Origin of the sequence: Agrobacterium sp. LAD9, from assembly GCF_003031125.1 — a bacterium.
Classification (GTDB): Bacteria; Pseudomonadota; Alphaproteobacteria; order Rhizobiales; family Rhizobiaceae; genus Agrobacterium; species Agrobacterium radiobacter.
Genome location: NZ_PHGS01000014.1, coordinates 57,672 through 115,342, shown reverse-complemented (window position 1 = coordinate 115,342; position 57,671 = coordinate 57,672). Strand labels below are relative to the sequence as shown.

At 55.2% G+C, this 57,671-nt stretch carries 52 protein-coding genes and 2 pseudogenes (1 of these 54 only partly in view); 32 read left to right on the top strand and 22 right to left on the bottom strand.

The window, feature by feature from the left end; translation table 11 throughout:
- Positions 1–413: 413 nt before the first annotated feature.
- Complete coding sequence (locus tag DA915_RS15785; protein WP_153064570.1) at positions 414–875, bottom strand: hypothetical protein; 462 nt, start codon at positions 873–875, stop codon at positions 414–416.
- Positions 876–1,302: 427 nt separating this feature from the next.
- On the opposite strand from DA915_RS15785, the gene DA915_RS15780 reads away from it, so the two are divergent.
- The gene (locus DA915_RS15780; RefSeq protein WP_107676541.1) at positions 1,303–1,764 is read left to right on the top strand and encodes a hypothetical protein; all 462 of its coding nucleotides are present in this window, start codon (positions 1,303–1,305) and stop codon (positions 1,762–1,764) included.
- Positions 1,765–1,844: 80 nt separating this feature from the next.
- Here DA915_RS15780 and DA915_RS15775 read toward each other — a convergent pair whose 3' ends face one another.
- Positions 1,845–2,399: an ankyrin repeat domain-containing protein gene (locus DA915_RS15775; protein ID WP_107676540.1), complete on the bottom strand. Its 555-nt coding sequence runs from the start codon at positions 2,397–2,399 to the stop codon at positions 1,845–1,847.
- Between the two features lie 288 nt (positions 2,400–2,687).
- On the opposite strand from DA915_RS15775, the gene DA915_RS28710 reads away from it, so the two are divergent.
- Together DA915_RS28710 and DA915_RS15760 are read left to right on the top strand one after the other, a co-directional pair.
- Positions 2,688–2,915: a hypothetical protein gene (locus DA915_RS28710; RefSeq protein WP_153064569.1), complete on the top strand. Its 228-nt coding sequence runs from the start codon at positions 2,688–2,690 to the stop codon at positions 2,913–2,915.
- A 653-nt stretch (positions 2,916–3,568) separates the two neighbouring features.
- On the top strand, positions 3,569–10,486 hold the full coding sequence (locus DA915_RS15760; protein ID WP_107676537.1) for a calcium-binding protein: 6,918 nt from the start codon (positions 3,569–3,571) through the stop codon (positions 10,484–10,486).
- A 318-nt stretch (positions 10,487–10,804) separates the two neighbouring features.
- Here DA915_RS15760 and DA915_RS15755 read toward each other — a convergent pair whose 3' ends face one another.
- A complete protein-coding gene (locus DA915_RS15755; RefSeq protein WP_107676536.1) occupies positions 10,805–12,127 on the bottom strand; it encodes a S41 family peptidase in 1,323 nt (440 codons plus the stop codon).
- Positions 12,128–12,385: 258 nt separating this feature from the next.
- Between DA915_RS15755 and DA915_RS15750 the strand changes: the two genes are divergently transcribed.
- Positions 12,386–13,219 (top strand): alpha/beta fold hydrolase, encoded by an 834-nt coding sequence (locus DA915_RS15750; RefSeq protein ID WP_107676535.1) that lies wholly within the window; start codon positions 12,386–12,388, stop codon positions 13,217–13,219.
- Here the strand turns inward: DA915_RS15750 and DA915_RS15745 are convergent.
- From DA915_RS15745 to DA915_RS28705, 4 genes are all read right to left on the bottom strand, one after another.
- Complete coding sequence (locus tag DA915_RS15745) at positions 13,161–15,023, bottom strand: ATP-binding protein (RefSeq protein WP_107676534.1); 1,863 nt, start codon at positions 15,021–15,023, stop codon at positions 13,161–13,163. The genes DA915_RS15750 and DA915_RS15745 overlap by 59 nt on opposite strands.
- Positions 15,016–16,206, bottom strand: a complete 1,191-nt coding sequence (locus tag DA915_RS15740; protein WP_107676533.1) for a hypothetical protein — start codon at positions 16,204–16,206, stop codon at positions 15,016–15,018. Before DA915_RS15740 ends, DA915_RS15745 begins: the two co-directional genes overlap by 8 nt.
- 39 nt (positions 16,207–16,245) lie before the next feature.
- A protein-coding gene (locus DA915_RS15735) for an IS630 family transposase (RefSeq protein WP_192886567.1) occupies positions 16,246–17,189 on the bottom strand; the annotation gives its coding sequence in 2 pieces (ribosomal slippage) (positions 16,246–16,853 and positions 16,853–17,189; 945 coding nt in all).
- A 452-nt stretch (positions 17,190–17,641) separates the two neighbouring features.
- Entirely contained in the window at positions 17,642–18,205 is a 564-nt protein-coding gene (locus tag DA915_RS28705; RefSeq protein ID WP_153064568.1) for a hypothetical protein, read from the bottom strand.
- 456 nt (positions 18,206–18,661) lie between these two features.
- Between DA915_RS28705 and DA915_RS15725 the strand changes: the two genes are divergently transcribed.
- Positions 18,662–18,931 (top strand): hypothetical protein, encoded by a 270-nt coding sequence (locus DA915_RS15725; protein ID WP_107676531.1) that lies wholly within the window; start codon positions 18,662–18,664, stop codon positions 18,929–18,931.
- Between the two features lie 51 nt (positions 18,932–18,982).
- Here the strand turns inward: DA915_RS15725 and DA915_RS15720 are convergent, their stop codons facing one another.
- From DA915_RS15720 to DA915_RS15700, 5 genes are all read right to left on the bottom strand, one after another.
- Complete coding sequence (locus DA915_RS15720) at positions 18,983–20,194, bottom strand: CaiB/BaiF CoA-transferase family protein (protein WP_107676530.1); 1,212 nt, start codon at positions 20,192–20,194, stop codon at positions 18,983–18,985.
- A 9-nt stretch (positions 20,195–20,203) separates the two neighbouring features.
- Positions 20,204–21,364 (bottom strand): OpgC family protein, encoded by a 1,161-nt coding sequence (locus DA915_RS15715; protein ID WP_256387717.1) that lies wholly within the window; start codon positions 21,362–21,364, stop codon positions 20,204–20,206.
- The gene (locus DA915_RS15710) at positions 21,333–22,964 is read right to left on the bottom strand and encodes a thiamine pyrophosphate-binding protein (RefSeq protein ID WP_107676528.1); all 1,632 of its coding nucleotides are present in this window, start codon (positions 22,962–22,964) and stop codon (positions 21,333–21,335) included. The genes DA915_RS15715 and DA915_RS15710 overlap by 32 nt, the downstream gene beginning before the upstream one ends.
- Positions 22,965–23,088: 124 nt before the next feature.
- Positions 23,089–23,571 (bottom strand): hypothetical protein, encoded by a 483-nt coding sequence (locus DA915_RS15705; RefSeq protein WP_107676527.1) that lies wholly within the window; start codon positions 23,569–23,571, stop codon positions 23,089–23,091.
- Between the two features lie 21 nt (positions 23,572–23,592).
- Entirely contained in the window at positions 23,593–24,921 is a 1,329-nt protein-coding gene (locus tag DA915_RS15700) for a tetratricopeptide repeat protein (RefSeq protein WP_107676526.1), read from the bottom strand.
- Positions 24,922–25,172: 251 nt separating this feature from the next.
- Here DA915_RS15700 and DA915_RS15695 point away from each other — a divergent pair, with 251 nt between their 5' ends.
- From DA915_RS15695 to DA915_RS15650, 11 genes are all read left to right on the top strand, one after another.
- The gene (locus tag DA915_RS15695) at positions 25,173–25,880 is read left to right on the top strand and encodes an SDR family NAD(P)-dependent oxidoreductase (protein WP_371412720.1); all 708 of its coding nucleotides are present in this window, start codon (positions 25,173–25,175) and stop codon (positions 25,878–25,880) included.
- Positions 25,881–25,887: 7 nt separating this feature from the next.
- Positions 25,888–26,103 carry a hypothetical protein gene (locus tag DA915_RS15690; RefSeq protein ID WP_107676524.1) on the top strand — a complete coding sequence of 72 codons (216 nt, stop codon included), beginning with the start codon at positions 25,888–25,890 and terminating at the stop codon, positions 26,101–26,103.
- Position 26,104: 1 nt separating this feature from the next.
- On the top strand, positions 26,105–26,269 hold the full coding sequence (locus DA915_RS28945; protein WP_192886565.1) for a hypothetical protein: 165 nt from the start codon (positions 26,105–26,107) through the stop codon (positions 26,267–26,269).
- Positions 26,266–27,363, top strand: a complete 1,098-nt coding sequence (locus tag DA915_RS15685) for a Rieske 2Fe-2S domain-containing protein (RefSeq protein ID WP_107676523.1) — start codon at positions 26,266–26,268, stop codon at positions 27,361–27,363. Before DA915_RS28945 ends, DA915_RS15685 begins: the two co-directional genes overlap by 4 nt.
- A complete protein-coding gene (locus tag DA915_RS15680; RefSeq protein WP_107676522.1) occupies positions 27,363–28,133 on the top strand; it encodes a hypothetical protein in 771 nt (256 codons plus the stop codon). The genes DA915_RS15685 and DA915_RS15680 overlap by 1 nt, the downstream gene beginning before the upstream one ends.
- Positions 28,130–28,339, top strand: a complete 210-nt coding sequence (locus DA915_RS15675) for a hypothetical protein (RefSeq protein WP_107676521.1) — start codon at positions 28,130–28,132, stop codon at positions 28,337–28,339. The genes DA915_RS15680 and DA915_RS15675 overlap by 4 nt, the downstream gene beginning before the upstream one ends.
- A gap of 311 nt (positions 28,340–28,650) precedes the next feature.
- Complete coding sequence (locus tag DA915_RS15670) at positions 28,651–29,265, top strand: TetR/AcrR family transcriptional regulator (protein WP_107676520.1); 615 nt, start codon at positions 28,651–28,653, stop codon at positions 29,263–29,265.
- A 108-nt stretch (positions 29,266–29,373) separates the two neighbouring features.
- On the top strand, positions 29,374–29,940 hold the full coding sequence (locus DA915_RS15665; protein ID WP_107676519.1) for a sigma-70 family RNA polymerase sigma factor: 567 nt from the start codon (positions 29,374–29,376) through the stop codon (positions 29,938–29,940).
- Entirely contained in the window at positions 29,927–30,562 is a 636-nt protein-coding gene (locus tag DA915_RS15660) for an NrsF family protein (RefSeq protein ID WP_107676518.1), read from the top strand. Before DA915_RS15665 ends, DA915_RS15660 begins: the two co-directional genes overlap by 14 nt.
- Before the next feature lie 9 nt (positions 30,563–30,571).
- The gene (locus DA915_RS15655) at positions 30,572–31,129 is read left to right on the top strand and encodes a chlorite dismutase family protein (RefSeq protein WP_107676517.1); all 558 of its coding nucleotides are present in this window, start codon (positions 30,572–30,574) and stop codon (positions 31,127–31,129) included.
- A gap of 49 nt (positions 31,130–31,178) precedes the next feature.
- On the top strand, positions 31,179–31,814 hold the full coding sequence (locus tag DA915_RS15650; RefSeq protein ID WP_107676516.1) for an NrsF family protein: 636 nt from the start codon (positions 31,179–31,181) through the stop codon (positions 31,812–31,814).
- 292 nt (positions 31,815–32,106) lie between these two features.
- Here the strand turns inward: DA915_RS15650 and DA915_RS29475 are convergent, their stop codons facing one another.
- Entirely contained in the window at positions 32,107–32,346 is a 240-nt protein-coding gene (locus tag DA915_RS29475) for a DUF3800 domain-containing protein (protein ID WP_371412717.1), read from the bottom strand.
- A gap of 715 nt (positions 32,347–33,061) precedes the next feature.
- Positions 33,062–33,529, bottom strand: coding sequence for a hypothetical protein (locus tag DA915_RS15635; protein WP_153064566.1), 468 nt, complete (start codon positions 33,527–33,529; stop codon positions 33,062–33,064).
- 169 nt (positions 33,530–33,698) lie between these two features.
- Between DA915_RS15635 and DA915_RS15630 the strand changes: the two genes are divergently transcribed.
- Both DA915_RS15630 and DA915_RS15625 read left to right on the top strand, forming a co-directional pair.
- A complete protein-coding gene (locus DA915_RS15630) occupies positions 33,699–34,292 on the top strand; it encodes a DUF6088 family protein (RefSeq protein ID WP_107676513.1) in 594 nt (197 codons plus the stop codon).
- The gene (locus tag DA915_RS15625) at positions 34,285–35,322 is read left to right on the top strand and encodes a nucleotidyl transferase AbiEii/AbiGii toxin family protein (protein WP_107676627.1); all 1,038 of its coding nucleotides are present in this window, start codon (positions 34,285–34,287) and stop codon (positions 35,320–35,322) included. Before DA915_RS15630 ends, DA915_RS15625 begins: the two co-directional genes overlap by 8 nt.
- A 262-nt stretch (positions 35,323–35,584) precedes the next feature.
- Here DA915_RS15625 and DA915_RS15620 read toward each other — a convergent pair whose 3' ends face one another.
- On the bottom strand, positions 35,585–36,253 hold the full coding sequence (locus DA915_RS15620) for a hypothetical protein (RefSeq protein ID WP_107676512.1): 669 nt from the start codon (positions 36,251–36,253) through the stop codon (positions 35,585–35,587).
- A gap of 17 nt (positions 36,254–36,270) precedes the next feature.
- Positions 36,271–36,996 carry a DUF4158 domain-containing protein gene (locus tag DA915_RS15615; RefSeq protein WP_192886561.1) on the bottom strand — a complete coding sequence of 242 codons (726 nt, stop codon included), beginning with the start codon at positions 36,994–36,996 and terminating at the stop codon, positions 36,271–36,273.
- Positions 36,997–37,178: 182 nt separating this feature from the next.
- Here DA915_RS15615 and DA915_RS15610 point away from each other — a divergent pair.
- The 4 genes and pseudogenes from DA915_RS15610 (at position 37,179) to DA915_RS15595 (ending at position 39,240) form a co-directional block, all read left to right on the top strand.
- Positions 37,179–37,731, top strand: a pseudogene (locus tag DA915_RS15610) (recombinase family protein).
- A gap of 70 nt (positions 37,732–37,801) precedes the next feature.
- Positions 37,802–38,272 carry a hypothetical protein gene (locus DA915_RS15605; RefSeq protein WP_107676510.1) on the top strand — a complete coding sequence of 157 codons (471 nt, stop codon included), beginning with the start codon at positions 37,802–37,804 and terminating at the stop codon, positions 38,270–38,272.
- A complete protein-coding gene (locus DA915_RS15600) occupies positions 38,221–38,892 on the top strand; it encodes a GatB/YqeY domain-containing protein (protein WP_192886560.1) in 672 nt (223 codons plus the stop codon). The genes DA915_RS15605 and DA915_RS15600 overlap by 52 nt, the downstream gene beginning before the upstream one ends.
- A gap of 9 nt (positions 38,893–38,901) precedes the next feature.
- The gene (locus DA915_RS15595; RefSeq protein ID WP_107676508.1) at positions 38,902–39,240 is read left to right on the top strand and encodes a hypothetical protein; all 339 of its coding nucleotides are present in this window, start codon (positions 38,902–38,904) and stop codon (positions 39,238–39,240) included.
- Between the two features lie 28 nt (positions 39,241–39,268).
- Here the strand turns inward: DA915_RS15595 and DA915_RS15590 are convergent, their stop codons facing one another.
- Positions 39,269–40,297: a hypothetical protein gene (locus tag DA915_RS15590; RefSeq protein ID WP_107676507.1), complete on the bottom strand. Its 1,029-nt coding sequence runs from the start codon at positions 40,295–40,297 to the stop codon at positions 39,269–39,271.
- A 603-nt stretch (positions 40,298–40,900) separates the two neighbouring features.
- Here DA915_RS15590 and DA915_RS15580 point away from each other — a divergent pair.
- A complete protein-coding gene (locus DA915_RS15580) occupies positions 40,901–41,290 on the top strand; it encodes an SMI1/KNR4 family protein (protein ID WP_192886559.1) in 390 nt (129 codons plus the stop codon).
- Between the two features lie 821 nt (positions 41,291–42,111).
- On the opposite strand, the pseudogene DA915_RS15570 reads toward DA915_RS15580, so the two are convergent.
- Positions 42,112–42,429 (bottom strand): annotated as a pseudogene (locus DA915_RS15570) (IS110 family transposase); the annotation flags it as partial.
- A 337-nt stretch (positions 42,430–42,766) separates the two neighbouring features.
- On the opposite strand from DA915_RS15570, the gene DA915_RS15565 reads away from it, so the two are divergent.
- The 3 genes from DA915_RS15565 to DA915_RS15555 all read left to right on the top strand — a co-directional run bounded on the left by DA915_RS15565 (position 42,767) and on the right by DA915_RS15555 (position 47,482).
- Positions 42,767–44,014 carry an ABC transporter substrate-binding protein gene (locus tag DA915_RS15565; RefSeq protein ID WP_107676505.1) on the top strand — a complete coding sequence of 416 codons (1,248 nt, stop codon included), beginning with the start codon at positions 42,767–42,769 and terminating at the stop codon, positions 44,012–44,014.
- A 77-nt stretch (positions 44,015–44,091) separates the two neighbouring features.
- Positions 44,092–44,970, top strand: a complete 879-nt coding sequence (locus DA915_RS15560; protein ID WP_107676504.1) for a branched-chain amino acid ABC transporter permease — start codon at positions 44,092–44,094, stop codon at positions 44,968–44,970.
- Positions 44,971–44,980: 10 nt separating this feature from the next.
- Positions 44,981–47,482 (top strand): branched-chain amino acid ABC transporter ATP-binding protein/permease, encoded by a 2,502-nt coding sequence (locus tag DA915_RS15555; protein ID WP_107676503.1) that lies wholly within the window; start codon positions 44,981–44,983, stop codon positions 47,480–47,482.
- A 176-nt stretch (positions 47,483–47,658) separates the two neighbouring features.
- Here the strand turns inward: DA915_RS15555 and DA915_RS15550 are convergent, their stop codons facing one another.
- The 4 genes from DA915_RS15550 to lhgO form a co-directional block, all read right to left on the bottom strand.
- Positions 47,659–48,855: a DUF3422 domain-containing protein gene (locus DA915_RS15550; protein ID WP_107676625.1), complete on the bottom strand. Its 1,197-nt coding sequence runs from the start codon at positions 48,853–48,855 to the stop codon at positions 47,659–47,661.
- 64 nt (positions 48,856–48,919) lie between these two features.
- Positions 48,920–50,356: an NAD-dependent succinate-semialdehyde dehydrogenase gene (locus DA915_RS15545; protein ID WP_107676502.1), complete on the bottom strand. Its 1,437-nt coding sequence runs from the start codon at positions 50,354–50,356 to the stop codon at positions 48,920–48,922.
- 38 nt (positions 50,357–50,394) lie between these two features.
- Positions 50,395–52,041 carry a GMC family oxidoreductase gene (locus tag DA915_RS15540; RefSeq protein WP_107676501.1) on the bottom strand — a complete coding sequence of 549 codons (1,647 nt, stop codon included), beginning with the start codon at positions 52,039–52,041 and terminating at the stop codon, positions 50,395–50,397.
- 58 nt (positions 52,042–52,099) lie between these two features.
- On the bottom strand, positions 52,100–53,290 hold the full coding sequence (lhgO, locus tag DA915_RS15535) for an L-2-hydroxyglutarate oxidase (RefSeq protein ID WP_202864248.1): 1,191 nt from the start codon (positions 53,288–53,290) through the stop codon (positions 52,100–52,102).
- A gap of 148 nt (positions 53,291–53,438) precedes the next feature.
- On the opposite strand from lhgO, the gene DA915_RS15530 reads away from it, so the two are divergent.
- The 6 genes from DA915_RS15530 to DA915_RS15505 all read left to right on the top strand — a co-directional run.
- Entirely contained in the window at positions 53,439–54,128 is a 690-nt protein-coding gene (locus tag DA915_RS15530; protein WP_107676500.1) for a GntR family transcriptional regulator, read from the top strand.
- The gene (locus tag DA915_RS15525; protein ID WP_202864247.1) at positions 54,109–54,588 is read left to right on the top strand and encodes a cupin domain-containing protein; all 480 of its coding nucleotides are present in this window, start codon (positions 54,109–54,111) and stop codon (positions 54,586–54,588) included. Before DA915_RS15530 ends, DA915_RS15525 begins: the two co-directional genes overlap by 20 nt.
- 54 nt (positions 54,589–54,642) lie before the next feature.
- Entirely contained in the window at positions 54,643–55,416 is a 774-nt protein-coding gene (locus DA915_RS15520) for a hydroxypyruvate isomerase family protein (protein WP_107676498.1), read from the top strand.
- A gap of 23 nt (positions 55,417–55,439) precedes the next feature.
- Positions 55,440–56,765, top strand: a complete 1,326-nt coding sequence (locus tag DA915_RS15515; protein WP_107676497.1) for an NAD(P)H-dependent oxidoreductase — start codon at positions 55,440–55,442, stop codon at positions 56,763–56,765.
- Positions 56,762–57,088 carry an NIPSNAP family protein gene (locus DA915_RS15510; protein WP_107676496.1) on the top strand — a complete coding sequence of 109 codons (327 nt, stop codon included), beginning with the start codon at positions 56,762–56,764 and terminating at the stop codon, positions 57,086–57,088. The genes DA915_RS15515 and DA915_RS15510 overlap by 4 nt, the downstream gene beginning before the upstream one ends.
- Before the next feature lie 271 nt (positions 57,089–57,359).
- Positions 57,360–57,671: the 5' portion of an ABC transporter permease gene (locus DA915_RS15505; RefSeq protein WP_244600739.1), read on the top strand. It continues 606 nt past the right edge of the window; 312 of the gene's 918 nt are visible here — the first part of the coding sequence; the start codon lies at positions 57,360–57,362; its stop codon lies beyond the right edge, outside the window.

The window sequence follows — 57,671 nt, the reverse complement described above, 5'->3', positions numbered from 1 at the left end:
ACTGAAAGCGGCACGGACGTCGTTGCAATATATCGTTGTTCCCGATGGTAGGTTCGAGGTGTCATTCAGGCAAACAGGGCGGAAGTCCCTAGACGATATCCTGGATAAGGAAGGCCCGCTGAAGCCGGAAGACATCGCGCCTCAAGCCTAGCCTTCTTAAAATGTGCAACTATCTCAAACTTTTCAGGCAGGGTTCGCAGGCCCAATTAGTGGCGATAGGGTATTGACATTTGATGTCGCCATATCCATATGTTGGGTGTCGTTGCAGATCGGCTTCGCCGAGCCTCGCTCGGAAATGGTAACGATACCCTTGGTCATCTGGCCAAGCACTTGCTTAGGGCTGTGGGGCTATGTGCCTTGGTTGCGCCGGGTTTTATCAAAACTGGAGTGGTTAAGCTACTCCAGTTTTTATTTTATCTGAGCCCGAGAATCTCTTCAATAGCAGTTCCGAACGGCGGTCGCCATTTTCCAGCGACAATATTGCCCTTGGGATAAGCGCTTTCAACGCTTAACCGTATCTGATGGAAGTTGGGCATTCCACGTCGCGATGTTTTCTCTAGCTTCAGAAAAACATAGTATTTCTCCCCTGGTTTGACTCCTTTCAAACCAAGTTGGAATACTTTGAAATTATGCTTCCCGGAGACTTTCTGTATTTGCTTGTTCGGCCTTTGGATGAGTGCCTCGACAATGGTCGGAACGTGTACCGATAATGAATGGCGCGGTATATCAAATACGCGCCATTCATTTCTTTCACGAACGCTCCACATTTCAGGAGGCGGTTCCGTCGGTGAAGCCTCAGTGTAGCAGTGGCAAGCATATTTTATTTCGATCTCTGCTTGAACCAGTTGCTTCTGCTCCCCGATCCATGCGCCCATCTGAAGCACCCGGCCAGTCATATGCGAAATGTCATATTCAACGTTACAATGCTTGATCTTCAAAAATATGGCCTCAGAATAACACGCCATCCACCAATACGGGGTGCTCAAGTCGTTGGTACGACTTCAAAATTAACGATATGTCAACTCGCTCGTTACGAGAACTTGCCATAATGACTCGACTCCCAGCTAAAAGCTGGACACGTGGTCCAGTATGTTCAAATCGATGCGAATAGAGCGCGGACCTTTCCTTCCGTCCCTCCGACCGAGCTATCCTCCTATGTCTGCATGACACCGGAAATCTGAACGTACTCAAGAAGCGGATTTTTATCCTGAATTACGATCGTCGCTAAAATCCGGGAATTGCGCGACGCCGCTACGGCGAAGTAGGATGGACAGTGGACATTCCCGTGTTGGGGGAGATTGTATGACGGGACGGATCGAGGCTCTGATGCCTTCACCGCTGCCAGACCAGATCGCAGAGCTGGAAAGCTTGGTTCGCCGCATCGTCGATGATGTTGAGGGCGGCCGGGACTGTGATGCGCTGATCGCGCGGATCGATGCGGAGGCTGGCTCTCCGGGATACACCCATGACACCTTCGCCGAGCTTCACGGCTGGACGAGTCCTCGGGAGTTCGCGGAGCTCGTTGCCCTGGGGCGATCCCCCTCGGTGTCCGACCTGACAGAGCAGGAAATCGCCGAGTGTCTGCGCCTCTTGACCGGCGGAGACGAGGCGCAAACCCACTTCTATCTCGGCGTTCTTGAGAACAGCTTCCCACACATCCCCGTCAGCGACATGATCTTCCACCCGAAAGAGGAGCTACCGACCGAAGAGTTGGCAGCGGAAATTTTCCGACGCGGGCGGGCATTCGGTCCCATCCTGCTCTGACTGGCCAATAGTCGAATGTCCGCTGAGAGCGCGGAAGCAGCTATGCAGCTTGCGTAGGAGCATCGAAGCTGAAACGGTCGTCACTTCACCGCGCCGTTAGCGATCAAGACCTCGATAAACGATCCATCGCCAGTTTCCCTTGCGAAGGAAAGAGCAGTCTCACCATTGTGTCCTTCAGCATTCGGATCAGCGCCGTTAGCAAGAAGCGCGGTCACGACATCCGGACCATTTTGCTGGTTGTTTGCCTGCATAATCAAAGGGGTCCATCCTCTTTTGTCGCGAGCCTCGATATTTGCGCCTCGTCCCACAAAGAGTGGGACAGCTTCCGGGTCAGTGACGATGTGGAGAATGGTGACGCCCTCATCGTTCACGGCATTGATGTCTGCTCCATTTGCAAGCAGAAGGTCGATCACTTCCTCATCGGGATACATGTCGAGCAAGTGTATCGGCTGGAAACCATATTCGTCCCTCGACGTCGCCAAGCCTGGTTCGGTCGCAAGCATCGTCCGAACTGTTTCCACTTCGCCCACATGGACGGCGTCGTGGAAAGTCCTCACTGCGTCTCCGTCCGCCGCAATGGCTGAACTGATAGAAATTCCCAAAACCGCCAGAAATCGATGAAACCAGTGAAACACCGTTACCTCCTAGATATACACGACGACATTCTCCACCAATGCGGCTAGTCGGTGAAGGCCGCTTGTGAGGTGGCACTTAACGCTGGAAGTCCTTGTAGATGTAGAATTCGTCGTGCGGTAACCCACCATATTTCCTGCCCTGGTCTAAGGGATCAGTTTGTCCGAGCCTCTGAATTCTCAACGATAATAAAACTTGAGAATAAAATACAACTTTTTATTGAAACCTGTGTGAAAACCGGATTTAAGATTTTTTGGTACCCGTCCTCAGTTGGCTGAAGCAATCCTGAGATGGGCGGGGCGAAGGTTCTGCCGGTTACTGATGATGGTAGTGTGGGCGAGAATATATCACTGGGCGGACAAAGTGTTATTGAATATCAAGGAATATCTTCTAAGCGAACGATTTTTTTTGGACGCCTTGTTATCTGCCTGTTTGTATTTTTGCTTCTTTTATTACCTGCCTTACTTAATAAAATCCACTTTTTCCAGAGAAATAAAAACGGGGATCGGCTTGTATAGAGCTGCAGAAAAACCATTTAAATATTTTTCTTTTCTTCTCTTCAACGTAGCGCTGTTCCTCGTCACAGGATTTGGTGCGTTTGTAATTCTTCGTCACAGATATGGATTTTTCTAAGTGAGCGGGCAACTCGTGACCTTGCATCGAAGGGATCGGTTTTCAGAATGTGTGAATTTTCAATGGCAACAAAACATGAGTAAAAATCACAACTTTCTATTGAGTCTCAGACCAAAACCGGATTTAGATTTCTCCGACTACACGTGTTTGCGTCGATTGAAACGATGCTGTCACAGGGCGGCGAAAACTAGATAGTAGCACTGATATTAGCATCGCCTATCAGTAAGCTATTTGGAGTATGGAGAACAAAAATGATTTTAACGATCAAAGATTATTTTTTAAGTAGAGATTTTTTCTTTGATTTACTTATCGTTGCCTGCCTGTATTTCTGCTTGTTTTATTACATTCCACATTTGTTTAAATCCATCAAGCGTGGAGAGATTGCCGCAAATGTAAATATATACAGCAGAAAATCAAACCCTATATCCTACCTAATTTTTCTCGCAATCAATTTCTTTCTGTTTCTTATAACTGCAATTGGGGCGGTTCTTATACTCGATATCCGAATAGAGTTTCTTGGCTAAGGTAAGGGAAGCTGATGCCTACATTTATTGAAGATTTTCGCCGCAACCTGAGTAATAATCTGACGAAACCTTTCCACAGTACCCCTGATGCCGTGGCCACGGGCTACTCTGCCTATGTAGGAGTTTCCAGTGGATTGATTGAGGGTGCCCTGAAGGGCGGCATCAAAAGTACAGCGGCTGGAAAGCTGGCACTTTCTCTCAGAGCTATCGAAGATGTGGTTGTCTCTGTTGCAGTAGGTGCCACTGATCGCGATCTCAGCGGTGTGGCAAATGTTGCCGGGGGAATATTTGCCAGCGCTGTTGTGGGTATTATAGTAACGCCGAGTTTAACAGGGGTGGCCGCCGTTGTCGTGGCCGGGTATGTCGGTTCTGCGGCGGCTGAAGCTCTCTACGACACGGTCAACGAACACTACCCAAATGCGTCGGCCGATCTTTATGAATTTACAGCAAACTTCGCCTCAGATTTGCGAAACGCGGTCACGGATGCCGCCGGACGATATTCCATCGGAGACTTCTTCCAGTCGATTGAATCGATGTGGGATGATGAGAGTGGTGATTCGGAGCCAAAGCCCGCTTCCACGTCTCCGGAGGGGGTGCCCTACGAAAACTCAACCGTATTAGAACCGATCATCCTCAAGGGAGAGCCAGATGCACCCCGGGTATATATTGTGGAATCCTGGTTTGACCCTGTCGTTCTCGATCTGACTGGCAACGGCCTCAATATAACCTCGGTCGGTTCGTCAAATACCTATCTGAACATGGAGGGAAACGGGCTACAGCACAAAACCGCTTGGGCAGGAAGCGGCAACGGCGTGCTGGTGCTCGACCAACAGGGGTCGGGAGACGTGAATTCTCCGGAAGCCTTTATCTTTACGTCCTGGGACCCAACGGCAAAATCAAACACCGAGGCTCTGGCCAACGTTTTCGACACGAACGGAAACGGCATGCTTGATGCGGGTGACGCACGCTGGTCCGAATTCAAGATACTTGTTTCGAATCCCGACGGCACGCAGCAACTCCAGACCCTTGACCAACTGGGGATCGCGTCCATTGACCTGTCGACCGACAATAATCGGACGGTTTTGGGAGACGGTTCGGTCGTACTGGGTCAGGGAGGATACACCCGGACGGACGGTACGACCGGTACTATGGCCGATGTTCAGTTTGTTTATGATGGTCAGGGCTACATCGTCGACAGGGAGACTATCGTCAACCCCGATGGTTCGACATCAATTTTAACGTCCGCCTTCCATCCCGATGGGAGTGTTGCTTACAAATCGACACTGGTCACGAGCGCTGATGGGCTCACGAAATCCTTAGAGTATGACATTGGTGGGGATGGCGTTCTCGATACCCGCCAAACAGAGGTCACGACGATAAACAGCGCTGGAGATCGCACGCAAACGATTTCCAACTACGCGCCAGACGCCCGCTTGCTGAGCAGGGAAGCTACGTCAACGAGCGCGGACAAGAAAAACGTCACAATCACACGCGATCTGGATGGTAACGGCAGCGCAGATCAAGTTGAAACGCGTATAGTCGGGTCAGACAACAGCACCACTACCACGATAAGATATCTCAATCAGGATGGCTCTCAAAAGGAGGCCATTTCCGTCTTCTCGAATGCAAGCGGAACCGCTTCAAGCGTAAAATCCGATTTGAATGGCGATGGCATTTTCGACGTCATCGAAAATCGTGCCGTCACTCTTAATGGCAATGGAAGCAGGACGGAAGAAGTCCTCACCCAATCAAGTAACGGAACCGTCAGCCAACGCGTGGTGACGACGACCAGTGCTGACGGACGCTCGAAAGAAATACTGACGGATAAGGACGGTAATGGCGTCGCCGAGAGCAAGCAGAATTCTGGAATAGTTGTCGCTGCCGATGGAAGCTCGATAACAACCCAAAATAATCTCAACGGCGACGGGTCGTTGCGCAGTGGTCTTGTCACCACTCTGAGTGCGGATGGCTTGAGCAAGACCGTCAAAGCCGATTTTGACGGAAACGGCGTTTTCGATCTCGTCACAGAAGAAATCACCATCATAAACGTGGACGGTGGGCGAACGAAAACGATTGTGGAATCGAATGCCGATGCCAGCCTCCTGGCCAAATCGATTTCAAACTGGAGCGCCGACGGCAAAACGAGATCGGATACTTTCGACACCGATGGAGATGGCGACCCGGACTTCGTGGAATCGGTTTCTGTTCTGGCAACCGGGGAATCCGAGAATGTCGCCAGCGTGTTCAACCCGGACGGTTCTCTCAAAACCAGAACGACGACCATCACGAGCGCCGATGGCCTGACAACGACGATTCTTTACGCCGGTAATGCTGCTGGAACGACGGATCGGACGCAAATACGCCAGTCAGCCGCGAATTCCGATGGGAGTTCCACAGTCACGACGAGCCAATACAGCGCCTCTGGCGTTTTGCTCGACAAGATGGTCATCACAACGAGTGCGGATGGTCTGGAGAAAAATACCCAGTGGCACAATGCCGGTTCCGGAACAATCAGCCGCTCGACGAACGAGACCGCCACCCTTAACCCTGACGGTAGTCAAACACAGACGGTGATCGAATATCATGCTAATGGCTCCGTGCGCGCGACGGTTATTTCGACGCTCAGTGCCGACCGGTTGAGTTCGATATCCCGATTTGATGCAAACGGCGATGGCCACCTTGATCGCCAGATCGAGCGAGTGACTGCGAGCGACGGCAGCTTCATTGAAACCGTGTCCGGCTATAATCCTGACGGGTCTCTGAAAGATCGTACGATCACCACGCGCTCAGATGACAATCTGAATACCGTTGTCCAGAGGGACGCAAACGGGGATGGCGTTTACGATCAAAAACAGAGCACAAGTGTCGTCCTGAATGGCGATGGCAGCAAGACGACCATCGTGACTGAATTCCACCCGAATGGCTCGACAAGTTCCCGATTGGTAACAACCGTCAGCGGAAACGGGCTTATTCGTGTCGTGGAATATGATCGCAACGGCGATGGTGTTGTTGATGAAAAAATTACCGACACAACTGTTCTGAAAATTGACGGTGGCAAGACCCAGACGATAACGCACTGGAATGGCGACGGCACGGTCAAGCAACAGAGCGTCACGACCACCAATGGCAACGAACTCTCGCAGACCGCCACCGTTGATAAAACGGGCGCGGGAAGGATCGACAACACTTGGACTGAAGTCACAGTCTACAATGCTGACGGCAGCCAGACGCATACCATCACGGAGTTTCATCGTAACGGCTCTTTGAAAGAAAAGACCGTCAAAACCACCAGTGCCAATGGCAATGAGACCGTCGTATACGATCTTGATGGCGATACCACTACAGATCAGCGGAGCGTGACTCACATCGCAGCCAACGGCGATGTCGTAACAACCGTGACCGACTACAACAGTGACGGTAGCCTGCGCGATAAGGCGATCAGCACCACTGGTTCCGATGGCCGATCAATGACCCTTGAGCGGGACACGGACGGTGATGGAACTATTGACCTGACCGAAACTCTCTCGGTTGTTTCCAATCAGGATGGTAGTCAGACCGAAACGCGCTCCAGCTTCAATGGGGATGGCAGCCTCCGTGAAAAGGTCGTGGTTACGACATCGGTAGATGCCCAGGCGGAGACAACACAATGGGACACAAATGGGACCGGCGGCTTTGACCTCACCCAAACGAAAACATCGGTTTTGAGCGCGAGTGGCGAAAGCACCGAGACGGCTTCTATTTTCGACAGTCTTGGTGCCTTGCAGGAACGGGTTGTCACAGCGGTCAGCTCGGACGAGCGGACAACGACTGTCACCACTGATAAAAATGGCGACGGCCACGTTGATCAGACACAGATATCCGTCCACGATTCAGCCGGAAACACCGTCGTGACCACGTCTGATTTCAACACGGGCGGTGGCCTTGAACGTCGTCTCACGATCACGACAGGCGACGACGGTCTCTCCAAAACTAGGCACTGGGACACTGACGGGAACGGTTCAGTCGATCAGACGCAAATCGATGTCACTGTACTGAATTCCAATGGCAGTCAGACGCAGACGGTCAGCAATTTCACTTCGAGTGGCGCGCTCGCTGACCGGACCGTCGTGACGACAAGCGCCGATGCCGCGACAACCACGTATAATTGGGACAATAACGGCGACGGAATTTTTGATCAAAGCAAAACTGAAACACTGACCGTTGGCCCCGATGGAACCCGCACCCAGGTAACTTCATACTTCAAGGCCGACGGTTCACTTGAAGCTCGATATGAAGAATCGACCAGTGATGATGGCCTGTCTATTGCCAAACGATGGGACAAGGATGGTGACGGTACATTCGAGGAAACTGCATCTGACGTAACCGTCCTGAACAGTGACGGTAGCACCACACAGACGATCAAGGATAACGAGTTATTCGATACTGTAGTTTCCACCAGTGCAGACGGACTCACCAAAACAACCACGGCAGTAGGCTACCACCCTACGGGTCTATATGAAAAAGTATTTGCAGTCGAAAATGCCGACGGTTCTAAGCTTGAAATACGTGAGGAGTCGAACTTCAAGTCTGTGACGCGCACGAGCGCCGACGAACGCACAATAGAGGTGACGCATTACAATTTGCTAACCAACACCGTTAGCCAGGTGTCCGAAACCAAAACCGCTGTGGACGGAACAAAAACCGTTACCGTTGAGAGTTTCAACCATTTGGGGGTTCTCACAGACCGTCAAATATCGGTTACCAGCAGGGATGGCCAAACCATTACCGACTACATGGATATCAATGGGGACGGCGTTACTGATCGCATAGAGCGTGACATCTCCACGACCAGGGCGGATGGAAGTGTTGTCAGGACAGTCGTAGAAACCAACAGTGACGGTTCTATCCGGGAAAAGACAATCATTACGACGTCCGCCGACGGAAGATCATCCGTCTTGCAGCAAGATTCTGCGGGAATAGGATATTTTGACCACGTCGAGACGACAACCTATGACGCCAGCGGCGCGTCGAAAACACTATACCAAACATTCCTGGCCGACGGCTCCCTTTTTCAAAGCTGGCAGAAGTTCGTCAGAACGGACGGAAAAGTGACGACTATTGCAGCAGGTAACGGTGCTGCAACTGGCGACGTTGAGAAACATACAAGTGCAATCGACGGCTCAACAAAAGGTAACCTTACCCAAAGTAACCCAATTATGAGCGAAGCAACTACTTCGGTAAACACGTCCACTTCAAAAGACGGAAGATATTCGACCGTAGATACAATGAGGTACGACGTTCTCACTGAAGTGCCTTCCTGGAACTCCATTAGTTATAGCGTTGTTTGGGGCGATCTTAGAATAGAGTCCACGTCGGTAAATCTGGACAACACACGATCAATCCAAGCCTTCGGATTCGATCAGGATTTTGTACAAACCTATGAAGAATATGGTTGGATCGGAAGCAATGGAGAATCCCGATTCACGTTAAACAGCAGCGCAAGTGGATTGCATATAAAAGTAGAAGGTGACTATAATTCCATAGCCTTTTCCAATGATTTGCTTCCCGACATGCCTATATTTAATGGCGATTTGTCGCCGGGTAGCCTCGTTCGGCCTAGTATTAGTAGCTCAATGATTTCCATCGCCGGAAACACGAATTCGATATGGGTCGACAACAGCACTATTCTGGTTGCAAAAAATGCGGCGGCGGCGATAAGTGGCAGCTCAAATATTGTTATTGCTGGAAGTAATGCGGATATTGCGGTGACCGGCAGCGACAATCGAGTTATTCGAACGCAGGCTGATATCTCGGGTAATAGAAGTATAGATTCGCGCCACTATGAGGATGTTCGCCTAGATAATAAATATAGCTTTGACTACATTGCAGCAAACAAGACGCAGAAGTCGTATCTCGAGGCTGACAAGATACCGGTTATCATATTCGGGACTAGAGATGGCATCGGAGTATACACTGTTACAACACACGTTTTCCTTAACGGGCCTATTCCCTCCTCGGGTAATTGGAAAACCTATGAGGCGATTTCGGTGAATGATGCTCGAACCTATGTCGGCGGTTATCCTGCCTTGAAGCTCGAAGCCGATGGCTATGTTGGTTACGATGGTGGGCAACGCGTTGGCGGTAGTGTCGAGGGAAATTGGGTCACGGCACTCGGCGACCGCTCCGTCTCGATTGTCGGCTCAAATATGAGGCAAGCCATCGATTACCTCACCGGAGGCAACGGTAGTGACATTATCGATGGGCGGGCCGGAGAAGCCGATATCCTCCAAGGAGGCGCAGGTGATGATACGATTTATTTCGATGCTGCTAGCTATGGAAAGCCCGGAGGAACATTGCTGCCGCAAGCCATCGACGGAGGTTCCGGCTACGACACTGGTATCGTGACCTCGACGGGAGATGTGAATATATCGCTCGCAACAGGAAATTTCGAGGCGTTAATATCTAACAGTGGGAACGACACGATCACCGGAAATCCAAACGCCGCAGGATACATTGATGGCGGCGCTGGAAATGACACCATCATCGGCGGTCTGCTTGACGATATCTTGTTAGGCGGTACTGGACATGACGCGCTTCACGCGGGTCAAGGCCATGATTTCCTCATCGGCGGCTGGGGAAATGATTTTCTGAGTGGCCAGGATGGAAATGACGTCCTTAATGGCTCAGATGGGAACGACGTGCTCAATGGTGGGTCTGGCAGCGACACCTTTATTTTTAATCTGGGCTTCGGTCACGATACGATCCAGGACTTTACCAAGGGCCAGGACGTCATCGAGTTTGAATATGGATTGTTTGCAAACTGGCAGGACCTTGTTGCGAAGACGAGCCAGGTCGGTGCGGACACGAAAATTTCCTACGATGCGGAAAACTCCATTCTGATCCAGAACGTGGCATGGGCTCAACTTGGCGCTGACGATTTCCGTTTCGTTTAAGTAAGTGTCGGGATGACGATTTTGAAAGAACGTATCGGTTTTGCTCTGATACGTTCTTCACCCTGCGTTGCGTAGGAAGATGATCATATCTTCGCCTGCTGCCCTTTCTGGTAACCAGTCTATCTAGGCCGCCGGCTGCAAAGGAAACCGGCCGTCCGATTTACGATCCTGCCGACCTTTTGAAGCTTACAGCTACATCAACCGCGTTTGATCTAGCCGGTCTCGGGAGGCAGTACCCATTACAACATCGAGGTGATCTGGCTGCTTAGCCATCTCATTTGCGACACGATGGATAGTCTATTGCCAGTCGATGTTTGTTTACTTGAGGGAAGCTGCCTTTTCCGGATTCGGCGGGAAAGCTTGATTGATCCTCTTCCCGCGGAGCAGGTCCAACGCATACTGAAGCTGAAGGTCGTCCTTGACTTCAGGTGGTACGTAGGCAGAGGACCCCGAGCCGTCTTCAGTCTCGCTATGACCTTGGATGTGACCGCGCAGGTTTGTTTCCCCAGTGGCTTCCAGCTTGCCCAATAGCTCGGGTGGTAGCGGCTGTTCGACAGTGATGTCTGGTGTGATACCTGTCCCTTGGATCGATTTACCGGACGGCGTGTAGTAAAGCGCTGTTGTCAAACGTAGCGCGCCCACATCGCCCATTGGGATGATCGTCTGAACGGACCCCTTACCGAAAGAACGCGTTCCGATAACAGTCGCACGGCGCAAATCCTGCAATGCGCCGGCAACGATTTCCGAAGCTGAGGCCGACCCTCCGTTGACCAGCACAATAACAGGCTTGCCATCCGTTAAATCACCAGCGGTTGCACTGAAGCGTCGGGTCTCATCGGGATTGCGGCCCCGTGTGGAAACAACTTCACCGCGCTCAAGAAACGCATCCGAAACATTTATAGCCTGATCCAGCAGCCCACCCGGATTAAGGCGCAGGTCGAGCACATAGCCCCTCAGCTTGTCGGCTGGAATGTCTTTTTTAAGTTTGCTGATCGCGGCTTCCAGGTCGTCATAGGTCTTCTCGGTGAAGGAAACGACGCGGAGATACCCGACATCATTTTCGACGCGGGATTTCACGGCCTCTACGGCAATAATGTCACGCACGATTGTCAATTCAATCGGCTTGTCCGCGCCCTCGCGGATCAGTGTCAGCTTGATCGGTGTGTTAACCGGCCCGCGCATCTTCTCGACAGCTTCCTCCAGCTTCAGGCCACGCACCGGCTGGTCATCGATCTCGGAAATGAAGTCCCCGACCAGAACGCCAGCCTTCGCTGCGGGTGTATCGTCCATGGGAGCGATCACCTTGACCAATTCGTTCTCCATTGACACTTGAATACCAAGGCCACCAAATTCCCCCTTGGTTTGGGTGCGCATATCATCGGCGTCTTTGGCGTTCATAAAACTCGAATGCGGATCAAGCGATGACAGCATGCCGTTAATGGCATTCTCGATAAGCTTGTCATCAGTTGGCGGCGTCACATATTGCGCCCGTACACGCTCCAGTACTTCACCAAAAATCGCTAATTCCTTGTAGGTAGCCTCATTGGCGGCTTCGGCAGGTGCCACAGACGAATAAATGATGCTCATCGCAGTTGCGCTCATCAATGCGCCGGCGATGACAAGAGAAAACCTGCGGATCATTGTGTGCCTTTCCAAAATCTTGGGAGGTTCAGGACCGAGGACGGCGTACCACCTTTTCAAAATTTAATGTAAATCGTCGAACGATTTGTTTCCAGTGCTTCCGTTCGTGCTCGATAACGGGCGTAGCGTCTGCGGGAAACTCGAGGTGATCACGTTGATATTCCCGCAGCAACTGCATATCCGAGCGCGCAGCCGCGTGGCTTGACGGACACACTCGGAACTGTTGATTTCTGACGGACAGATTCGGCAGGAGATGGGATGTCCAACCAGATAATAGAAACCAGCCACGGGTCTATCGCTTTTATCGATACGGCAGGGACTGGTGTCCCCGTGGTGATGATCCACGCAAACTCCGTTTGCAAGGAGTCGTTCAAACCACAGATTTCGGCGCTGGCGGGCCTGCGACGTGTCATTGCATTCGATCTTCCCGGACATGGTGCCTCTGGAAACGCAGTCGACCCTAGACGTACCTACAGCATTCCCGGTTACGCGGACGCGCTGCTTGAAGCTTTGAAGGGCTTGAGCGTCGATAGGTTTGTCGCCGTCGGACACTCGCTAGGTGGCCATGTTGTCCTCGAAATGCTTGCAAGAGAGGCCTCTGTCGACGGCGCTTTGATTTTCGGTACCCCGCCAATCGCGAACAACCTTGACGGGCTGCAAGCCGGATTTAAGCCGACCCCAGAGATGGAATATACGGGGAATGCAGTCTTGACCGAGCAGCAAATCGGCACGGTTATCGAACTCGCTTTGGGGCGCGGCGCATCTGGTGATCAATTCTTTCTTGATGCCGTTCGCCGAACAGATGGCCTAGCTCGCCAATATATGATCGAAGCTGCCATTGCCGGGGAGGGTAGCAATCAGCGGCACACAGCTGAGACGTCTACGATCCCACTTGCGATCATAAACGGTGAGGACGATGCAGTCATCAATTTAGACTACATCGATAGCCTCCATTTTGCGAACGTCTGGGGCGGAAAGCCGATCCGTATTCAGAATGCCGGTCATGCCCTACATTGGGAGCAGACCCGCAAATTCAACGAGGTGTTGCTGCGCTTTGAGGATTTTCTGGACGGGCGACTTCAAGGTCTTTAGCCTTTCCTCGCCACCTATCCATAACTTCATCGAAATCAATTTCGCGCCATTCTGAATTCCATTCTTGCAAGTAGTTCACACTTCGAGAATGCGGCTCTGGCATAGGTAAAGAAAAACGTCCGATGGTGGGCATCAACGGTGCATCACCAACTGCAAGGAACTCACCTTGACCCAAGTTGGGAAGCAGATCGCCGATCCCAGCAGACAAATCTGGGAGAAGCGACTTCACGTAACTCTGGTCGATCGAGTTGGTTAGCCTCAAGGAGATGAAGTTGCTGCATTGCGAGAAGATGGTTTCTGACACTTCTGAAGGACGCTGGCTCACAACCATGAGCGTAACACCGTACTTACGTCCTTCCTTTGCAATGCGCTCGATTGACATCCTCGAAGAGTCGTATCGCGCGCCGCCTGAGCGTGGGAGGTAATTGTGCGCCTCTTCGCAGACGACCATAATAGGTACGTCGCTCACGTGGCCTTTTACATGTCGATTCTTAGAATAATGGAAGCCGAAGTCGAATATCATTCTCGAGATTAAGCTTACCACGATACTCAAGACTTCGAACGGAATGCCGCTCAGGTCAACTATCGAAATGTTAGCCTTGTTTATATACCCGATGAATTGCCGTACGACATCGGCGAAATCATTGGTTTCAAGCTTTTTGCCATCTGGTTTGATGGGATAGAACAGGAAGCGCAGTCGGGGGTCGGCGAGGCGCGTCCGCAGCCGTAGGATCAATCTGTCGAACTCGCCGTGGAAGGGACCGTTAGAGGCTTTCGTTGCGCTCGAGGTTGAGGACGGCACGAATTCATACGCTCTATCGAAATAGAACAGGTCCCGGTTTTCGATGAGTGTGTTGTCTGCTAACTTCGGTTTAAATTCTCCAGTCAGTTTTCCAATCACCTCAGAGTTCATATTTTCCAGGTAGGTGACAACCTCGTCGATTGAAAAGTAGACGGGCGTATCGAACGAGATGTTGGAGAGTGCCTTATTATGTCGGACTTTGTTGCGAACAACTGCGTGCCTGAATTGTGAAATCTGGTTGTGAGAGTTGACCTCATTGCCTTCAATAAACATTTCCTCGAGCTCTTGGGCGTTCATCAGCCAGTATGGAAGCTTGAGTGTGTCAACGTCTAAGAGATTGAGAGTGAATTTCTCCGTCTCTGCGAGTTTGAATGCGGCGGCGTATTCGGCATGTATGTCGAAGATGACGACATGGGCATTTTTCTGCGAGGCTTTGTGTGAATTGGCCTCGGCCTCAATGCCGACTACGGTTTGTAAAATCTTCGCGACAGCACATGACTTCCCTGAACCTGTGGAACCTACAATTGCAACGTGCTTGCTAAAGAATCGATCTCCATCAATCTCAAGTTTCACCTCTGGGGCAATGCCGAGCGAGCCAAGCGGAAAAGCCGCGTTAAGGTGTTTAGAAAATATGTCGCTCAAGACCTCTGGCGGCGTAACGTAGGCGTATTCTGTAGGTACTGGCAGAGAATGCGCTCCACGGGTAAAGTCGGCATCGCCGGTCACGGTTCCGATAGGCTGACTGTCGATCTGAAAGCGAAAACCAAAGCTATCGGTATCTTCTCCGTCTGTCCCGCTAAGACGGCTGTCTATGCGGGATGCACGAACAGCGGTTATGGTTGCGAGTAAATGAAGATTGTTGCCGGAGGCAATGAGCAGATACTGGCCAACCCCGAGCTGAGATTTGTTAGCTTCAAATTCAGATGCGCTTGCGATCTCGACCCTAATTTGCGATGGTGAGCTCTCGGTTACGCTCCCGATGGGATTTTTCAGTTCAAGCATAATCGCTCCGTAGCTGCAGCGCATATTCAAGGTCAGAAAGGCGCTCGATTTCAAATTGGTGGACGTTGACGTCGGCGTGCATCCAAGGGTCCTCCGCTACATTGACTAAAAACAGCTCGTCAGGGCGAACTGATAAAGGCCCGGTAATCGCGTCGCGCTTCGCTAAGCGTACGTTGAATTCGATTGCGAACGGCTTTTCGCGGAGAATCGGCTTCCTAAGTAGCTCTTCGGCACGAAAAGAGGTCCCAATGAACCCGTCAGCACACCTCAGCCCAGCGTCGTGAACGCGGGTAACAAGCGCGCCGACATCGTAATCGCCGGAGATTGCGAATAGCGGTGGGTTATTGTGGAGAAATTTACTGCTGTAATTTTCGGCGAACTTGCGGATGAAGCGTACGATGTCCTTATCGAAGTTATCGATATTGGTCGGATCGATTACGAAATGGCGGCGGCGGGAGTTCCGATTGAGGTTGCTTTTCAGCTCCTTTCTCAAGCGCTTGAAAATCTGTTCGCGGGTTGCAAGTTCTCGAGTCCAGCGGGTGAAGGCAACGTGCTTTGCGTCGCGCAGAGACGCCAAAAAAGCAGCGGGGTCGACTGTGCGGTCGGAAATTGCAGACTTGGTAGCCAAGTCCACGATGCGCTGTATCGCTGTTGGAAAAATAATGGCGTCGATGTCGTCAGGTGAGAAGCCTTTTGCCTTCAACGACGCCAGCACCGTTTTTTGAAGCTCCTCAGCCGACTGACCGAACTCTATAGTCAATCGGCTGAGGAACAGGTCATAATCAGCGGACCGGTCGATCCGGTTCACGATCTTGACCAGCGCGTCTGCCGTTGTCGACAACACTAGATCGAGTTCCTCTCGCGTAAGGGACCGTGTGCCGCTTTCGTTGGGGAAATGACAAAACAGGCGGTAATGCACGGTTGGAACACTCGTGTAGTGTGCCGAAAAGTGCTCGAGCATGAGAAGGATGGGCTTATATATTTTTCCAAGCGTGAATTTCTCGGATTGCTCGTGATATTTGCATTGGACCGCTGTCGTGATGCTGGACGCGTGCACATCGATGTCTTCGATAGCGCCTTCGATCGTAATCGTCGCTCCTTCGCCAGCGGCGATTATCTCTGAGAGATACCTCAGAAATTGATAGACATAGCCTTTGATGGAATATTCTGCTGTCCTACCCACACCTGCCCCACATCCTCGTGTACCTAGAGCAGATCCTGTTCAATCCGGGTCATATCCTGCAGCCCGGAAGTAGTTTGCGCATTCTGCGGATGTGAAGCGGGGGATCAATGTGCCGACCGTATCCCATAGAGCATCGATCTTTCTCTCCGCCCGAGCCCGCAGCATGGCTTTTAATTTGGAGAATGCGTTTTCAATGGGGTTGAAGTCTGGGCTATAGGGCGGCAGGAACATGAGTTTGGCGCCGGCGCGCTCGATGGCGTCGCGCACCCCGGCTGCCTTGTGGGCCGGCAGGTTATCCATAACGACGACGTCGCCGGTCTGAAGGGTCGGCGAGAGCACTTGCTCGACATAGGCCAGGAAGACATTGCCGTTCATCGCTCCATCGTAAACGAAGGGTGCGGTCATGCCTGTGAGGCGGAGCGCGCCGGTGAATGTCGTTGTTTTCCAGTGGCCATGCGGCACGCCAGCTCGGCAACGCTCACCTCGAATGGCACGCCCTCGCAGACGCGCCATCTTCGTCGAGAGACCGGTTTCGTCTATAAAGATCAGCTTCTCCGGATCGAGGTCGAGCTGCCCTTCAAACCAGGCTCGCCGGCGTTTCAGGACGTCCGGCCGGTCTTGCTCCAATGCATGTGCGGACTTTTTTTAAACGTCCAGCCGCGGCCCCGCAGCCAGGCACCGAGCGCGCTTCGGCTGATACCTACCTGCCGCTCAACAGACAGACGCTCGACCATTTCATCGAGCGTCACGTCCTTCCGGTCGTCGATCATGGCCACGACAAACGTCTCATGTGCATCAAGGACCGATGGCCGTCGCCAGCCTTGCGGCCGGGACGTAGGTTCACCGTCACTCGCTCGTGCGATCCACCGGATCGCCGTCGAAATCCCAACCCCGAACCGCGCCGCCGACTGGCGCGCAGACATGCCCGCCGCAGACGCTTTTAACACGCGTAGTCGAAGATCATCGCTCAGTGCTCGTCCCATCAGCCACCTCTTTCGCAGTGGATGTTGAATCAGCTTCGGCTCGCCCCGTCACTTCACAATCGATTCATCGATCACAGGATCTGCTCTAGAGCCGCACTTCGTGATCAGAGCGGAGCCTATTTCCCAAGGTAAACGAATCACATCACGACGATACATAGCAACTTGTAGTTTTGCGAGATGTGAATAGCGCAGGGACTTGCTGAAGCAGTGTGTGGAACGCGGAAGTTTGACGGTAAACCAAAACAGCATAGGCGGAGACTATAGTCCGACCTGTTCTCAGCTGTCAGGTGAACGCAACGCCGCCGGTGTTTTATTAAGGTTTGCCGGCCATAACTCTCTTCAAGGCAGACAAAGCGTTTTACGCAATGCCCGCCTTGAAGATCAGTAATACTACTAATGACTACTGATTGGATGATGAGTGTTGAAATGGTTCGGGCGGCCTATCGGCTTCGTTAGGCCGCCCGCCTTCCATGCGCCTGCCGACCATCGGGAGAACTATGAAGCTGCATGCTGACCTGTTTCCAGTCGACCGTGCGGCATTCGATTGCAGCAGATCGCCAGCTCTCGTCTTTTAGGTCGAATATGCCGGGTAGGCTGAAATAGCGATCAATCTCCAAAAAGGTATCGATCCCAAAGCCTGCAAGTGGAAGCTCGTATGTAATCGCTGCCGCCGCAATTGAGACGTGGTATCCGAAACCGGGATGGGCTGCCCGCGGTTGAGGGAGCCAAATATTCTTCAGTTCACGGCACTCCAGCATGGCTGCGACTAATTTTGCCTTCTCCGGTTCTCGGCCGGTTACAAGAGGCCAACTGCTGTTGACCGAGGAAAGCCATTCGCGGAGTTCAGCTGCTTTCTGAGGATTCGTCCTCGAGGTCCTAAGGATTCCGCGTTGAACGTCAATCAAGGTCTCGGACGAGAACACGAATGTGTTCGTGGCAATGAATTCCAAGACGTGGGGCTTTTGGCGCGGTTTAGAAGCCTCGCTTACTAGGCAGGTCGTTGCCAGATATTTCAATGGCTTGCTCCGTTTTTTCGCAGTCACCGTTGACTGCGAAAGCGAAGATGCCTGGATTTCACCGGCGATTTATTAAAATCGGAAATTTTTCGGTCGAATTCTTGATTTTTTGTGAGGGCTGATGATGACCGACAAATCGCTCGAGGGTGCTATCTTCGAACGACAATTAACTCGTTCGTGATGCCGGGCTCATTCGGTAGCAACGCCGCGATTATATGGCATCAAACGTAAACAAAAAGTAACTCGTGAATTTGCGATCACCGAATTGGCGGCTTATGCCATCCGGTTTGATGACGGCTCCCGGTAACGGGCTTAATGCGCATCGTTTCACTATTTCGTTTTGCTTAATGTCTTGTGCTTGGTGAAGCCTTATTCTTTATCTCAGGCACACCTATCGGAGCATTTTGGCCCGACCAAGTGAAATAGCGACAAACCTATGGAGCGCAATCACGTGCGTTGGCGAAGGCCGGATCTGTTATTGAAAGGGTTGTCCCTGACGATCCAGACAAAGCAGAAAGGCTAGGTGAAAAAATCAAAGGAATAGTCGGGCAGAAAGCTTTCGATAAAATAGAGAGATTTGCCGATGCAGCCGATGATGAACTGTACAACAGGCGTATACAGAAAGAGAAAGATCCAGCTCGTCGCGCAATGATGCTCGGCGAAACAGCTAAACGGTCGGCAAGGCAGTTCATCCGTGACGACCGTTCAGGCGGTCGCAGCCTGTGATTTTTGTGCGCTTCCATCTTTATGGCCACGCTGATAGTGAGTGCCAAGGATTTAAGTCCGGCGGGTAGCTTCGAGCATCATGAGTTCGCGAAGTATGGCGTCGTTATCCTGATCGATATGCGGCGGTGCCCGATCGAAACGAACCGGAGTTGCGGACATTTTGAGCGGGTTGCCGAGCAGGCGGACGGTTTGTCCGTCCACGGTTTCCATGGGCATGATCATTTCACGCGCCAAGGTATGCGGATTGGTCACGACCTGATCGATCGTGGCGACCCGGCCCGCAGGGATTTCGGCATCGATAAGGCGCTGCTCCCAGCTTTCGGCGGTGTCGGCTTGCAGAGCCTCGGTCACAAGCCGGTCTAATGCATCGACATGAACAACGCGATCACGGTTGCGGCGGAAACGTTCGTCATGAACCAGTTCGGGCAGTTCGATAGCCCGTGCGAACCTCTCGAATTGCTGATCGTTGCCGACGGCGACGGCGATTTCTCCATCAGCGGTGGCGAAGGTCTGGTAGGGCGCGATGTTCGGGTGCCTGTTGCCGATCCGGCCGGGCACCTTTCCCGAAACCAGATGGTTCGTCGCGGCATTGATAAGCCAGGCAACTTGCGTGTCATAAAGCGCCAGATCGATATACTGGCCTTCGCCCGTGCGGTCGCGATGGCGGAGAGCGGCGAGAATGCCGACGGTGGCATACATGCCGCACATCACGTCGGCGATGCCAAGGCCGACCTTGAGGGGCCGGCCACCGGCCGTATCGCTTTCACCGGTGATGCTCATGATGCCGCCCATCGCCTGGACGAGAAAATCGTAGCCGGTTCTCTCGGCATAGGGTCCGGTTTGACCGAAACCGGAAATCGCACACCAGACGATATCCGGTTTGATCTTGCGAATATCCTCATAGCCCAGTCCGCGCCGGTCGAGATCGCCCGGCTTGTAGTTTTCGATCACCACGTCCGAGACAGCCGCCAGCCGCTCGACAAGCGCAACGCCTTCGTCGCTGGCGAGATCGATGGCTATCGATCGCTTGTTGCGGTTGGCGGACAGAAAATAGGCACTGAGATCACTGTCGCCGCCATCGGCATCTGGCACGAAGGGCGGCCCCCATCCGCGGGTGTCGTCGCCGACATCAGGGCGCTCGACCTTGATGACATCGGCCCCGAGATCGGCGAGCAGTTGCGTGCTGGTCGGTCCGGCGAGAATCCGCGACAGGTCGAGGATGAGCAGACCTTCGAGGCTGGCGGGTTTTTGATGGTCAGACATTAGGGATTCTCACGATTTCCAGGGTGAGCTTTTGAACCAGCGTACCAGGTAGGCGACGCCGATGAGTGTGGCAAAGCCGAACAGGTTGCCGACGGCTTCCGCCAAGGTGGTTCGCCCGGCATGATCGAGCGCGATACCTATCGGCTGGGCGATCACTATCCCGGTGATGAAGACCGCGAGCGACTGCTGGCCGATCACGGTCAGGACACGCACGCTGGATCCGCGCAACCGCGCGCCCTTTTCACCGACCAGATGAACGGCGATGTAGCAAAGCGCCATGAAATGGACGAAGCGCAGAAGGCCGAAATCGGTCTTGTCGGTCAGCGGAGCGATCCGCGCAGCGGCCATCTGGAAAAACGGATGCATCTCCTGAAACCGCACCCAGGCAAAAGGAATTGTTGCTATCAAGGTGATGACGGCCAGCCCCATCAGGCGGCGATCGAAACCCGGCGCTGGCAGGGTGCCGCGCATCAGGAAAAATCCGGTGAAGAACAGGAGCTGCCATCCGAACGGATCGAAGAACCAGGGACGATCGGACCATGGTTCGGCCGGGAGCTGCGTCAGCTCGAATTGCGTGGCGAGCCACAGGATGATCATGGCGGCAAATGGCAGGAAGCGGTGGATTTTTGACGCGAGGATCATCGCCGGCATCAATGCCAGAATGACGATATACATCGGCAGAATGTCGAAATAGTTCGGCACGTAGGTGAGGGTCAGCAGACCGACCAGCAGATGGCCCGGGTCCTGCATGAACGGCACGAGATTCAGGCTTTCGACGTAGGTGACGCCATCGTATCGTGTCCCCGCGCCGACCATGATGGCTGTGACGGCAATGAAGACGGCGATGTGAGCCCAGAAGATCTGCCAGATGCGTTGCGCCACACGCGCTATGAGGGCGACCGGACCGTTGCGGTCGAAAGTCGATCCGAAAGCGACGGCGGAAGCCATCCCGGACTGGAAGACGAACATCTCTGTCGCGTCTGAAAAGCCGAAGCGCGCCGGAATCCAGAGGGCCCAGTTATTGTTAGGGATATGCGCGAGAAGGATGATGAGCATGCCGACACCACGAAAAAAATCGAGGCGCGGATCCCGCGGACGCTTTGTCCTGTGACCGGCCGGCGGTGCCGCCGGGGCCAGATCAGAAGGCGTCGTCGTATGCGCTTGCGTCAAACCTGCAGGCGATGAGACTGAAGCCTTTGCGTTTACCGGCGGCTTCAAGCTCTCTACGAAATTCATCCTCATTCTCCACATTCACACCGTAGCCGCCGAAGCCTCGCGCGACGGCGGCAAAATCCGTTTCACCGAGCGTAACGCCAGCCGAAAGCAGGCCGGCGGATGCCTGCTTCATGGCGATCAGCGCAAGGCTGCGATCCTGGAACAGCACGATCGTCAGCGGCAGATCGAGATCGCGAACGGTCGCAAGTTCGCCTATCCCCATCTCGAGGCCACCGTCGCCCATCACCGCAAATATCCGCCGGGCCGGATCGGCGACCTGGGCGCCGATCGCGAGGGGTAGCGCGGCATTCATGGTGCAGAATCCCGCCGATTGGAGCAGCGACAGCGGTTTTGCAGCGATCCATTTCTGCGATAGCAGAATGCGGTGAGCCCCGCTGTCAACGGTGACCAGGCTGTCATCGCCTGCCGTTCGGTTCAGATGGTCGACGATCGCATGAGGGCCCCATGCAGTCCTGGTCGAGAAGAGCTTGTCGAGCTCCAGTTTCGCCTTGGATGGCTCGGCTCCTGTCCAGGTCTTGCGCTCGGTCACCATCGCATTCAGCGCCTGTAGCAAGGTCTTGGGATCGGCGGAAATCCGCGCGCCGGCATGATGCATGCCGTGATCGGACACCGCTCTGGTGATGTCCACCAGCTTCTCGCGATCCGCGACGAAATCCAGCCAGCCAAGGCGCATCTCGATCGGGTCGTAGCCAAGCATAAGCACGAGATCCGCGGTTTGGGCCAGTGGAAGCAGAACCTTGTCGGCAAGGGGCGACAGGCCGGCTCCGCCGAGCGCCAGTGGATGGTTCTCGGGAATGATGCCCTTTGCCTTGTATGTGGTGAGCACCGGTGCGCCGATCATCTCAGCCAGTCGCCGCACTGCCTGTCCGGCGCCCGTGCGCGCTGCTTCGAAACCGGCCAGTATCAATGGCCGTTCGGCTGTCCGGATCCGTTCTGTCAGGTAGCAAACAGCTGGATCCGTGACCGATGCAGGGGCATTGAACTGCGCTGGCGGTGAAATCACAGTTGTGTCGGAACTGAACGCTACCGCAACCGCTGGTGAAAGATCCAGATGCACCGGCCCCATGGATTCGGCCGTTGCGATCGCCAAAGCCCGCGCCACGGTCGAAGCGACGGCTTCCGGCTCGACTTCGAATGATGCTTTCACTAGAGGGCGTAGGAGCTGCGCATGATCGATCACCTGATGCGTATAGCGGGCGCGTGTTTGCCGGTCGACCACGCCCGAAATAACGATAAGGGGAATACGCTCCTGCGAGGCATCCGCGATGCCGTTCACGGCGTTTGCAAGACCGGGTCCGACGGTCGTCACCAGCAATTCAGGATTGCCACTGATCGTACTTGCGCCTGCCGCCATGATGGCGGCCGACGTTTCATGGCGCGCGAGGTGGAAGGTAATGCCTGAGGCCTGCAAAGCATCGATCAACGTGACGACTTCACCGCCGGGCACGCCAAAGGCATGACGAACGCCATGGGCATGAAGCGTCCTGGCGACGATGTCGGCAACTCTCGGCGTTACGAAGCTTTCAGCGGTCACTATCAATCTCTCGAATCTGGTGAAATGGGCAGTGCTCAGTGCTCACTAGTAACTGAAACCTTGCACGGTTAGAAAACCTGCCCGGTGGCTCGCGGAATCGGGCAGGCCTAGTCCCACAACAGGTCTAACGTTCCATGCGGCGGACGACGAACGCGACAACCGTACCAAACAGCATGTGGCCGATCAGCGATGCCCAGGTGAGAGTAACAAAACCGAGAAATGCCGGTTGGCCGCCAAACAGGTGTGCCATGACGTAAAGGGCGAAGATCCAAAGACCGATGCCGAAGCCGATACCTGTCAATAGTAATGGCAGCTTGGGGATGATCAGCCGCTGCAACGGCCGGGCGATGAACAGGTAGCCGATCGGATAAAAAACGATGCCCACGATCGCGTGGATCGCTTCGGCCAGCAACAAATTGTTGAACCCGAACACCGATTGAACGAGAGCAGCCGGCTCCAGTGGTCCGCCAACCCACAGTGGCGTGATCAGCCGTGCCCAGATTTCCCAGGTTATATTGGCGGCCAGTCCGGAAAGAATAATCGTCCGGCCGAGGCTTGGTTGAATTTCAGGGAAGACGCTTGTCTTTTGCATTTCCATCATAGACATCAAGGTTTCTCCTTCTTGGGGTCAGGCCGACAAGGTCATGCTGACCGAGTGCTCAATAGATCTGAAGAGGCGGTCTTCGGCTTTCAGACGTTGACGAATCTGGCCGATGCGCGACACACCGGCATTGTCTCCGCCGCCGCCAACCGCCTTGGCCAGTGCAAGGATAAAAAAGTCGCGCTGGGCGTTGCTGCCACCGATCTTCGGGAGGTTGGCGACCATTTTTTCCAGCACGCGCAGGTCGGCAGGCGCATCGAGTCCCGCCAGAACGCGCGCCATCGGCACGCCGATTTCCGCGGCGATGCGGGCCTGATCGTCCGTACCCATTGCCTTTGCGTCTATCTCGGCGACGAGTTCCGCCACGCCGCGCCGGTCGCCGACAGCGGCCATCGCCGCTAGATTGTGAAGAGCGGCGAAAACCAGTGTCGTATCGGTTCTGCGGCGGTAAGCGACCTCGGCGGCCTCCATCCAGCGGCTACCGACATGTATCCCCGATTGCTCCATCCGCCACAAAAGCGAAACGGCATTCGCCATGTCGCGGAAATCGTCTGTCTGTTGCGGTCGAACTTCATCGTCGTAAATTTGCAGGACGCGATCGTGATCGCCGCGTTCCAGATGCAGCAAAGCGAGATGCCAGGCCATATGGAAAGAGAAGTTGTTGCAACGCGACCAGGCCTTGCGGCTATTTTCCAGCCAGTCGATCCCTTCAACGGTGTCGCCGCGCATTTCGAAGACATGCGAAACGGCGTGCAGGCCCCAGGAATCGTCCGGCTGCAGGCTTACAGCTCGTTGTCCAGCAGCGAGCGCCTCGTCGTAACGTCCGTGTTCTTCAAGCGAGAAGGCATGGCATCCAAGAAAAAAGCCGACGGCCGGCGTACCAGGTCCCAAACGATCAACGGCCCGCGTACTCGCCCTCAGCATGCCCGTGGCATCACCAAGCATGAAGCGCAGCGCCTGCGAAATCTTGAACGGAAGAAAGGCCGCATTGCGATCCTCGAAGCCATTGTCCAGAATATCTGCAGCATGCGCGAAGGAGCCGCCAACCGCGGCATCCAAGGCTTTGACAAGAATTCTCTCATCACCAGTGCCACCGTCCTTGCTTGCCAATGCGGCGCGCGCGTCCTGGAGAGCGGCAGCTGCGGGTGCCGTAAGTTCAGACTTGGCGAGGATCAGGTTCGCAAAGCCCTTGAGAGTATGACCAGCGACGTGATCCGGATCTGCGGCTAGCGTTGATTGGATTGCTGTACTGACGTTCGGGCGATGCGCTGCCAGACCGAAAACGGCGCTTTCGAAAGCCCGCTGCGCTTCGTGGCTGTTACTGCTGGTCCCGAGACCGTATGCATCGCGTATCATCTAGGCGCTCCTTGGCGAAGGACGTCGACAGGAACCCATCGGGTTCACTGCTTTCGTCTGACAAACCCAATACGGTCGCGTCAGGTCGTTCGTTACAGCGGCCTTTGATTTTTTTCGCAGGTGCAGCGAAGCATCCCGCGAAACGGGCTCAGGACGGAAAATTTTAAAACGCCTGTAACAAAACAATGTTGAATTGCGAAGAGTACGGAAAGGATGGTTGCTCGAACAGGAATGGTGATCGAATGGCAGAACTGAAAACCGAAAGCGTGGTGCTCGTCACCGGTGCTGGTGGAAATCTGGGAAGGGCGGTGGTGCAGGAACTCGCAAGCAGAGGCGCGGGGCTTGTTTGCGTCGAGCGCAGCCTTGAAGCCCTCGATGACGCCGCCTCAGATCTTCCCCCCGGCACGCAAATCCTGAAGATCGGGGGTATAGATCTTGCCGACATGGGATCCTGCCAGGAGGTGGTGGCGAAGGCCATCGTCAGGTTCGGCCGCATCGATGCTCTCGCCAATACGGTCGGTGGCTTTCAGACCGGTCCTGTTGAGGAGGCCGGAATAGCTCAGTGGGAGCATCTGTTCCACATCAACGCCCGCACCGCCTACACGATCAGTGCGGCCGTTCTGAAGCCGATGCAGGACGCGGGGTACGGCCGCATCGTCCATGTCGCGGCAGCGCCGGGACTAAAGGCCGGCGCCCATCAAGCCGCCTATGCAGCATCGAAAGGGGCGGTGATCCGGCTTACGGAAGCGATCGCCGCGGAAAACCGCGACAAACGCATTACCGCCAACTGTATTTTGCCGGGCACGATCGACACGCCGCAAAACCGGTCGGCGATGCCGAACGCGAAGACGAGCAGCTGGGTTCAGCCAACGGATATCGCCAAGCTCATAGGGTTCCTCATTTCGCCTGCAGCCGGCATCGTCACTGGTGCGGCCATACTGGCGACCGGCCGCATCTGAGGGTCCCATGGTTTCGATGTCCGATCCCGTTTCCGCAGGATTGATGCTTTGGGCCGGCATCGGTCTTGCCGTCGCCGTCGCCTTTCTGCTGTTCGGATTCGACAAGGTCGATCCGGGAGCACGCGACGCCTATGCGGTCCGGCCACTTCTGGTCCCCGGGCTCGTTCTCCTCTGGCCGCTGGTCGTCTGGCGGTGGACCAATCTTTCCAGGGGAGAATGCTAGCATGCAGCGCCGTCACCGTCGCGCTCACACAGTGATCTGGACAGGCATCGCGGTCGTTCTCCCGATCATGCTTGTCGTTATCTTCGCGAGCGTTCCGAAACTGCCGGCCGATGCGCCGGCTGTGCGCGTTGATGCCACCGCAGCACAGGGGGATAAGCAACCGTGAGCCTATCCTACAAGCCGGTCATCTGGAACAAGACCAAGGTCATCTATGACGCGGTCATGCTGGCCGGAATCTTCATCTACATCCTCATTTTCCTGCGGCTGGGACCAGTCATATCCACCGCACTCCGGGATACCGACCTACCGATCCAGCGGATGCGTGCCTTCGGGTCTCTGGCCTTGCTGATGCTGACCATCGTCCTCGCAATCGGGCCACTGGCACGGATCGATGCCCGTTTCGTTCCGCTCCTCTACAATCGCCGTCATTTTGGCGTGATGACCGCGATCGTAGCAGCCACGCACGCCTATTATGTGCTCGGATGGTATTTCTCCTTCAGTCCAACACCACAGCTCACGGCGCTCTTCACCAGCAGTACCAGCTTCACGAGCATCGCCGGCTTTCCTTTCGAACTCTTCGGCGTCTTCGCGCTCGTCATTCTGGCCATCCTTGCGGTAACGAGCCACGATTTCTGGCTTTCCTTCCTGACGCCGCCGGTGTGGAAGGCGATCCACATGAGCGTCTACTTCGCCTATGCTGCGGTCATCCTGCATGTGGCGCTCGGCGCTCTGATCGATCGCCGGGATCTTGCTTTGGCATTTTTGTCGCTCGGCGGATTGACTACACTGTGCGTCCTGCACCTTGTCGCAGGTCGGCGGGAGACGTCGGCTGACATGGCTGCGTCGCAAAAGGCCCCCGAGGCGCCTTGGGTGATCGTTGGTGACGTAAGCGAGATTGCCGAAGGCAGGGCGATCATCGGGGCGGCATCGGGCGGCGAGCGCATTGCCGTCTTCCGTTCAAAGGGTGGTCTTTCAGCCGTATCCAATATCTGCTCGCACCAGAACGGCCCCATCGGCGAAGGCAAGGTCGTCATCGGCTTTATCACCTGCCCATGGCATGGCTATCAGTATCGTCCTGAGGACGGCTGTTCGCCACCGCCGTTCCGGGAGCGGATTCGCAAGTATCGTCTTCGCCTGGAGGGCTCGCGCATTCTGGTTGATCCGGAACCTTTGCCACTTGGCACAAAGCTGGAGCCGTTGGCCATCCCCGCGCAGTTGCTTCCCGCGGTCGCCGCGCCGAAGAGTGGAGGAACAGTTTGATGCCGAGGCCGGTAGAACGTGGATTTTTTGTCGGTTACTTCAAGAAGGTTCCAGCCGATGTCAGAGCGCTGATGATCGGCTTCATTGTGTTCTTCGTTGCCGGCATGGCATCGGCCTCCGTGTTTTTGTCTCTCAATACCGAAAGTCCCGGGGCGGGAAGCTATGCGGATGAGTTGCAAGGCGGGCATCTGGTGGGCACGATGGAGGTCAGGCCTTATCCGATCCTTCGTGTGCCTGCGGACGGCGCGAGGCCAGCACGCGCCGTCATGTTGGCGGGATCGGGCAAATTCGGGGTTGACGACAGGGCACTACCGCTAGCAGGCAAGGCAGCGCAGGCAGGTGGCATCTTCGTCAAGCGCGGAGATCTCGCGATGCTGCTGATCGGCGGCGAAGATGATTTGAAACCTGCCGAACCTCAGACACCGATCCGGCCTGGGACGGCAGCATCCGAAGATCTCGGACGGTGGCGGCTGACGGGTGAAATCTGCGACGGTAAATGCAGTGCCGGCGCCATGAAGCCGGGGACCGGCCTCGCGCACAAGGCCTGCGCCAATCTTTGTATCTCCGGAGGTGTTCCACCGGTCTTCGTTTCCACCGCACCCGTGGACGGCCACATCTTCTTTCTTCTCGCTTCGAAGGACGGAGGACCGATGCCGGCGGCCTTGCTCGACAAGACCGGTTTGCCGGTGGTGCTCGAAGGCAATATCGAACGCCGCGACGATCTGCTGATTTTCAAGATCGACCAGCTTGCCAGCGAGCCCGGCGCATGACGAGCGAGGCGCACCGTTCCGGCCGTCACCTGTTCGGCCTTCTGTTAGCTGCGATTGCTGCGGTCGCGATCATTCTGATCTGGCAATACGGTCTCTTCTACCTTGACGGCACGCCGTTCGAGGAATTGCGCTACGTGATTTTCGGCCTGACAGCCGTTGGCATGCTGTCAGGCCTTGATGTGCTGATGTCCAGATTGCTGCATTAGGCTCGAGGTCTCCAAGGTATCAAGGGAGCGATCGAATGGGAAGGCGGCGGTCAGTCCCCCACTTTGGCATTCAGAAATGCCGCTGCGCCGGGCGGCGCGCTTGCCTCGAACTCGGCATTGAAATCAGCAAACTCCTGCTCAAGTTCCATTCTCAAGGGTCCCTTATGAGCGGCCGGGTTCGCATCCGGGCATTTGCGGAATGCACGTGCCGTGAGCGCAGCGCGGTTGCGTTTTAACTCATTTGTTATAAAACGGACCCACTGGATTTCGAGACGATTGGGTCTGCGGAATCGATTGTTGAGAGCCCGACAATGGCCCGGCCAAGAGAATTCGACGAGGAGCAGGTCCTGCTAAAAGCCGTGGAACAGTTTTGGGAGCACGGGTACGAAGCAACCTCAATCCGGGATCTGGCGACAGCAATGGGGCTGACCACTGCAAGCGTCTACAACGCGTTTGGCGATAAGCGAGCGGTGTATCGCCGCGCCCTGGACTTTTATGTGGAACGAAGCTTCGGAGATCGGGTCGGCCGGTTCGAACGGAAACCACCGCGTGAGGCTATCGGCGCGTTTTTCGACGAAATCATCGACAGGTCACTCAATGACGTGAAACGAAAGGGCTGCATGCTCGTCAATTCCGCCCTGGAAGTTGCACCGCACGACCCAGAATTCCAGCGCGTCGTCGGTCAGGTTCTTGAGCAGGTAGAAGCATTCTTTCGACGTTGTATCGAGGCAGGTCAGGCAGACGAGACGATCAGCCAGGATCAACCTGCGGACGACCTGGCCCGCACATTGCTCGGAACACTTCTGGGAATTCGGGTTCTGGCAAGAACACGACCGGAAAGGGATATTCTCGAAGGTCTGATCAAACCCATCTTCGCCCTTTTGGAACCACGTGCAGAACGAAAGCCGTACAATGCCTTGGTATAGCCGATCTCATATCCTCGCCTTTGGTCATCTCTTAAAATCGGGACAGGCCAATAAAAGGATGACCTTGTGTAACAAAGTCGAGAGTTTCGACGAATTGGTCGGTATCAGATGAAAAATCTGGCGCGCGAGGAAGAGTGGGCCTCCTGGATGCGCTCCGCAATGGCGGGCGACAGCAGGGCCTATCATAGACTGTTGAACGCAATCACCCCGTATATTCGGGTCATGGCTCGTAAACGGTGTGAACAGTTCGGTGCGCCGTTGAGCGAGGCTGAGGACGTGGTGCAGGAAGTGCTGCTGGCAATCCATCTAAAGCGAGGAACATGGGACGTCGCGCGCCCACTGGGACCTTGGATTTCGGCGATCGTGCGCAACAAACTCGTCGATAGTCTGCGGCGACGAGGTCGCAATATCAATGTGCCACTGGAGGATGTTATCGCCTCACTGGAAAGTGACGAACGTATCAGCGTGTCCGACCGTGTCGATATAGAACGGATTCTTTCCCGGTTGAAAGACCCGCAACGCACGATCGTTCGGTCAATTTCGATCGAAGGGGTCAGTGTGCGTCAAACGGCAGAACAATTGAAGATGACCGAAGGGGCGGTTCGCGTCTCGCTGCATCGGGCATTGAAAGCGTTGGCCGCTTTTTATTCGGAGCGAGCCAATGAGAACGGATGATCTGATTGCCCTCCTGGTTCAGGACGCACCGGTCCGACAAAGCCTGAACCAATTGCTGCTTCATGCGGTCATCGCCGCGGTGCTGATTGCCGGAATTGGTTTCTTTGCTTTTATCGGGCCGCGACCGGATATCGACACCGCAATGGCGACCGGCCGATTCTTGCTCAAATTCGTCGTCACCATCTCCTTGGTCATGATGGCGAGTACCGTCTTATTCCGGATTGGAAAACCGGGTGTACCAACCGCGGCCTGGTCACGGACGATTCTGATTCCGGTCGTATTGATCGCATCGGCCGCTATTTTCGAGCTCTACGCAGTTCCCTCTGAAACTTGGCATACGCGGATGATAGGTCACAATGCGCGCTTCTGTCTGACTTTCATTCCCGCGCTGGCTGCCGGTCCTCTTTCGTGTTTTCTGTACGCGCTTCGACAAGCCGCGCCCGTGCGCCCCGCGATCGCGGGCGCCGTTGCCGGCCTGGTCGCTGCCGGTATCGCCGCGACCTTTTATGCAGCCAATTGTGATGACGACAGCCCCTTGTTCGTTATGCTTTGGTATCCCATCGCTATTTCCGCTGTCGCCTTGGCAGGGGCACTCCTGGGGCGCAGGTTGCTGCGTTGGTAGTCGAAAACTATGGCAAAACCGACTTCGTTTGTGGCTGGAGATAAAGGGCACTGGCAAATCGACAGTGTACGAGCCGTTTCGGGTACAGGGCTGGAGGTTGCAACCTCGATGACCGTGGCCGATGCGCACGAACCCTGTCTTTCGTCGCAGGTTACCTGGACTCTTCGAGGCACGGCCAGTAGCGCACGCTACACCAATCGCCTGGAAACCGAGCGGCTTTCAACGATTCAACCCCCTCTTGGCCGGAACACGGCGCGGATGGCCGTTTTAATTCCGATCAGAAAATCCGAGAGCTGGTGGTCTCTGGCTCAGGACGAGCGCCTGGGCGTTATTCAAGCTTCCGCGCATGTCGGAATTGGTATGGACTATTTGCCGGCAATCGCACGACGCCTATATCACAGCCGGGATCTCGGAGAGCCGTTCGACTTTCTCACCTGGTTTGAGTTCTCTGAAGACGCCAGTCCCCAGTTCGACACATTGCTTGACCGGTTGCGCGCGACCGAGGAATGGCAGTATGTCGAGCGAGAAGTTGAAATCCGTCTGCGGATGCGAGAACCAGGATATTGAGGTCGCGGAACGTTATCGGTTATGTTGTTGCCAGTAGGAAAGAAGTCGCGTGAGAACAGACGACCTGATCAATCTGATTGCTGAGGACACCCGACCGCCGGTCGAAATCTCGAAGGCACTCTTGCTTGCCGTTGTCATGGGAGCAACGACGTCGTGTGTGCTGTTTTTTGCCGTTTTGGGATTTCGCCCTGACTTCGCGGAAGCTGTCGAGACAGCGCGGTTTGCGTTTAAATTCCTGATCACCCTTTCGCTCTTTTCGATCGCTTCGTCATTGTTGACCGCCATGGTCCGGCCAGGGCAAGGTGCAACTGTCCGACGTTGGCTGTTGCTTCTCGTTCCGATCCTCCTCCTTGGAGCAGTGATCATGGAATTGATTGTTACGCCATCCGATGTGTGGGGCGTCCGGCTCATCGGCAGCAATGCCGCGCATTGCCTGATCGTGATCCCGCTCCTATCTTTCTTCCCGGGCGTCTTTTTGTTTCGTGCCATGAGAAACGGGGCTCCGGACAACCCGGGACAGGCCGGCGCCATCGCCGCGCTGGCGTCAGCCGGCATTGCGGCCACCCTCTATGCCTCCAACTGTCCTGATGACAGCCCTTTGTTTGTGGCCATGTGGTATTCAGCAGCGACCTTGGTAGTCGTAGCGATTGGATATTTCGCAGGTCGCCGCTTCCTTCGGTGGTAGAGCGACACTTCAGGCGGGGCGGAGTATGTAGGCGTCCGCAGGCATTGCGCCGAGCGAAAACTGGCAGAAAATGATCCAAGCCGCGCTGAGGGTTCTTTTTCTTATAGAGCGTCTTCAGATATCCATCGAAACACGATGCCACTTCCTCGAAACTGCGGGCCAGAATGTCATTTGGATCAAAAAGCTTCTTTTCAATGACGCAAGCATAGACTTTCAACTGCAGTTGCTTGTCGGCCAACAGCGACAGGATATCGACGACGGCTTGAACTCTGTCGTTCGGAGGCACAACTTTTCAAGTGCCATTGCCGGACCGCATTGGGTTGCCATGAAACTCGATATCTTGAGGACTGGTTGGGCTAAAGCGTGCCGCGACTGGGTCTATCTGGGCTTCCAGCCAGTGGGTTTGACGCTCGAAGATGCTGCTAAATCCGGCAAGGACGAAGAAGTCGGAGCTTGGGTCATGTGAGTGGCCCGACTCGTCGAGATAAAGTAGATGCAACGAATCCTCCAGAAACGAAAAAGCGGACCGCATGCGGACCGCTCGAATTCGGTAAGCCGAGTGAAACAATCGTTCAACGCACCGACGGATCAGCGCTCTCGATTGTGACCCACATATATCGGTTGCGGGTTGGTTTTTCAAGGGGGCGGCTCCGCGTGCGCGCGCCTGACAAAGAACCAGATATATCGTCCCGTCAGCCGTCATTATAAGGCAAAAAAAAGGCCACCGGAAAACCGAGGCCCTTGAAGTGTGAAGGTTAAGAACCTCCAGAGGGGAACAGCTGATGCGATGGCACTGGGAGGAGGCCATCGCGTGCATCAGCTATGGACAATATGCCTAGAATATATGCGGCGCGCAAACAAAAATTGTGCAATGCACCTATGCGTGAAGCGATTGTATCGGCGAACCACCGGATTTCTCGGCTTCATCTCGGATGCGATCGGTCTCCAACAGTCGTGAGCATCGAATCCGACCCGATGTCCGGGCCGGGAAAAACAAAGCATCATTGTATCCGCGACATTGCCGACGAGGTGGGCTGCGACTGGTTGCGACTGACGCCGCCAACCGAGGACTGGAATGACGCGCTGAAAGCGCGGGAAGAAGAAAATTGGGAAAGGAAAACTAGGTCAGGAAGAGGAGGTCTGCCGCATGCCCGCCGGCCGCGTCAAGGGTGAAGCTTCGCCCGCTTGCCAGTGGCCCTTGACCCGCCCGGACGGAGAGGCGGCGTGTAGGTAGACGACAGTGGGCTTCATCCCGAAACATTGTCGACATAGGAAGTCCTACCTTGATCCCATTCACCAGAGCGGCCTGCAAAGACCACGGTGCCTCGAGTTACGTCGCTAGCCTGGGCGATGATTTGATCGGTCGCTAGGCTGTCAACCCGCGCAACCTCATCCATCGCATCGATAACCAGTGGATGGTGCCCTGCGGCCGGCTGTCGATTGCGAAACACGCTTGCCTTGATCCTCGACGTTTGAAGGATCGCGGCGAGGGCGTTGAGCAAGTCTGTCTTCCCGGCACCAGGTTCCGCTAAAACGACAAAGAGCCCCCCTTCCTGAAGCAGGGTCTCTTCAGTGAAGGTGCGCTCGCCGACAACCAAAGCTCGCGGAATATAAACGGCCGTTCTCCAGTGTTGATGATTCCAGACGCAATAGTGATCTGACCAAATGGCCAACCTCGTCGAATCTGAAATAACAGTGGTGGTGAACATATCCACCGGATTTACGGAGACTCCCTCGCATTTTTGGTTGCGGCAGCAACTCTCGACACGACATCATTTCGTTCAGGCACCGAAATGCCGCGACTTTCTCACCTTGAATGTCAGAAAAAGATATGTTATTTTCTGATACATGAGAACAGTCCCGTCATCAGTTCCCGATCAAATTATGAAGCGTGCTCGTGCTCGCGGGCGTGGCGGTGTTTTTACGCCCACTGATTTCCTGGACGTGGCCGCCCGGTCAACAGTCGACCAAGCCCTTTCCCGATTGGCCAAGAATGGAAAGCTCCGCCGTCTCGCACGGGGCCTGTACGACTTCCCAAAGGTTCATCCGCAGCTCGGCCCGCTTTCACCAACCCCTGACGATGTCGCGCAAGCATTGGCCCGCGAGACCGGATCACACGTGCAGATCGCCGGCGCGCGCGCGGCGAACGCCCTTGGCCTGTCAACTCAGGTCCCTGCAAAAAATACGTATCTGACCAATGGGCCCTCCCGCCGCGTCGTGCTGGGTAAGCGCGTCGTCGATTTGCGTCACGCTTCGCCCAAGCATCTTATCGCTCCGGGCAGTGCTGCCGGCACAGTCGTGCAAGCCCTTCGCCACGTCGGAGCCGTTCGTGCCGCGGACGTCGCGCAGATCGCGTCACGTCGGTTGTCGGTCAACGACAAGAAGACGCTTGCATCCAATGCAATTCAGGCCCCCGCGTGGATGCGACCGACGCTTGTCTCGATCGCTACCGCAGCATCGGATGGCATCGATGGATAAAGTCGCTCTTCTCCCTGCCGGCGATCGGGCAGCCCTCTTTGGCGAGACGGGCGCCGACCGAGGGGTCGCCGATACGATCATAGAAAAAGACTTTTGGGTCTGTTGGACGCTGAAGCGGCTTTTCGGCCTGCAGCAAAAGGACACAGCCACCCTTGTGTTCAAGGGTGGCACGTCCCTCTCCAAGGCGTTCGGCGCCATCCGCCGCTTTTCAGAAGATATCGACCTGTCTTTTGATCGGGCGGACCTCGGTTACACCGGCGACCGCGATCCCGAGGGGGAGGGCATAAGCAAGAAAAAGGCTGACAAACTCATCGAGGCTCTGGTAACCGATGTCGAGCAGCATATCGCCGAGAAGCTGCTTCCGGCTCTTAGGGCCGCGATCGTCGAGCAACTCGGTGAGCCGACCAAGGGCGAGTGGTCGCTTGAGTTCGACGCCGCCGACGCTCAGACGGTGAATTTTCATTATCCGACTGCGCTGGCAGCCGCTGAATACGAAGGCATGGCCTATATTACGCCGCGGGTGAAGCTCGAGCTCGGCGCGCGCGGCGATCCCTGGCCCACCGAGGAAAGGGTCATTCGCTCCTATGCGGCCGAGGACTATCCCGGCTTTTTCGAAGATACTGAGACCACCGTGACTGTTCTTTCCGCACAGCGGACTTTTTGGGAGAAGGCCACAGCGTTGCACGCGGAGGCACACCGCCCTGCAGAAACGCCGACGCCTCAATATTTCTCGCGGCACTATTATGATCTGGCCATGCTTCTTGACACGATTGAGGGAAGAGCTGCCGCCACGGATTTCGACCTTCTCGCAACGGTAGCAAAGCACAAGGCGACTTTCTTTCGATCAGGTTGGGCCAGCTACGACACCGCTCGTCCGGGCACCTTGCGTCTGATGCCGAGTGAGGCGCGCATCAAAGATCTGCGTTCCGATTATCGCGCTATGGTACCGATGATGTTCGATGAAAAACCGCCCTCGTTCGACGACATACTTGCCAAAATCGAGAAGCTGCAAGAAACAATAAACAGATAGTGGCCATCGATGGGACCGTGACCACTGAAAGAATCGAGACCAAGCATGGCCTTTCCAGACTTTTCGCCGTTGGAACTGAGAATACTCGATCACATTCAGTACCTGACGGATGCAGAGGCATGGCGGCGGCCTCGTTCGGTCAGGGTGAGGTAGGATTCCGTATCGATGTTCGTCCCACAAACCACGATACCGATGCGCTGCCGGCCATGCTCTGGCGCAATGGGCCGGCCGATAGGGGACGTTTGCGGATGAGGGCGAAATACTACCTTAAGATAGCCGCCAGCCCGGACTCGACGGCGATCGGAAGCAGCCCTTCCTCACGCATCAATTCGAATGTCGGCGTGGGAATGAGAAAGCTTTCGAAAGACTGGAAGCGCTTGGCCCCCTCCACCCAGACATCGCCCGCATCGAGCCTGCGCTTCAATTCGCTGAACAGGCAAAGTTCATATGCCCGGCGATCAATCTTACCATCCAGCAGAATGAGCGGCATCCAGCCCTTTGGAGCAAACGAGATCGGCGACCTTTCCGGTATCGCCCTTTTGCCCGTGCGATAAAGATCAGCGACCACCGAAAGTGCCCGCAACAAATTTGCCGCCACGGCGTGACCACGGAAGACGAGGGTGGAAAGAAACTGCGGCGCAAGTTTCCGGATCGTCGGATAACGCTGGAGCATGTCGATTTTGCCGTCGATGACATCCGGGGCGATCAGCGTATCGACCGCCTCGACACTGAGCGTGAAGGCCGGCCACTGTATTGCACGTTCAATGGCTTTGGCGATGTCTTCGCCTTTCTCTCTTGCCTCGATGATCGCGTGGCAGACTTTCGAAACATCCTTCAGCGGCTTCTGAACCTCACGAGCCGATCGGGTCACACGAGCGGCCGCCCGATTGTCGGCTCGCGGGGTTAGGATGCCCATGATCTTCTTGAACATGTCGATGGCGCAGTCGGTCAGGTCGCGGCAAGGACGGCGTGCCGGCGTTCGGGATTGAGGTCGCGCAGATGCTGCGCGCTCATCCGCATGCCCTCGGCCGCAAATTCGTCAAAGACCTTGGCGGGAATGCGCTCCATCAAAGCCGCCGACAGGTTCAGCGAACGCAGAAAGCGAACGCGCTCGGCGATCCGGTCGAGGTTGACGGCGGCCGGCGATAATGCTGGTGTTCTGGCCCACGCTAGGACAGTCAGGCTCGTCCCCTCACGTGCATCGAGAAGTTTGTCGACGAGCTTCTGGCTCTCGGATAGCCCGCTAGCCAAAGCCCGGTGAGCGATGCGGATGCCGCGCCGGATCGCTACATGAATGATGGCTTCGAGCGCCGATCGTGTCGGGAGGAGGATTCTTCGACGCCGCAATTCCTCCACCACCATGTCCGCCAATTTGTCGGCCTGGCGCAGTGTTTGGGCCGCTGGCGTCAGCCAGCCGGTCAGCGCCCGAACATCCGAAGGAGCGAACGGTCGGATCTGCATTCGGTCGAAAAACAGGACGAGATGTTCGCGCCGCGTCTGCGGCCGGCCCGGATAATGCAGCGTTGCCAGAATACAGGCAAGACCCAACCGGTTCGAGGCCTTGTTCTGCCGCATGATGAGGTCGAGGTCAGGTCGGTCCAGCGTGTAGTGTTTGGCGATCTCCCTATCGTCATCCGGGATGGTTGTCGCCTGCTGCCACCATGCCTCGCTCAATAGTGCTCTTCGTGCCATTCTCTGATCTTCCAATTTCGTTGCGCAGGTACAGCGAACTGGAAAATACCTGTCCGACAAACGGACGTTTGATGGAACCCACAAGTTTTGTCCGCAAATATTGCTATTTAACGGCAAATCGGACATTGTCCGTATTGAACCAGAAAACGGACAAGTCGCACCTTTTGACAGCGATCGGCTATGCAAGGGTCTCGACTGAAGACCAGGATACGGCTCGATGCCTTGAGGAAGGCAGGCTGCGAGAAGCTGCTCGAGGATAAGGCGTCAGGAGTGAAGACCGATCGACCCGGCCTGACGGATGCAATCCGCTATGCGCGTGACGGCGATACGCTGACGGTCTGGAAGCTCGACCGCCTTGGCCGATCGATGAAACACCTGATCGAGATCGTCACTGAGTTGGAAGCAAAAGGCGTCGGCTTCCGCTCCCTCACCGAGAATATCGACACCACATCCGGCGGTCGCCTGGTGTTCCATCTGTTTGGGGCCCTCGCGCAATTCGAACGCGACCTGATCCGGGAGAGAACGCGGCCGGGCTGCAAGCGGCGGAAGAACGTGGCCGGCGCGGCGGCCGTCAGGCGGTTGTGACACCCGACAAGCTCGCAAAGGCACGCCAGCATCTGGCGACTAGCCTCAACGTGCGGGGGAGCCGCTGCTCGCGTGAAAATCGGCAAGACTGCTCTCTATGAAGCTCTCAAGACGGAAAACATCGAGAGATAAATCAGAACAGCCTCGGCAAGCCAACGAAAAATTACCCCTTGAACATCGACGAGTGCAGATTGGAGAATCCATGGACTACCCCCTCCCGCAAGATTTCGTAGCAGCGCTTAGGCAGCCATTCGACAGCAAGGCTGGCAGCGCCATAGTGGAGCCCTTCAGCATTGTCTGGGGTGACGCTGTCGCGCTGGATAAAGGATTGGACAGCTATGACATTATGATTCCGAAGTTGGGTATTCACCTCAATTTCAAGCATACCGGCGTGGTGTACGACCATGAATATCAAGATGACGGCAAAGGCCCATTCCTGCTGACGAAGTGTACCTTCTGGGGGAATGAGGAAGGCTATGAGAGCTACGGGGGGCCGATATGGAAGGGCTTGACCTTCTCCGACACGGTGGCCGATGCGGAGGCAAAATTGGGGCCGCCCACGAGAGTTAATCAGCATGGCATCCACCGCTGGGAGCTGCCGGATTTCAGATTGACCATCCATTGGAAGACCCCGAACAGCATTCGGGTAATTTCATATTGGATGAAAGAATAGCGAATGGCTGTTGTCATTTGCCGCGCCAATTGGTGGAATTTCCCTCTCAGGCGATCCAGGTGACAAAAGGATGGTATTCCGCCAATCGGGGACCTTTTGGGCTCGCAGCCATCTCTATCGGATTGGCTCCGTTTGAGTTCGATGGGGAATTGCACGATACGTCGCTCCAATGCGATCAAATTGATCTTGACCTTACTGATTTTCCGGCTTTGGCCGGCAAGACCTTCGAGTTTCCTCTCAATCCTGAACCAGGCTACGTAGACGGAAGCATCTGCCTGTTCGGCGTGCATGTCATCTTCCTCACCAAGCGCTTGTCATTTGGAAATATGGATAAGGAGACCATTGCGCTCAGGATCGAAGGAACACTCGAATTCAGCACCAGTGGGCTGACGCAATATCAGGACGCTTCACTGTCACTCGATTCGTTTCTCCCATTGCCATTGACACCCGGAAGGCTTTCCTCCTTGGCCGAAACCGCTATCGATCAGGTCGCGGCACAGTCGCCGTCTGACATCGGCAAGGTCATGGCTTTGCTCGCCCGGGACAGTCGCGCCAAAGACTGGATGGCTGAGCTCAATGCCGAGGTGCGTCGCACCCTTGCATCCCGAGGTAGAGTGTAGAGGATAAAATTGCCAAACCTCCCAAAACTGCTCGGCTACGCCGTTCTGATTGCGGTGTTCCCCGTGGCTTTCATAGGCATAGTGGGAACCGCAAACGAGTATCGTGCGATTGGCATCGATGGGATCGATTGTGACGGGCCGGCTTCTGTTCTGCTCTTTGCCGTCCCTGCAATGGCTGAATATGGAATTTCCGGTGCGATATTCTTCTACCGTTTCAGGCGTCGCGGCTCCCTTATCCTGGGCATCACTTGCGGGCTGATATGTTTGGGGCTGCTTTGGAATATTTGGGGTGCAATCGCGGAACAATGGAAAAACACTGCCGAAGCTACCTGTCAGGTTGAACCATAACAAGCAAGGCGTTGTCGTTTTGGCGGCGTCAATTCGCCGGACTGTCCACCGAGATTTCTTCGAAATCCAGAATGCCTGCCTTGGCGTTGGGCAAGATGGCCAGCATCTGGCCGGCCACCGTCTGCACAATCGAGATTCCAAACGAAACATCGGGCTGGCCATCAGGCTTTGCCACCTGGCCTCTTACCGGGCTCAGGATCAAACTATCGGAATCCCGGCCGGGTGACGTCCATTCCTTCGAACGGATGCGCGTGCCGGCAGGATATGCGACCCCGCCCAGACGCAGGTCCGTAGCGAGCGCCGCTTCGGTGAAACCCGCTAAATGACGGTCGCGATAGACAAATATCCGGGCGCCCTGCAAAGGCAGGCCACGCACCGTCACTGTAGTCTCGGGCGCAAGAAAAACGGTCCAGCCGCGGGATGCTCCAAGCGTCATCAGTTTCGCACCGGCTGGGATTTCCAGACTTTCCAGTCGATTAGCTGCGCCGAGCGTGCAGGAATTGAAGAAGGCCTCGCCGGCTTCGAGTTCGAACGCCACCGGCTTCCCTTTCCCGCAAAGCCAACCATCGACATGCTGGTCGGAGGCCGGGGTCACCTGCATCGAGGTGGCCTTATAAGTAGCGGTATCGACATCCGGATAGAGATTACGGCTGAGGCTCTCCGCAGCAATCCCGTTGACCGGGGTTGGAACGGGAAAATCGGCGGAATCGAAAGCTTCCGGATCACCTGGCGCTATGCCGTGCAAACGGGTTCCTGCCGGCATCGCAATTCCGGCCACCATAGCCGGCTTTTCCAAGGTGATATTCCGCGCCTCCTCCTCGCGCTTCATATCCGCATCCGCGAGATAACCTCGATAGAGGAAGGACAGGACGAATGTCGATGACAGGGCGAGTAGCATCAAGAGGGGCAGGGTGAACCACAGTCGAGCCCGAAACGCCCTTCGCGCGCCGCGCCAGACGCCGAGGACTGCGAGCCATGATACGAAGATAAGCGCCGATATGGCGGAGACCAGCAGCAGAACGTAAAAGAAGGCGGGAATGGATGGAATTGGGATCATATCCGGGCTGACACTACTCTAGGCAATTCGTGAAATCATTGCTCTGATGACTGGCGTAAAATCGAATTGTCGCGAAAATCGAGCGAATGCGCTATCACACACACTGAAGACGGCACTTTTTCAATCCCTCAAGCGCATTGAGTGAAAATTATCAAGGCAGCGGAATGAATCCAATGCGCGGCGGCTTACCTGCGGTTTTGGCGATTTTATCCCGACAAGGCCGGCTTTTGGCATGCCGTCAGGCCGCTCTATCTGACGACACCGGTACGGGGAGGATGAATGCGAAGTCAGACGAATTTGCTCCTCGATACATCAACGGGTAATGCGACGGAGGCTCTTCTTACCATGTTCGGGCTGGGATATCTCGTCGTCCACGGAAAACGCTTCGACGCGGACGGGGCCATCACCTCGTACGACCTCCTCGCTCGGTTCGAGGCCGCCGAGTTGGATGGGGAACCCATGCTGCGAATAGTAAAACACCAAGCCGGCGAAGCTGCCTCAAATCGATCCAACTAGCGATAGAATGACTACCTTGCGAAGAGAATCTCGGCCCAAAATTAAGCCGACATTTGTACGTCTACCGAATGCGAGAGCGAGATGGACATGGAGAAGGCAATCCGGCAATTCGAGCTTCAGTTTGCACTGGAATTGCCAGATCATTTGCGAGAGGCATTGCTCAGAGACCAGATTCCCAACGAGAACGTGGTGTTCGAGACAGAGGACCGCAAAGTCGCAGGCTGGATAACCGAATTTTTCCCAGTGAAATCCGATGGCAGTACCAGCTACGCATCCGAATATGAACAGATATCTCTGGCCCAACTGCTGCCGCGCAACCTCCTACCGATCGCAATGGTTGCCAACTACGACCGCATCGTCGTCTCGCTGAGTGGGGCAGACAAGGGCTATATTTACTACTGGGCTTGGTCGGAAGAGCCGGACCCGGAATCAAATTCGTACCAATTACCTGCATCGCATCGCTGTGGACTTTTCTGAATTCCTCACTGTTTTGCGGCGAGAAATCTGACGTAGGAATCGGCAGTGATTGGGAATACGACAGTGAACGCATTCGTCGTTTGGGTGGATGGCAATCACAACCGTGATCCGAAACAGCTAAGGTCGTTGCCGGCCAGTCCCTGCCGGATGACATCAGCACCACCATTGTGACGGAAGAAACGTTCCCAAAGCCAGTCGTCCAGACCGTTAGCAGAAGATGTTCGATCCCCGCGTTTTCACGCCTCGTCCCCCCCTCGCGAGTTTATATACCTACTGCCATTCTGTCTGTATGAAAGATCGAAACGCAAAATCGGATGATGCAGAAATTCACCTGAGCCCGGACGAGGCACTCGTGCTTTTCGAACTTCTTTCTCGTTGGTGTGATCAGAAAACGACTAACACACCGGACAATACGTGCTTCGAAAGCACCGCTGAATGCGCTGTATTGCACGGCTTGCTTGCTGACCTTGAGAAGCAGCTTATCACTCCGTTCAAGGCCGATTACGACCAGGTTCTCAAGGATGCTCGGAATCGTTTAGCAGAGCGGTGGGATTACCCAACCCTCCGCGGCTGAACACAACAAGGCGTCATCTGGTGCTTGCAATCCATACCGGAGGCATGATTGACACACGATGTGGACGCTCTCTAATTCCCGGATACAACAAAAATCTGGTGGCTGCGAGCCAAGGGGCTCTTGATCTTCAATCGCTACCACGCCCGACGTGCGTCGGGCTGTGTTCATATGCAAACCACCGGAATACTCGCCCCGTGATTTCTATATGTTCTCAAATGTCGGACAGATCCGACACTTTCGTGTCGTGACGCCTTTCCGGCTGTCGTGCCGCAGTAACAATCGCTTCCGCATCCGCAGCGTCGTTCTTCTGACGCTTCACGAAAGGGCGCACATATTGTGGTGCGATTAGCTTGACCTCATGGCCCAGCGACATCAACTCGCGTGCCCAGTAGTGGACGCTGCCGCAAGCCTCCATGACGACAACAGCCGTCGGCTGGCTCTGCATGAAACACAGAAACTGCCCGCGCGATAACTTCTTGCGAAACAGCACCTCGCCCGTCATCAACGCCCCGTGGAGCTGTAAAACATTTTTTGCCAGATCAACCTCGATCATTATATTCTTCATTTGCCGTCCTCTCCGCTGTGTGACCTTTCAGGATCACAACTCTGGCACACTGCGATGCCGTCTGGGGAGGGCGGCAACAACCCCATCTTGTTCTGACCTCTGCCATCGAGCAATCTGTGCAGATCAGCCGCAGCGCGCTCGGCGCCTGGTTGCGGGGCGAGGCTGGAGGTTCAAAAAAGTCTGCTCATGCATTGGAGCCTTCGCATCAATGGTGGGATAAGTACACGCATACGACGTCAACGATAATGTCCATTAAAATGTTGACAATGTTCTGAGGTTCGTCATAGTCCTCTCGTGTGCGAGCATTGCACTATGTCGGCTCTGGGAGGAGAACAGAATGGGCGAGAATTTTCTAGGTCGCAGAGATTTTCTAAGGACAAGTGCGGTTGTCACTATTGGTGCGTTGGCTACGCCTTCAATTCTGAGGGCTGCTTCCGATCCTATCATTATTGGACACCTGACCCCGCGAACAGGACCGCTTGGTCCTCTCGGTGACCTTGCCGTCATGGCGCAAGATCTGGCAGTTGAGCAAATTAATGCGACGGGCGGGGTGAACGGACGCGAAATCAAGCTCATTAAAGAGGACTCCATGAATCCTCAAACCGCCACGACGAAGGCGGAGCGGTTAATCGAGCGTGACAAGGCGGTGATGATCATTGGCGAAGCTTCGTCGGCGTCGGCCTTGTCCATCTCGCAGGTCTGCCAGCGGGCGAACAAGATTTTCATCAACACCGGCGCTAACTCCGACTTCCTTCGCGGGAAGGATTGCAAGCGCATCATGTTCCATACCGAAATTCATAACATTATGAACGTCAACGCTGTTGGTCAGGACTTCCTCGACCACGACATGGTAAAGGGCAAGAAGTGGTACATGCTCAGCGCCGATTATTCTTTCGGGCACGATCTGCGCAACGGAGCCATGGCGTTTTTGAAGCGCAACGGCGGCGCAACGATCGGCGATGAGCTCATTCCCACGGATACAACGGATTACTCGTCCTACCTTCTGAAAATCCGCGCAGCGAAACCTGATCTGATTATCCTGAACCTCGCCGGAGCAGGCGCTGCAACCTTCTTTAAGCAATACGGCGAGTTCGGGATGGATATCCCGTTGGGTGGCTTCGACTACAATAGCGCATTTGCCTGGGCTGCAGGTATCGAAAACTTCAAGGGCACCTGGCCTTGCATCTGGACGCATCAGGTCAAGACAGAAGGCTCGCAGGCCTTCGTGAAGGCCTTCAAGGATCGCTACGGAAAACCGCCTGAAAACCAGGCATATACGGATTACATCGCGACCCATATCGCCGCGCAGGCAATTAAGGCGACTGGCGGAACCGAGACCGAGACCTTGATCGCTTACTTTGAGAACCCGGGCACGGAGTTCGATATCCTGAAGGCGCGCAAGGGGCGTTTCGACCCCGGCTCGCATCAACTTCTGCAAGAAATGTACACGGTGACGGCGGTCGCTCCAACAAGCGCCACCAATGAGTGGGACATTTTTACGACGTCCGACCCTGTCCCAGGTCCTAACGCCAACCTTGCCGATTTGCGTCGCGACGCCGTCGGGGGTGTTTGCCAGTTTACCTGATCTGGAAGTCCGAGATTCTTTTCTACCGCGGTGAACGCATGTTCGCTGCGGTAGTCTGATTGCAAGCGGAGTTTGTAATGTCCGTACTACTTTTCGTTTCTCAGCTTCTAAATGGCCTGCTTGATGGCGTTTACTATCTGCTGATCGCACTGGGATTGTCGTTGATCTTCTCACTGGGTGGCATCGTCAACCTTGCCCACGGTGCGTTTTTTGCGATTGGTGCCTATCTCGCGCTGGTCTTGACGCCCTATCTCGGATTTTTTGGCGCCCTGATCGTGGCACCGCTTTTGGTCGGTACTCTCGGTGCCCTCGTCGAACGCCTGCTCTTCAAGCGTTTCTATCGCATCGATCCGCTTTACTCATTGCTCCTGACGTTCGGTCTGTCGATGATGATCGAGCAATCGTTGCGATGGTATTTCGGCTCTGCGCCGCACGCATACTCCATTCCAGACGCTTTGCGCGGCCAGTTTTTCCTCGGCGACTTCGTTTATTCACGTTACCGGACGTTCCTGATCTGCGTTGCGCTGATGATGGTCGCCCTTGTCTGGGTGCTGCTGAACAAGACCGCGTTTGGCCGCATCGTAAAGGCAGGGGTCCAGAACCCGGATATTCTCGGCACCCTTGGTATTTCGCTCAGACCATACCTCACCAGTGTGTCGGCGATCGCAATCGGTATCGCGGGCCTTGCGGGCGTTATGCTGGCCCCGATCCAGCCAGTCCATCCGCTAATGGGAGCAGAGGTTGGCACAGCGGCCTTCGTAGTTGTTGTGATCGGTGGCCTTGGCTCGTTCTGGGGTGTGGTTATCGCGGCGCTGCTCGTGGGCATCGTCAAGGGTTTCATGATCGCAATCGGGTTTTCCCAATACTCGATGCTGGCGATCTATCTTCTGATGTTCCTGGTTCTTCTTATCCGCCCGCGTGGACTGATGGGCGAACGCATCACCAGATTCGAATAGGTATTTTCCAATGCACAACAACAAACTTCTCGCTACGTTCGCGGCGATGCTCCTGGTGCTGCCTTTTGTCATGGAGTTTCTCGGGCTCGGAACCAATTCGGCCACAGAACTGGTCATTTTCGCACTTGCTGCAACCGGCTTGAATATTCTGGCCGGGTATACCGGGCTGGTCTCATTCGGCCATGGAGCATGGTTCGGGCTTTCCGCTTATGTTGCAGGCCTTGCAGCTTTGTCGATGAACAACGGCAGCATGCTGGCGTCCGCCGTTCTCGCCGTAGGGTGCACTGCACTGCTCGCACTGCTGGTCGGCACGCTGATGCTTCGCAGAAGAGGCGTCTACTTTTCTCTGATGACGCTCGCATTGTCGGCGATGTCATTTCAACTCGCCTACCGGTGGACGGATGTCACGGGCGGAGAGAACGGCCTTGGCGGAATCGAGCGTCCGGCTTTTCTGGAAAGCAACAGCAGCTATTACATCGCCGTGGCGGTTATCGCCTGGCTGGGGCTGGCGTTTGCGCTTCGGTTTGTCCGCTCCCCCGTGGGATCTGTTCTCGTTGCCATCCGTGAAAATGAAGGGCGCGCCCAAGCTCTCGGCTATGACGTGTTCCGCTACAAGCTGATCGCGTTCGTGATATCGGCAAGCATCACTGGACTTGCCGGTGTACTGCTACTTTACCAGAATCGCTTCACATCTGCCGAGCCGATGTCTATCGTTTTCTCTGGCGAGTTGCTTGCAATGGTCGTCATCGGGGGGATGCGCGGGTTTCTCGGTCCAGCTATCGGTGCCTGTTTCTATATTATATTCAGGGAATATCTGTCGATATATACGGAAAACTGGCTTTTCTGGTTCGGCGCGATCTTTCTGTCCTTCGTGCTTGGGGCACGGGGCGGGATCATCGGTATAGGAGCGCAGGTCCGGGCTCGATTTTTCCCCGAACCGGATGGCGTTGCTGCAATGGCCGGACGGCGAGCGGAGAAACATCCCCTTCCAGCCGGGCTAAAGCCGCAGTCGACTGCCGAGGGTGCGGTTCTTGAAGCAGACAGTATCGTGAAGAAGTTTGGAGGGTTCAAGGCGGTCGATGGTGTCTCCGTCGCCGTTCGGGACCGAACGCTCCATGCTCTCATTGGCCCCAATGGGGCGGGCAAGACGACGGCATTCAATTTGCTGACCGGCATTTTACCAGCCACGGCAGGCAAGGTGCTTTTGATGGGGCAGGAGATATCGGGCAAATCGCCTAACCAAATCGCGCATTTGGGCCTTGGCCGTTCGTTCCAGATCACAAACCTTTTTCCAGAGCTATCCGTCTTCGAAAACATGCGTCTTGCGGTGCAGGCACACAGTGAGGAAAGGTTCGGTCTGATTGCGGATCGCGATGGGCTATCGAAGGTCAATGCCAAGACCGGAGAGATTCTCACCTGGGTCGGCCTCGCAGGCATGGAGGAAGCAACGGCGGGATCACTGTCCTATGGAGGGCAACGCCTACTGGATCTCGGACTGGCGCTGGCAACCGAACCGCGCATACTGCTGGCGGACGAGCCGCTCGCAGGCCTTTCCGTCGCCGAACGTGAACGGGTGGGCAATCTTATCAAGGAGGTGTCGCAAAACATTCCCGTCCTGCTCGTGGAACACGATATTGATCGCGTTTTCGAACTTGCCGACCACGTAACCGTGATGGCCGAGGGGCAGGTACTTCTGGATGGCAGCGTTGAGGACGCGCGGAGTTCAAAGAAGGTTCAGGAGATCTATATTGGCTCCGGAACGTCCGCGGTGGCCGCCCTTTCCCGGCAGGGACAGGCCGGAACCGATCTGATGCTACAGTTCGAGAAGGTCAATGTTCATTACGGCAAGAGCCACATCCTGCACGATATCTCGCTCGATGTTCATAAAGGAGAAATCCTTGCATTGCTGGGCCGAAACGGGGCTGGAAAGTCCACTCTGCTGAAGGCGCTGACCGGTATCGTCAAACCGTCTTTGGGGTCCATCCGCCTGCTTGGCAGTGAACTGGCGGGCCTTTCATCCGCGCAAATTTCGCGAAAAGGAGTTGGTTATGTGCCGCAGGGTCGCGGATTGTTCGCTGGCATGACTGTCCGCGAAAATCTGGAACTGGGCAGAATTCGCCGTCAGACGGGTGAGGGGAACCACTGGTCGATGGAACAGATCCTCGAATATTTTCCGCGCCTTGGCGAACGTCTGGATACGGCCGCTGACCGTCTGTCCGGCGGGGAGCAGCAGATGGCCGCCGTCGCGCGTGCACTTTCGGGCGATACCCGCATCCTCCTGCTCGATGAGCCCTTTGAAGGTCTTGCACCTGCTGTCGTTGAGCAGCTCTTCATCACCTTCGACAAACTAAGGGACGTGTTGTCGATCGTGATCGTCGATCATAATCTCGATCTGGCACTTGCCTTGTCGGACAGAACGATCGTGCTGGAAATGGGCCGTGTGTTGCATGAGGTTGCCTCCAGCAAGATCGCCAACGATATCGACCTTCGCCGCAAGATGTTGTGGATGTAAACAACGAAGCGCCCTGAAAACAAGCTGAAAGGAAATCCCGGTCAGGTTACCCCTGAGCGGGATTTCTCCGCTTCAAGCGAGCGGTATGATGGCAGATATGAGGATGATTGCTTGGGCGCGTACGATTTAGAGGTGTTCAGTCGACCTCTGTCCGAGGGTTGCAAGCGGCATATGTATCAGTCTTTCAAAGCCTTTTTGACACGGAATATCGCAAGGGCAACCGCGCACAAGGCAACGGGAATGAAAGTCAGGAACGCCATTGGATGGAGATGCAATCCTGCATGTTCCAGCGCCTCGATTATGACCTTTGACAAGGCAATTATGTAATAGGTAATCGCAATAATCGAAAATCCCTCGACAGCACGCTGGATTTTCAGCTGAACAGCAGCACGTTCAGCCATTGCTTTGATCTGGACGGCATTCTGATACTCGACCTCGACCTGGATTTTCGTCTGGAGCAGATCGATGAGGTGCATAGTGGCGTGGGACAGTTGATCCAGCCGCAGGGCTGTTGCGTCACAGGTCCTGATAGCCGGCTTGAAGCGGCGATCAACGAAAATACCAAATCTCTGAAAACCGGGAACATGGCTCTCTCGGAGTTCCTTGATCCGCTCTTCCACGATTTTGGCGTATGCAGCCGTTGCTCCGAACCGATGGCGGGTGCGGGCCGCGGCCGAGATGATTTGTGCGGAGAGGCGCGAGATGTCGTCCAGCAGCGCGCGGTGGCCATCGCTTCCGACTGTCGCATTGTGATTGGCCAACGCCGTCAACTGCGTGTCGTAGGACGCCAGCATGGGACCAAGCAACCGCGCCTCAGGTAGCGCAAGTAATGCCATCGCGCGGTAGGTTTCGATCTCGCACAGACGCCTTACCATCCGTCCCAACCGGTATGCGTTGAGTTGGGCGTTGAAGAGAATAATACGGCTGGAATTGTCGGGCTGGACACGAAAGTTGGAGCAAATTCTGGCGTCTCCGTTCCCGACCTCGGATGCGGCCGTATCGCCCAGACCGAAGGCTTTCAGGGTCATGCCCAGTTCAGCCGGTCCATTTTCCAACACCAGCAGCGCGAGACGATTAACAAGCGTTCCGCTGTCCAACCCTATAATCTTCAGGGTTTCCTGTTCCGTGAGTGTGAGTTCGGGCCATGTCTCAGGTACTGAAGCCAATTGGATAACGCGTGTTACGGTCACGAATTCGGTGTGATGTTCCACTTGGGTCCGCACGTCGGGACTTCCGGCAATCTGCTCCTGGATAACACAAGGCAATGGCCTTGATGGAGCCGCGGGCATTATGGCGATATGCTCCACCAGTGCCGGGCCGACAAAATAGATCGACGGCCTGGCATGGAGTTCAGCATTGAAATCGTGCTTCATGGTCATCGGGGGGCGCCGAATAGTTGTCAGGGAGGGCGGATATGAAAGCCGTCCACCCGACACTTCACGGGTGCTGAGCGATGAATTTGGTTGTCAGATAGGCATCAAGCCCTTCCGGGCCGCCTTCTGATCCATAGCCGCTGTCCTTTACACCTCCGAACGGCGTTTCAGCCATCGAGATTGCAAAGCTATTGATACCGATCATGCCGCTCTCGATGGAGTCCGCGACATCTGTGGCCGTTGCAACCGAGCTTGTGAACGCATAGGAGGCCAAGCCGAATGGAAGGCGGTTAGCCTCCGCGATTGCTTCATCGAAATGCCTGAACGGTGTGACGGTGGCGATGGGGCCAAAGGGCTCTTCGGACAGAATTCTGGCATCGGCCGGGAGGTCGGTCAGGACAGTCGGGGAAAAATGGTAGCCCTGATTGCCAATCCGCTTTCCGCCAGCCGCAACTTTCCCGCCTTTCGCTCTCGCATCGGACACCAAATCCTCCATAGACTGAAGGCGGCGATCGTTGGCGACCGGCCCCATCTGGGTGTTCTCGTCAAGACCATTGCCGACCTTGATGCTTTCGATACGTTCGGACAACGTTGCTGCAAACTCCTTGTATCGATCTTCCTGCACGATAAATCGGGTAGGAGACACGCAAACCTGGCCCGCATTGCGAATTTTGGAAGCGACCGATAGTGCGACCGCATTGGGGTTCGCGTCATTAAAGACGATGACCGGCGCATGCCCTCCAAGCTCCAGAGAGATTTTCTTTACCCCCTCGGCGGCAAGATGCGCGATATGACGTCCAATGCCAGTCGAGCCGGTGAACGTTACTTTCTTGATGATTGGCGAGCGGATCAATGTTTCCGAAATCATCGCCGCGTTTCCGAACACCACGTTGAGCACGCCTGCGGGAAGTCCGGCGTCCGCCAGAGCGCGGGCAATCGCCAGAGCCGTATTCGGTGTTTCTTCCGATGGTTTTGCAATGCATGTGCAGCCAGCGGCGAGAGCCGCCGCGATCTTGCGGGCAGGGGCAACAGCCGGGAAATTCCAGGGAGAGAATGCCGCAACAGGCCCCACGGGTTCACGCAGGACGATGTGGCGCGCGCCTTTAACCCTCGGCGGAATGATGCGGCCATAAGCGCGGCGGCCCTCTTCGGCATACCATTCGAAGAAATCGGCTGCGGCATCGACCTCCATTCGGGCCTCCGCATTAACCTTGCCCTGCTCAAGCGTCATCTGTACGGCGATATCGTCGCGGCGCTCGCGGATGAGTTCCGCCGTTTTGCGGAGGATTTTTGCCCGGTCGTAGGCCGACACATGACGCCAGAGTTTGTAGGCCTTTTGCGAGCTTTCCAGTGCGCGGTCGAGATCGGCGGCAGTGGCTCTGGGCATACGTGCCAGCTCCGAGCCATCGGTTGGGTTGACGACAGCGGAGAGTTCGCGGTCGCCGCCTTCAATCCACTCTCCGTCGATGAACAAAGAGGGTTGGTTGTATACGTGGGTCACGGGTTTTTCCTTTGTATAGGCATGAAATCGGATTGGAACTAGATAACGGGGGACAACGGCGCGAGTCCGCGGATCATGTCGGCGGCTTTTTCCGCAATCATAAGGGTGCTGGCGTAGGTATTGGCGGATGGCATTGTCGGCATGACGGAGGCGTCGACGACCCGAAGTCCAGAAATGCCATGCACCCGCAACTGATCGTCTACGACGGCCAAATGGTCATCGGCCTTGCCCATGCGGCAAGTTCCGATCAGATGGTAAGCGGTCGATCCCTTGCTCCGGGCAAAATCCAGAAGTTCCTCGTCGGTTTGGCAATCCGGTCCAGGGATTTCCTCGCAGTCGAAATAGGGCCGCATGGCGGGGGATGTTAAAAGCTTTCGCGCAATCCTGATCCCGGCCACGATTACTCTTTGGTCGAGAGGATCGGCGAGATAATTCGGTTGAACGACAGGCTTTTCGAATGGCTCGGTGGCGCGAATGCGAACGTAACCCTGGCTTTCCGGTCGCTGTTGATACGGCCCGCAGGTAACGCCGGGGTAATCTTCGAGAACGCCCAGATAACCCTCTTTGTAGCTCGCTGGCGTAAACGAGCATTGAATGTCAGGTGCATCGAGTTCCGGCGAGGATTTGCCAAAGGCGTAGAACATTGCAGGCGTGACGGAAATGATGCTTGGCCGACCCAGCGCCCATTTCAGGATTTCCAAGCCAAGCGGAATGCCTCTGGCACGACTGTTGAGGGTCGGGATATTCTTGACGCGGGCGACCAGTCGCGCAGCATAGTGATCACGGAAGTTTTCGCCAACACCCGGCAGGTCATGCGTGACGGAAATGCCGAGGCCGTTCAGCAATCCTGCATCGCCAATGCCCGAAAGTTGCAGAACTTTCGGGGAGTTGATCGCTCCGGCGCTGAGAATGATTTCGCGTGTGGCGTGGATATCCACAGGCTGCCCTCCCTCGCCACCTTTCAGATACCGGACGCCCGTTGCGCGTTTACCGGTTAAAAGAATACGTGTGACATGGGTGTGCGTGCGGATTTCGACGTTTGGCCGTTTGCGAGCTTTCTTGAGGAAAGCGGTTGCGGCATTGACGCGCCTGCCGCGGTAAATGACACGCTGCGAATATCCGGTGCCAAACTGTGTTGCGCCATTGTAGTCGCGGTTGCGTGGTAAACCCAGCGTTTCCGCCCCGTCTGCAAAAATTTCGCACAATGGATAGTCGCCATCCAGGTCGGTAACCGGCAACGCTCCCGTACGACCTCGATACCTGTCATCACCATCGCCGATACGTCTCTCGGTGCGCTTGAAGTAGGGCAGTATGTCATCATAGCCCCATCCTGCATTCCCGCGCCTTGCCCATTCGTCAAAGTCACCCGGTTGCCCGCGGCTATAGACCATACCATTTATGCTGCTTGACCCGCCAAGCATACGTCCCTGCGGAAGAACGATCGAGCGGCTGTTGGTCCCGGCGCTTGCTTCGGTCGGAAACCCCCATGTCATCTTGGGGTCGAAAAGGATCTTTATGTATCCTGCCGGGATGCTGACAAAAGGATGCCAGTCCGTCGGGCCGGATTCCAGCACACACACTCGAGAGCGACCATCCTCCGAAAGCCGCTCCGCCAGCAACGATCCCGCCGATCCTCCACCAATGATAATGTAATCGAACGATTCTTGCGCTGCCTCGGCTGTCATCGCTCTTCCTCCTCTGCTGTCTATGCCGTACCGAAGGGATTCTTCCCGGCATTATATCTCAGTTGGTAATTCGCTCGGCGATCATTCGGGCAATCGGAATAGCCGAAGTTGCTGCGGGGGAGGGAGCGTTACCCACATGCAGCGTCCGTTTCGTGTTGAGAAACAAAAAGTCATGAAGGAGATCGCCCTTCGCGGTGATTGCCTGCGCGCGAATGCCTGCGCGATAGGGGACCAGATCTTCCAACACGAGATCTGGATAATATTTCTGACATTTTTGCATGTACTTCGCCTTGGAGATGGAGTTGCTGAATTCTTCCAGCCCTGTTCGCCAGTTCTTGCGCGCCACGCCCCAGAATCCGCTGAAAGATGCTATCGAGAGTGCATCGCGAAGGTTGAAGGATAGCTTTTGGTACCCTTCTCTTGAAAAGCCCAGAACGGCGTTCGGTCCTACCGTCATTTCGCCATGGATGGTGGGCGTCAGGTGAATGCCGAGAAAAGGTAATGCGGGGTCTGGAACGGGATAGATCATGTGGGTGACACCGATCTTCTTTTCCTCCCGGACTTTATAGTATTCACCGCGAAAGGGGACGATACGGAAACTGCCGCCTACGCCAGACAGCCGCGCGATCCTGTCTGCTTGTAACCCGGCACAGGCGATGACTTTTCGCGAGCGATAGGTTTTGTTGCGGCAAACGACTTCCACTTCGTCAGAGGTTTCTCTAAGGGCGGTCACCTCGTCGCCAAAAACTATCTCTCCACCTGCCTGCCTGATTAAATTGCTAAGCTGAATGCAGATTTTCTGGTAGTCGACGATACCGCTCGATTTGACCCTTAGAGCCGCAACGCCCGCAATCTCAGGCTCGCATTGTCTGAGAGCGACGGTGTCGAGTTCCTCCACCACCGTTCCGTTCCCTTCAGCGTTTATTTTCAACGCTCTCATCCTCTCCAGCTCGAGCTTGTCCGTGGCGACGATCAGTTTTCCTGGTGTTGCAAACGGAATACCGTACTCGAGACAGAAATCCTTGGTGGCCTTGGCGCCCTGAACGCATAGTTGCGCCTTCAGGCTGCCAGTCTTGTAGTAGACGCCGGCATGAATCACGCCGCTATTGTGTCCGGTCTGGTGGGATCCCAGCGCGGTTTCCTTTTCAATAACGATGACTTTGGCACCATTGGTACGAGTTAGAAGTTCATGGGCTGTCGCCAACCCGACGATGCCACCTCCAATCACGCAGAAATCGAAAACAGTCACGGTAACTCCCCGGAGACAATATTCTAAGTTATTGAGTAGGAAATCGGCACGATCCCGTTCCGATGAAGTGAAAATGGATAACGCCAACATCAATGTCAACAAAATAATTGACATAGATGTTGGCTGTCATTATTGATTGGAAACTGACATGAAAGATGGGCCAGACATGAGAGAAATGAAAAACTCGAACGAGGCTGACGTCGGACGGGAAGACGTGTTCGAAGCTCTGCGGCTTGATATTATCTTTGGGCGACTTCGTCCGCGTGAGCGATTGCTGGAAGGTGAGCTCACGGAGCGGTTTGGCGTGGGACGTTACGTCATACGCGCAGCGCTTGACGATCTTGCGCGGCTTGGCCTTGTGCAGCAGCGTCCTAATCGCGGCGTCGTAATCTCGGATTACGGTGTCGATGAGGTGGACGAGCTGTATGCAATGCGCACACTTCTTCAGACAGCTGCTGCCCAGCGCATTCCCATGCCAGGAAGCGAAGATCTCGTTTCCAGATTGAAGGAAATCAACGACGGCTATTTGCGCTGTATCGAAGCTGGAGACCTTGCCGGTGCGGCATCTGAAAACGACAAGTTCCATGCCACGCTGTTTGGAGCTTGCGGGAACCGCTTTCTTGCCGCCGATATTGAAAATTACTGGCAAAAGACCGCATCAATCCACTGTTACGCTATAGGTCTGCCTAACCTGGCGAGAAATTCGATCGACGAGCACACGGCCATGATCGATGCATTGCAGGCTGGCGACAGGGCAGAGTTTACGCGCTTGTGCATAGCGCACATGCAGCCGGCGCTTGATGCCTTCCGGGCAGCCCATGGCGGTTGGGGTCGCTGAAAACCACACATCTTATCTTGAATATCTGGAGGAAAACATGGGAGCTAATGTTACCATTCTAAAGGTGGACGATATCAAGCGCATCCAGCGCGGAAGCGGAATAGAGACGACGCCACTGGTGACGCACATGAGTTCGCCCGGTGCGCTTTTTACCACCGGTATGAGTGTCTATCCCAAAGGCCGAGGAGCGCCACTTCATATCCACAACTGCGATGAGCAAGTGACGTTACTCGAAGGGATTGGAGAGGTCGAAGTTGATGGAAAGATCACTCCGCTGGTCCCCTACGACAGCACTTATATCCCTGCGGGTCTGGTTCATGCTTTCCGCAACACTGGCGATGCGCCCATGCGGATCTTGTGGATCTACAGCTCGGCAAAAGTAACGCGAACCTTCGCCGGAAGTGATGAAGAGGTGGAACACCTGTCTGCCAAAGACCTCATGGGTGAGGCTCCGAAATAAGTGGAGCGGCGCGCGGGAGGAGGGCGGCCGTTTGGCCTGTGCGCGAACGTTTCCATGATGTTTACAGAGTACGGCTTCATGGAAAGGTTTGCTGCGGCACGCCAGGCAGGGTTTGGGGCGGTTGAACTCCTTTACCCTTACGGTCTGGATATCAGCGAGATCAGGCAGCAGTTGGACGACAACAATCTCGACCTGATTTTGGTAAATTCGCCCGTGGGCGAACCAACTAGAAACGAGAAGGGTTTAGCGTGCCTCGCCGGACGGCAAGACGAGTTTCGCCGAAGTGTGGATGAGGCGCTGAGTTATGCTCTTCCGCTGGGCGTCCGTTTTGTGCATCTGCTCACCGGAGTTCCAGATCCCGATTTGCCTCGCGAAGCGGTTGAAGACATTCTGCTGGAGAATCTGTCATGGGCTGCCGGGCTGGCGAGGTCAGCCGGACTGACGCTTACTCTTGAAGCACTCAATTCCCGTGACGTTCCGGGCTACTATATCAGTACGCAGAGACAGGCGGCCGATATCGTTCAACGTGTGAATTCGCCATTCGTTCGGCTTCAGTTTGACTTCTATCATTGTCGCCGGTCCGGTGAAAACGAGATCGAGACATTTGTGACATTGCGTCCACTTGTGGCGCACGTGCAGGTTGCCGATACGCCAAGGCGGTCCGAACCGGGTAGCGGGGAGCTCGATTTTGAGGCAATTTTCGACTGCCTCAAAGCAACTGACTATTCCGGCTGGGTTGGCTGTGAGTACCGGCCCGCTGAAAAAACAGTGGCAGGTCTCGCTTGGATAGACCGCTACGGTCTACGGACCCTGATGCGAAACCCTTAACTTTCAGAACAGAGGAATATATCGTGAATTTATCCGCAATGGCCCGCAATGCGGCTGCCAATGGCGCACCTGTGCGTGTCTGCCTGATTGGTGCCGGCAAGTTTGGATCGATGTTCCTGTCTCAGGTGCCGACGACGGAAGGCATCGATGTGGTCTGCATCGTAGATCTTTCGCCAGAGCGCGCGAAGACGGCCTGCAGAAATGTGGGATGGGACGAGGACGATATCGCTCGAACCGCATTTGTCGAAGGCTGGGATAACCTGCCGTCGCTTGATGAGATCGACGTCGTGGTCGAGGCTACAGGCAACCCGGCGGCCGGAGTTTATCATGCCCGCAAGGCAATCGCCGCTGGCAAACACATTGTGATGGTCAATGTCGAAGCGGATGTGCTTGCGGGGCCGCTACTGGCAAAGCTTGCCGACGACAAAGGCGTGGTTTACTCGCTTGCCTACGGCGATCAGCCGGCACTCATATGCGAAATGGTTGACTGGGCACGCAGCTGCGGATTTGACATCGCGGCGGCTGGCAAAGGCACGCGCTATCTTCCGTCGTTCCACGAATCCACACCGGACACAGTTTGGGCCAATCGGGGGGTCGCGGTAGAGGATGCCAAGAAGGGCGGCATGAACGCCCAGATGTTCAATTCTTTCATCGACGGTACGAAATCCGGCATCGAAATGGCGGCTGTCTCCAATGCGACCGGGCTGCGTCCTTCGCCGGAGGGGCTGTTCTTCCCGCCTTGCTCTGCCGAGGAGCTGGCGGAGACCCTACAGGTCGGCAGCCATGAGGGAGGCTTGCACCACCACGGTCAGGTGGAGGTTGTTTCTAGCGTCTATCGCGACGGGTCGGTGATACCTAACAACATCCGATGGGGTGTCTACGTGGTCTTCAAGGCCCCCAATGAATACACAAAGCGCTGCTTCAAGGAATATGGCGTTACGACCGACAAGAGTGGCGAATATGCCGCGCTCCACCGTCCTTTCCACCTTATCGGACTGGAACTGAACGTTTCGATTTTCGCTGCCTTTTTCCGCGGTGAAGCAACGGGTAAACCCACTGCTTTCGTCGCCGATGTCGTGGCCACGGCGAAAAAAGATCTCCGGCCGGGAGATGTTCTCGATGGGGAAGGTGGCTTTATGGTTTGGGGGCGCCTTATGCCCGCCGCAGACAGTCTCAGTATCGGCGGCCTGCCGATCGGGCTGGCAAGCCATCTCAAACTAACCCGGCCCGTGGCAAAAGGCGCCGCCTTGACATGGGATGATGTGGAAATCGACGAGGCCGATGAAACTTATAAATTCCGCCGAGCGATGGAGCTGGAATTCAGCGTTTCCAAGGAGATTGCATCGTGATTTACGAGATGCGGATTTATCACTGCGCTCCGGGCAAGCTGCCGGATCTGCTTAAGCGGTTCGAGGAAACAACGCTGACATTCTGGGATACCTACGGTATTCGGCAGGTCGGCTTCTGGACAGTTGCGGTTGGCCCTTCCAATCATGATCTGCATTACATTCTCGCGTGGGACAGCATGGATCATCGTCAGAAGGTCTGGAATGCTTTCATGGCGGATCCGGACTGGACCGCCAAGCGAAAGGAAAGCGAGCGTGAAGGTCCTATCGTCACATCCATCACCAATATGATGCTGGAGCCCACCCGGTTTTCAGCACTGCGATAAAGCGAGAGATTATTGTCCGCAATATTGTCGGAAATTATTGTTGACAATATTGCGGACATATATCTTATTAAGGGAGATTTCCACGGTCCACTGGAGGTGAGCTTCGTCGTGAAACGAGGTGCATAGGGCCAGAATTCTCCAAAATAAGCGGAGGAATAATATGTCGATCGTTACGGCATCGGATAAGTCTGGCGCGAATACGGCCCCGAAAAGACATGATCAAAAATCTCAGGAAAGATTAATCCTGCGGTTCCTGAGAAAATGGGGCACGTTGACCGTTATCATCGCCGTCGCCATCATTTTCTCGTTCATGTCCCCGTGGTTTTTCACGGTGGCAAACTTCAACAATATCCTGTTTTCGATGATCGTGAGCGCGCTCGTCTCCATCGGTCTCACCTATGTGGTGGTCGCGGGCAGTTTCGATCTGTCTATCGGTCTGACCGTTACCACAGCCTCGATCGTGACTGCGTTGATGATCCCGATTGCAGGTCCGGCGGCGGCAATCCTTGTGGCACTTCTGGTCAGCGGTCTGATCGGTCTTATAAACGGCCTGCTCGTTACCTACGGGCGTCTTTCCGGCATC

Bases quoted from the DNA above. Each gene is read 5' to 3' on its own strand.
- DA915_RS15785 (WP_153064570.1), bottom strand. From the start codon at position 875: ATGGGCGCATGGATCGGGGAGCAGAAGCAACTGGTTCAAGCAGAGATC.
- DA915_RS15780 (WP_107676541.1), top strand. From the start codon at position 1,303: ATGACGGGACGGATCGAGGCTCTGATGCCTTCACCGCTGCCAGACCAG.
- DA915_RS28710 (WP_153064569.1), top strand. From the start codon at position 2,688: ATGGGCGGGGCGAAGGTTCTGCCGGTTACTGATGATGGTAGTGTGGGC.
- DA915_RS15760 (WP_107676537.1), top strand. From the start codon at position 3,569: ATGCCTACATTTATTGAAGATTTTCGCCGCAACCTGAGTAATAATCTG.
- DA915_RS15755 (WP_107676536.1), bottom strand. From the start codon at position 12,127: ATGATCCGCAGGTTTTCTCTTGTCATCGCCGGCGCATTGATGAGCGCA.
- DA915_RS15750 (WP_107676535.1), top strand. From the start codon at position 12,386: ATGTCCAACCAGATAATAGAAACCAGCCACGGGTCTATCGCTTTTATC.
- DA915_RS15745 (WP_107676534.1), bottom strand. From the start codon at position 15,023: ATGCTTGAACTGAAAAATCCCATCGGGAGCGTAACCGAGAGCTCACCA.
- DA915_RS15720 (WP_107676530.1), bottom strand. From the start codon at position 20,194: ATGTCTGACCATCAAAAACCCGCCAGCCTCGAAGGTCTGCTCATCCTC.
- DA915_RS15705 (WP_107676527.1), bottom strand. From the start codon at position 23,571: ATGTCTATGATGGAAATGCAAAAGACAAGCGTCTTCCCTGAAATTCAA.
- DA915_RS15700 (WP_107676526.1), bottom strand. From the start codon at position 24,921: ATGATACGCGATGCATACGGTCTCGGGACCAGCAGTAACAGCCACGAA.
- DA915_RS15690 (WP_107676524.1), top strand. From the start codon at position 25,888: ATGGTTTCGATGTCCGATCCCGTTTCCGCAGGATTGATGCTTTGGGCC.
- DA915_RS28945 (WP_192886565.1), top strand. From the start codon at position 26,105: ATGCAGCGCCGTCACCGTCGCGCTCACACAGTGATCTGGACAGGCATC.
- DA915_RS15680 (WP_107676522.1), top strand. From the start codon at position 27,363: ATGCCGAGGCCGGTAGAACGTGGATTTTTTGTCGGTTACTTCAAGAAG.
- DA915_RS15675 (WP_107676521.1), top strand. From the start codon at position 28,130: ATGACGAGCGAGGCGCACCGTTCCGGCCGTCACCTGTTCGGCCTTCTG.
- DA915_RS15670 (WP_107676520.1), top strand. From the start codon at position 28,651: ATGGCCCGGCCAAGAGAATTCGACGAGGAGCAGGTCCTGCTAAAAGCC.
- DA915_RS15665 (WP_107676519.1), top strand. From the start codon at position 29,374: ATGAAAAATCTGGCGCGCGAGGAAGAGTGGGCCTCCTGGATGCGCTCC.
- DA915_RS15660 (WP_107676518.1), top strand. From the start codon at position 29,927: ATGAGAACGGATGATCTGATTGCCCTCCTGGTTCAGGACGCACCGGTC.
- DA915_RS15655 (WP_107676517.1), top strand. From the start codon at position 30,572: ATGGCAAAACCGACTTCGTTTGTGGCTGGAGATAAAGGGCACTGGCAA.
- DA915_RS29475 (WP_371412717.1), bottom strand. From the start codon at position 32,346: ATGCGGTCCGCTTTTTCGTTTCTGGAGGATTCGTTGCATCTACTTTAT.
- DA915_RS15630 (WP_107676513.1), top strand. From the start codon at position 33,699: ATGAAGCGTGCTCGTGCTCGCGGGCGTGGCGGTGTTTTTACGCCCACT.
- DA915_RS15625 (WP_107676627.1), top strand. From the start codon at position 34,285: ATGGATAAAGTCGCTCTTCTCCCTGCCGGCGATCGGGCAGCCCTCTTT.
- DA915_RS15620 (WP_107676512.1), bottom strand. From the start codon at position 36,253: ATGTTCAAGAAGATCATGGGCATCCTAACCCCGCGAGCCGACAATCGG.
- DA915_RS15605 (WP_107676510.1), top strand. From the start codon at position 37,802: ATGGACTACCCCCTCCCGCAAGATTTCGTAGCAGCGCTTAGGCAGCCA.
- DA915_RS15590 (WP_107676507.1), bottom strand. From the start codon at position 40,297: ATGATCCCAATTCCATCCATTCCCGCCTTCTTTTACGTTCTGCTGCTG.
- DA915_RS15580 (WP_192886559.1), top strand. From the start codon at position 40,901: ATGGAGAAGGCAATCCGGCAATTCGAGCTTCAGTTTGCACTGGAATTG.
- DA915_RS15565 (WP_107676505.1), top strand. From the start codon at position 42,767: ATGGGCGAGAATTTTCTAGGTCGCAGAGATTTTCTAAGGACAAGTGCG.
- DA915_RS15560 (WP_107676504.1), top strand. From the start codon at position 44,092: ATGTCCGTACTACTTTTCGTTTCTCAGCTTCTAAATGGCCTGCTTGAT.
- DA915_RS15555 (WP_107676503.1), top strand. From the start codon at position 44,981: ATGCACAACAACAAACTTCTCGCTACGTTCGCGGCGATGCTCCTGGTG.
- DA915_RS15550 (WP_107676625.1), bottom strand. From the start codon at position 48,855: ATGAAGCACGATTTCAATGCTGAACTCCATGCCAGGCCGTCGATCTAT.
- DA915_RS15540 (WP_107676501.1), bottom strand. From the start codon at position 52,041: ATGACAGCCGAGGCAGCGCAAGAATCGTTCGATTACATTATCATTGGT.
- DA915_RS15530 (WP_107676500.1), top strand. From the start codon at position 53,439: ATGAAAGATGGGCCAGACATGAGAGAAATGAAAAACTCGAACGAGGCT.
- DA915_RS15525 (WP_202864247.1), top strand. From the start codon at position 54,109: ATGGCGGTTGGGGTCGCTGAAAACCACACATCTTATCTTGAATATCTG.
- DA915_RS15520 (WP_107676498.1), top strand. From the start codon at position 54,643: ATGATGTTTACAGAGTACGGCTTCATGGAAAGGTTTGCTGCGGCACGC.